The organism is Streptomyces sp. NPDC036822 (assembly GCF_055609145.1).
Window position 1 is genome coordinate 896,103 of sequence record NZ_JBVJPY010000001.1, and the last position, 57,671, is coordinate 953,773.

Sequence of the window (57,671 nt, forward strand, 5' to 3'; positions counted from 1 at the left end):
CGCCCGCCGCGACGGTGGTGGGGAGCGCGCCCTCGCCGACGAGGAGCAGTACGCCGGCGCAGGCGATCAGCATGCCGGTGACGCGCCGGGCGCCGAGGCGGGCGCCGCCGATCCGTTCGTACAGCGCCATCAGGACCGGCGAGGCGGCCATGATCATGCCCATGTTGCCGGCGGAGGTGGTCAGTCCGGCCTGGTTGACCAGGGTGTTGTAGACGCTCACGCCCAGCAGTGCGGCGAGGGTGACGAAGCCGAGGTGGTGGCGGATCAGCCGACGCTGCCGCCAGGCCTCGCGGGCCGCGAAGGGGGCGACGGCGAGGAGGGCGACGATCCAGCGCCAGAACGCGGCCTGGACGGGCGGGACGGAGTCGTGCAGGGCGCGGGAGGCGACGAAGCTGCCGGACCAGACGACCGTGGCGACGAGCGCCAGGAGAACGCCGAGGCCGGCTCCCCGCGTGAGGTTCCTCGCGGTGGCCGGTTCGTCGGTCGTCGTTCTCGGGGCGGTACGGACGCGGTCCAGGAGTGCCACGGGTGGCCTTTCTGTCGGGGAAGGCCCTACCGTCGCACCCTCGAACCCTCCAGGTCCATCGAAAGTTTTTGACACTTCCTTTCAGTTGTACTGAAAGGTGTGGCCGCTCGGGCGGGGGCCCGGAGGGTGAGCTGGCCGGCCAGGGTGGCGCCGAAGGCGATCGCCATGCCGAGGAGCTGCACCGGACCGAGCGCCTGGCCGAGCGCCGCCCAGCCGATGACGGCGGCAGTGATCGGCGAGAGCACGCCGAGGAGGGTGACCGAGGAGGCGGTCAGCCGCTCGACGCCGCGGAACCACAGGAAGTAGGAGACGGCGGTGTTGCCGAACCCGAGGTAGGCGTAGCCGAGCAGGTTCGTGGAGTCCAGGGCAGGCGGCGCGCCCTCGGCCAGGAACGCGAGGGGCAGGATGACCAGGCCGCCCGCGGTGAGCTGCCAGCCGGTCAGGGCGAGCGCGCCCACCCCTTCGGGCCGGCCCCAGCGCTTGGTGAGGACCGTCCCCGCGGACATCGAGAGGGCGGAGAGGAGGCCGGCCAGCACGCCGACCGGATCGAGGGCGGCCCCGGCGCGGAGGACGACGAGGCTGACCCCGAAGGCCGCCGCGACCGCGGTCAGCAGGGACCGTACGGTGGGTCGGTCCCCGAGGAGGACGGCGGCCAGGCCGACGACGAAGAGCGGCCCGACCGAGGCGACGACGGCGGCGACGCCGCCGGGCAGCCGGTACGCGGCGAGGAAGAGCAGCGGGAAGAAGGCGCCGATGTTGAGGCCGCCGAGGACCGCGGACTTCCACCACCACGCCCCTTGGGGCAGCTTCCGGGTGAGTGCGAGGAGCAGCAGCCCGGCCGGCAGGGCCCGCATGAGGCCCGTGAAGAGCGGCCGGTCGGCCGGCAGGAACTCGGTGGTGACGGCATAGGTGGAGCCCCAGGAGATCGGGGCGAGTGCGGTCAGGGCGATGACGGCGGCCTTGCGGGACATGACGGGGTCCCCCCAGTTCGGAATGCGTGGCCGGAGTGGCTTGGCAGTAAGTAGCTTATCGCTAAGCTACTTACAGGCAAGCGACTTCGTGAGGAACGCGTTGCCTTGCGGGTAGCTTTCTTGTCGGTCACTTGCTCGCGAGTGACTCTCCTGCGCTCGGACAGCCTGCCGAGCCGTCACGGAAGGACACTGCGGACATGGAGACCCCCGTCCCCGGCACACCCGACGCCGTCGACGCCATCACCGACCAGTGGGCCGCCGTCCGCCCAGACCTCGACACCCAGCCGATGGCCGTCTTCGGGCGGATCTACCGCCTCTCCCACGCCATGCGGAGCCGGGTCGACAAGGCGTACGCGCCCTATGGCATGGCGCTCGGGGAGTTCGACGTCCTGGCGACGCTCCGCCGTTCGGGAGCGCCGTACACGCTCTCGCCGCGGGAGCTCACGGCGACGCTGATGATCACCACGGGAGGGATGACGGGGCGCCTGGACAAGCTCGAGAAGGCCGGGCTGCTCAGCCGCAGCCCCGACCCGAACGACCGGCGCGGACTGCGGGTGACTCTCAGCGACCGCGGGCGCGAGCTGGTGGACCAGGCGGTGGGCGCCGGACTCGACCAGCAGCGGACGGCTCTGGAGGCCGCGCTCACGCCCGAGGAGGCGGAGCAGCTGGCGGGCCTGCTGCGCAGGCTGCTGGCGACGACGGCCGTGTGAGGCCGCGCGACGCGCCTGACCGGGGAACGCACACGAGGGCGCCGCGGCGGTACGTCCGTACCGCCGCGGCGCCCTCGGAAGCTGGGGCCTAGGCCTTCTTGGGCCTGTCGGACTTGTCGAGCACCATCACGAGGCCGGCGATCACCAGGAACAGCACGATCGGCGCGGCCACGAACAGGCCGAGGGTCTCCACGACACTCAGCTTGGGGGCCGGGTCGTCACCGTCGTCGCGGGTGAGCGCGAGCGCGGGGGACGACATGAGCAGCATCATCAGCGTCGTACCGGCCGCTACAGCACCGGCGCGCAGGGCGTTCTTCTTGTCCACGGTGCAAACGTAGCGAACCCCTAAACGGGGCGCGCGTCCGGGGGTGCCGTACGAGCGCCGAACACGCCGAGCAGACGGTGCAGCCGGGGGGAGGCGGCCAGGTCCTCCAGGGTCAGCGGCTGCCCGTCCGGGCCCGCTACGGGCAGCCGCCAGTTGGGGTACTGGTCCCAGGTCCCCGGCAGGTTCTGCGGGCGCCGGTCCCCCACCGCGTCCGGAAGCCACACCCCCACCATCCGGGCCGGGGTGCGCAGCAGGAACCGGTGCACCGCCCTGACCTCGGCCTCCTCGTCGCCCGGACCCTCCGGGAGCAGCCCGAGCCGCTGGAGCAGGGTGAGCCACTCGCGGGTCTCGGCCGCGTCCTGGTTCCGCTCCCGCGCCAGGTCGCCGGTGAGCAGCCCGAGGCGGTGCCGCAGGGCCACGTGGTCGCCGCTGAGGCGAGCCGCCGTGGAGGGCAGGTCGTGCGTGGTGGCGGTGGCCACGCAGTCGGCGCGCCACCGCTCGGGCGCCAGCGGGCGGCCCGTGCCGGCCCAGTCCCGCTCGAACCAGAGCACGGAGGTGCCGAGCACCCCTCTCCGGGACATCCGCTCGCGCACGCCCGGCTCGACGGTGCCGAGGTCCTCGCCGATGACGAGGGCGCCGGCCCGGTGGGCCTCCAGGGCGAGGACGGCAAGCATGGCCTCGGCGTCGTACCGGACGTACGTCCCCTCGGTGGGCTGCCCGCCCTCGGGGACCCACCAGAGCCGGAACAGGCCCATCACGTGGTCGATGCGCAGGGCGCCCGCGTGGCGCAGCAGCTCCGTCAGGAGCCCGCGGTAGGGGGCGTATCCGGAGGCGGCGAGCGCGTCGGGGCGCCAGGGCGGCAGTCCCCAGTCCTGGCCGAGGGCGTTGAAGGCGTCGGGCGGGGCGCCGACCGACATGCCGGCGGCGAAGGCGTCCTGCTGGGCCCAGGCGTCGGAGCCCTCCGGATGGACGCCGACCGCGAGGTCGTGGACGACGCCGACGGCCATCCCGGCCTCCCGCGCGGCCGCGCCCGCGTCGGCGAGCTGCCGGTCCGTCAGCCAGGCGAGCCAGCAGTGGAAGTCGATCCGGTCGAGCAGCCCGGCGCCGGGTCCGGTGTCCGCGCGGACCGCCGCCTCGGCGGAGCGCGGGTCGCGCAGCTCCTCCGGCCAGGTGCGCCAGTGGTGGCCGTGGCGCTCGGCGATCGCGCTGTAGGTGGCGTGGTCCTCCAGGGCCCGGCCCCGCTCGGCCAGGAAGTCGCGGTAGTCCGCGCGTCTGCCGGGGCCCGGCTCCACGGTCCGCACCAGCTCGAGGGCGCGCCGCTTGACGTCCCACACCGCGTCCCGGTCGATCAGCGCGCCCTTGCGCAGCACCTTCTCCCGCTGTTCGGCGGCGTCGGTGAGGACGGAGTCCAGTTCGGCGCGGTACTCGGGGGCCACGTGGGCGTATTCGGGGATGTCCTCGATCCGCAGATGGACGGGGTCGGGGAAGCGGCGCGACGAGGGGCGGTACGGAGAGGGGTCGGTCGGCGCGCCGGGGACGGCCGCGTGCAGCGGGTTGACCTGGACGAACCCGGCGCCGTGCGTCCTGCCCGCCCAGGTGACGAGCTCCCGCAGGTCACCGAGGTCCCCCATGCCCCAGGAGCGGGTGGACAGGACGGAGTAGAGCTGGACGAGCAGGCCGAAGGACCGCCGCTCGGGCCGGGGCACGCGCGCCGGCGCCACGATCAGCGTGCTCCGGCCGCCGCGGCCGTCGGGGGCGAGGACGTCGACCGTGTGGACGCCGAGGGGCAGCCGGTCCCAGTCCTGGCCCTCCGACTCCTCGCCCGACTCGGTGGTGACGCGGAGCCGGGTCCCTTCCGGCAGGCCCGCGAGCGGGTCCTGCGCGCTCACCCCGCCGTCCACGCCGGGGCCGGCTCCGGCCTCCTCCCGCCACCACACCACGGTGGCCGGAAGCAGGCGCTCCCGGTCGGCTCGCAGCGCCGCTTCGAGCGAGCGCGCGACCGCCTCCGGGGTGGCGGCGTCGACGTCCAGGGCGCGGAGCACCGCCACGACCGTGGCGTCGGGCACGCGCACGGTGACGCCCTCGGAGGGCGCGTACTCGGTGGCGACGCCATGGAGGGCGGCGAGGCGGGCCAGGGTCACTTCACACTCCGAGGGCTCCGGGGCCGGGACGGTGCGGCCCGAGGGGGAGTCAGACTCCCGGGGACTCCGTGCCGCCCGCGGTGCCGTGGGCGGTGGGTTCGCTGGTCAGGGGGGCCGCGTCGGTCAGGGGCGGCTCGCTGGTGAGAGGTGCGGCGTCGGCGAGGGGAGGTTCGCTGGTCAGCGGGCCGGACATCTCGTCGGTCAGCGGACCCGGGATCAGGATCGGTATCCGTTTGGAGCGGGGGGTCGTCACGTCGGGGTGGGGGGTGGTCACGGACATGGGGGGCTCCCGTTGGTGTCTCGTCAGGTGGGACAACGACAGAGCCCTACCCAGCCCACCCCGTTTTACCGGCCGAACTTGGCGAAGGGGTGCCACCCCGCCGGGCAAAGGCGACACATCGACCACGCGCATTGACACCTCAGCCGGACGGGTGGTGGGGTCGTAACCCACTCGTGACCAAAGGAGTCCCTCGTGCACCTCGGGCGCAGGAAGCGGACCGCGTCGGCCGTGGCCGCCGCGGTGATCGGCGGTCTCCTCGGCGGCGGCATGCCGGGCCTGGCCCAGGCGATGCCCGTGTCGCCCGTCACCGTCCCAGACGCCCAGCGCACGGCCCCGTCGGTGTGGCCGCGCCCCCAGTCCCTCAAGGACACGGGCGCGGCGGTCCCGCTCGGCGCGGAGGTGACGCTTCTCACGGACGCGGACGCGGACCCGTACGCCCTCGCGGCGCTGCGCGAGGTGCTGCGGACGGCGGGGGTACGCACCGTCCACACCTCCCTGCCGGGCGGCGGGACGGTGATCCGGGCGGGCTCCACGGCCTCCGACGAGGCCCTGCGCGCCCTGCGCGTGCCCGAGCGGGCGGATCTGCCGGCCGGCGGCTACCGGCTCGCGACCGGCCGGGTGGGGGGCCGCGACACGGTCGCCCTGGACGGCGTGGGCCCGGACGGCCTCTTCCACGCCGTGCAGACGCTGCGCCAGCTCGTCGGCCGGGCCGAGGTCCCCGGCGTGGTCGTGCGCGACTGGCCCGGCACCGCGGTGCGCGGCCTCACCGAGGGGTTCTACGGCCGCCCCTGGAGCCAGGAACAGCGTCTCGCGCACCTCGACTTCATGGGCCGGACCAAGCAGAATCGCTACCTCTACGCGCCCGGCGACGACCCCTACCGCCAGACGCAGTGGCGGGACCCCTATCCGGCCGACCAGCGCGCCGCGTTCCGCGCGCTCGCCGAGCGGGCGCGCGCCAACCACGTCACCCTCGCCTGGGCCGTGGCACCGGCCCAGTCCATGTGCCTGGCGTCGGACGACGACGTCAGGGCGCTGCTGCGCAAGATCGACGCGATGTGGGCGCTGGGGGTGCGCTCCTTCCAGCTGCAGTTCCAGGACGTCAGCTACAGCGAGTGGCACTGCGACAAGGACGCGGACGCCTTCGGGCGCGGGCCGCAGGCGGCCGCCGCCGCCCACGCGCGCGTGGCGAGCGCGGTGGACCGGCACCTGGCGGGGCGGTACCCGGACGCCGAACCGCTGACCCTGATGCCGACGGAGTACTACCAGGAGGGCGCGACGGAGTACCGCACGGCGCTCGCGTCGGCGCTCGGCGACCGGGTGCGGGTGGCGTGGACGGGCGTCGGGGTCGTCCCGCGCACGATCACCGGGCGCGAACTGGCCGGGGCCCGGGACGTCTTCCGGCACCCGCTGGTGACGATGGACAACTACCCGGTCAACGACTACGCCCAGGACCGGCTCTTCCTCGGCCCCTACCAGGGGCGCGAGCCCGCCGTGGCGGCCGGTTCCGCCGCCGTCCTCGCCAACGCCATGGAACAGGCGGCGGTCTCCCGCATCCCGCTCTTCACCGCCGCGGACTACGCCTGGAACCCCAAGGGTTACCGGCCGCAGGAGTCCTGGGGGGCCGCCGTCGACGAGCTGGCCGGGCCGGACCCGGCGGCCCGTGCCGCGCTGTGGGCGCTGGCCGGCAACGACGCCTCCTCGATCCTCGACCCGGCGGGCGAGTCGGCGTACCTCAAGCCGCTGATGGCGGCGTTCTGGAACAGCCGGACGGCCGCCGACCCGGGGGCGCGTGAGCGGGCGGCGCGCGAGCTGAGGGCGGCGTTCACCGTGATGCGGGAGGCGCCCGCCCGCCTGGCGGCGACGGCCGGCGGCACGCTGGACGACGAGGCACGGCCGTGGCTGGAGCAGCTGTCCCGGTACGGCCTGGCGGGAGAGACGGCGGTCGACATGCTGCTCGCCCAGGCGCGTGGCGACGGCGCGACGGCCTGGCGCTCCCAGCTGCGTCTGGAGCCACTGGCCGAGACCCTGCGGGCGGGCGGGGTGACGGTCGGCGACGGCGTCCTCGATCCCTTCCTCACGCGCGCGGTGGCGGAGTCGGCGGCCTGGACGGGCGCCGACCGGGAGCGGCGTGCGGGGCGCAGGGCGGACCGCGCACCGGACTCGTACACCGTCCGGCTGGACCGTTCGCGGCCCGTCGAGACGGTGACCGTGATGACCGGGCCGGGTGCGGCCGCGGGGCGGGACGCGCGCGTGGAGGCGTACGTCCCCGGCGAGGGCTGGCGGACGCTCGGTCCGCTGTCGGCGTCGGGCTGGACGCAGGCGGATCTGAAGGGGCTGCGCGCGGACGCGGTGCGGATCGTGTGGAGCGGTCCGGCCCCGGCGATCCGGTCCCTGGTCCCGTGGTTCGCCGACGAGCCGCGCGCCGAGCTGGAGCTGGCCCGGGCCGAGACGGACGCCGAGATCGGCGGTCCCGCGCAGCGGGTGGACGTGCGGCTGTCGGGCCGGCGGGCGGGCGAGGTGCGCGGGGCGCTGTCGGCGAAGGCGCCGAAGGGGATCGCGGTCCGGTTGCCGAAGGAGGTGCGGGTGCCGCGCGGCACGAGCGCCGCGGTGCCGCTTCTGGTCTCGGTCGCGGCGGACGTGCCGGCCGGGTCGTACCGGGTGCCGGTCTCCTTCGCCGGTGAGGAGCGGGTCCTGACGGTCCGCGCCTTCCCCCGCACCGGCGGCCCCGATCTGGCGCGGGCGGCGACGGCGTCCTCCTCGGGCGACGAGACCCCGGACTTCCCCGCGGCCTCGGCCCTGGACGGCGACCCGGCCACCCGCTGGTCCTCCGGGCCGGAGGACGGCGCCTGGTGGCAGCTGGAGCTGCCCCGGCCCGCCCGGATAGGGCAGGTGGTCCTCCACTGGCAGGACGCGTACGCCTCCCGCTACCGCATCCAGGTCTCCGCCGACGGCCGCACCTGGCGCACGGCGGCCACGGTGGCCGACGGGCGCGGCGGGCGCGAGTCGGTCCGCATGGACGCGGCGGACACCCGTTTCCTGCGCGTCCAGGGCGACGCCCGTGCGACGGAGTACGGCTACTCCCTCTGGACGGTGGAGACCTACGCGGTGACCCCGCCAGAGGCCCCCGAGCGGCCGGAGGGGGCCGGGCAGCCGGAAGGACCGGGGCGGCAGGAGGAGCCGCCACGGTCCGGGGAGTGAGCGCGGCCGACGACGAAGGCCCGGCTCAAGCCGTCTTCACGGCCCCCGGTGCGGGGGCGTGGGAGACGGCGTCGATCCGGGCCATCACGTCGTCCGCGCCGTACGGCTGGAGGTAGGGCAGCCAGCGCGGGTCCCGGTGTCCGGTCCCGATGATCCGCCACGCCAGGCCGGTGGGCGGCGCGGGTGGGTGGCGCAAGCGCCACCCCAGCTCCCGCAGGTGCCGGTCGGCCTTCGTGTGGTTGCAGCGGCGGCAGGCCGCCACGACGTTCTCCCAGGCGTGCGTACCCCCGCGGCTGCGCGGAACGACGTGGTCGACGCTGGTTGCGACGCCACCGCAGTACATGCAGCGTCCGCCGTCGCGGGCGAAGAGCGCTCTGCGGGTCAGAGGAACGGGCCCCCGGTAGGGGACCCGCACGAACCGCTTCAGCCGGACCACACTGGGGGCCGGGACGACGCGGGTCTCGCTGTGCAGGAAGGCGCCGGACTCCTCGAGGCAGAGTGCCTTGTTCTCGAGGACGAGGACGAGCGCGCGGCGGAGCGGTACGACGCCGAGGGGCTCGTACGACGCGTTGAGGACCAGGACATGCGGCACGGATGCCTCCTATAACGCCGGCGGCGCGTGGCTCGCGCCGGGACGATCTGCTCTCAGTCTCTCCTCATGCCTGGTCGGAACGCCACCATGTACCCGTAACGGCCTTGAGGTGTTCTCGACCACATCGGCATCCTCTCCGGGTACTTCCCGGGTGAGGTCCGTCTCTCCCTCGAACAGGACAACAGGAGCACGGCGAATGCCCCGTTAGTGTGGATGTTCTGCGTACGCGATGCCTGGAGGTTTCTGCCGTGTCCTGGTCAGCCCTGGCGGCCGCCGCCTCTCCTCAGCCTGTTCCGGTGACCCTGGACGAGGCGGCCGAGAAGGCGACGAACGCCGCAGGCTGGGTGGAGGAGAACTGGTCCACCTGGCTGAACACCGGTCTGCGCATCCTCCTCATCCTGGTCGTCGCCCTGTTGCTGCGGATGGCGATCCGCCGCGCCCTGACGAAGTTGATCGAGCGGATGAACCGCTCCGCCCAGGCGGTGGAGGGCACCGCGCTCGGCGGTCTGCTGGTCAACGCCGAGCGGCGCCGGCAGCGCTCCGAGGCGATCGGCTCGGTGCTGCGCTCGGTCGCGTCCTTCGTGATCCTCGGCACGGCCGGTCTGATGATCCTCGGCGCCTTCCAGATCGATCTGGCGCCGCTGCTCGCCTCGGCGGGTGTCGCGGGCGTGGCGATCGGCTTCGGCGCCAGGAACCTGGTGACGGACTTCCTCTCCGGTGTCTTCATGATCCTGGAGGACCAGTACGGCGTCGGTGACTCGATCGACGCGGGCGTGGCCTCCGGCGAGGTCATCGAGGTCGGCCTGCGCGTGACGAAGCTGCGCGGCGACAACGGCGAGATCTGGTACGTGCGCAACGGCGAGATCAAGCGGATCGGCAACCTCAGCCAGGGCTGGGCGACGGCGGCGGTCGACGTCACGGTCCGCCCGACCGAGGACCTGGACCGGGTCCGCGCGGTGATCACCGAGGCCACCGAGGCGATGGCCAAGGAAGAGCCGTGGAACGAGCGCTTGTGGGGTCCGGTCGAGGTGCTGGGCCTCAACGAGGTGCTGCTGGAGTCCATGTCGGTCCGGGTCGCGGCGAAGACGATGCCGGGCAAGGCGCTGGGTGTCGAGCGGGAGCTGCGCTGGCGGATCAAGCGGGCCCTGGACGCGGCCGGCATCCGCATCGTCGGCGGCGTCCCGGCGCAGGCCGAGGAGGCGGCCGCCGATCCGACGGCGTCCATGGCCGCCCCGTCGGCGTTCGCCTCGGCGACGTCCCCGCAGTCGGCCGCTGCAACTCCGCTGCCGCCCGCCACGCCCAACCTCTCGAAGTGATCCGGGGGCGTCGCCCGCCCCCTCCCGACCCCTTTCACGGCGCCCCCGCAGGTAACGCTTTGGTTGCCTTCGGGGGCGTCGTGCGTCTCCGGGTATTGACGGCCCGGTGACGGCCGTCCTACGGTCCTCCCACCGAATAGGAAACTTTCCTAACAGTGCAGTTGGGAGAGCGGGCCCCGGGGCAGCAGAATGGCCCCGACCAGAGCCGAAGGGCAGGTGCATCCGTCATGGCCGGTACGACCCCGGGTACCCCCGGCACCCCGCGCGTCCTGCGTGCCATGAACGATCGCGCCGCCCTGGATCTGCTCCTGGAACACGGGACCCTGTCCCGGACCCGGATCGGCACGCTGACCGGCCTCTCCAAGCCGACCGCCTCCCAGCTGCTCGCCCGGCTGGAGGCCGCCGGGCTCGTCGTCGCCACGGGCACCACCGCCGGCCGGCCGGGCCCCAGCGCCCAGCTGTACGCCGTCAACGCCCGGGCCGCCTTCGCCGCCGGACTCGATGTGACCCCGCACCGGATCCGCGCCGCCGTCGCCGACATCACCGGCGAGGTCGTCGGCGAGTTCGAGCTCGAGACCGGCCGGCCCGCCCAGGGCGTCGTCCGGCAGGTCACCACCGCCCTCGACGGCGCCGTCAAGGACGCCGGCATCACCAAGGCCGAGGTGCACCGGCTCGTTATCGGCACGCCCGGCGCCTTCGACCCGGCCACCGGGCGGCTGCGGTACGCCTCCCACCTGCCCGGCTGGCACTCCCCCACGCTCCTGGCGGAGCTGGCGGCCGTGCTCCCGATGCCGTTCGAGTACGAGAACGACGTCAACCTCGCCGCCGTCGCCGAGCAGCGTCTGGGCGCCGCCCGCGGCCACGAGGACTTCGTCCTGCTGTGGAACGAGGAGGGCCTCGGCGCCGCCCTCGTCCTCGGCGGCCGCCTCCACCGCGGCTTCACCGGCGGTGCCGGCGAGGTCGGCTTCCTGCCCGTGCCCGGCACCCCGCTCGTGCGGCAGGTCACCAAGGCCAACTCCGGCGGCTTCCAGGAGCTGGCCGGCGTCCAGGCGGTCCCCCGGATCGCCCGGGCCCTCGGCATCGAGACCGCCGAGCAGCCGTACGTACCCACCGCGTCCCGGCTGCTCGCGCACGCCGCCGCCCACCACGCCGACGACCCGCGCTACGCCGCCCTCCTCGACCAGTACGCCGAGCGCCTGGCCACCGGCCTCGCCTCGCTCGTCGCCGTACTCGACCCCGAACTCCTCGTCCTCTCCGGCGACGTGAACATCGCCGGCGGGGAGCCCCTGCGCGAGCGCGTCCGGTCCGAGCTGGCCGAACTCGCCGCCTCCCGGCCCCGACTCGTCCTCGGAACCGTCCAGCAGCACCCCGTGCTGCGCGGCGCGCTCGAACGCGCCCTCGCCGCCACCCGCGACGAGGTCTTCGACACCGCGCGCTAGCCGGCCCCGCTCCACCCCCTCCGCCCACCCCCTCGCCACAGGGAGACTTCGCCATGCCCGTGCGCCTCCGCAGAACCGCGCTCACGCTCGCCGTCACCGCCTCCACGGCCGTCCTCGCCACGGCTTGTACGGGCTCCGCAGGCAACACGGCGACCGACGACGCGAACGCCCGGACCACGATCACCTTCTGGCACGGCTGGTCGGCCCCCGCCGAGGTCAAGGCGATCCAGGACAACGTCGACCGCTTCGAGAAGGCCCACCCGAACATCACGGTGAAGGTCGTCGGCAACATCAACGACGACAAGCTCAACCAGGCCCTGCGCGCCGGCGGTTCGAACGGCCCGGACGTCGTCTCCTCCTTCACCACGGCGAACGTCGGCAAGTTCTGCGCCTCGGGCGCACTCGCCGACCTCGCGCCGTTCATCGCCAAGGACAAGCTGGACCTCGACAAGACGTTCCCGAAGGTCCTCCAGGAGTACACCCAGTTCGAGGGCAGGCGCTGCACCCTGCCGCTGCTCTCCGACGCCTACGGCCTCTACTACAACAAGGACGCCTTCGAGGCGGCCGGCATCACGGCCCCGCCGAAGACCTGGTCGGAGTTCACGACGGTCGCCAAGAAGCTGACCAAGCACAAGGGCGACTCGTACGAACAGCTCGGCTTCATGCCGAACTACCTCGGCTACGAGACGGTCGTCAGCCACTACATGTCGCAGTGGAACCACCGGTACTTCGACGAGAACGGCAAGTCGAACGTCGCCAAGGACCCGGCGTTCGCCGAGATGATGACCTACCAGAAGTCCCTGGTCGACGGCCTCGGCGGGTTCGCGAAGCTGGACAGGTACCGCACGACCTTCGGCGACGAATGGGGCGCCAAGCACCCCTTCCACACCGGTCAGGTCGCCATGCAGCTGGACGGCGAGTGGCGGCTGAACTTCCTGAAGGAGGCGAAGGTCGGCTTCGAGGTGGGGGTCGCGCCGCTGCCGGTCGCCGACGACGAGGTGGCCGAGTACGGCAAGGGTTACCTCTCCGGCACGATCATGGGGATCGCGCCGCAGAGCAGGAAGCAGAACGCGGCCTGGCAGCTGGTCAAGTACATGACCACGAACACCGAGGCCGTGGTGAACTTCGCCAACGGCATCGGCAACGTCCCCTCCACCCTGGAGGCGCTGAAGTCCCCGGCCCTGAAGTTCGACCCGCGGTTCAAGACCTTCCTGGACATCGCCCAGCACCCCCGGTCCACCACCTCGGACGGCGCGGTGAACGGCTCCGCCTACCAGGACACCCTCGCCAGCTTCGCCCAGAAGTACGAGAAGGGCCAGGTCAAGGACTTGAGGAAGGGCCTCGAGGAGACCGCGGCCCAGATCGACCGCGACATCGCGCAGGCGAAGTAGCGGCCGGCACCTCCCATGAGCAGCGACACCCTGCCCACGAAGCGGCCGGCCGCCCCCGCGGCCCCCGCCTCCCCGGACGGGCGCCCTCCCACACTGCGGTCGAAGCGCGTACGCGACGCGCTGCGCACCGCCGCGTTCATGGCGCCCTGGCTGATCGGATTCGGCGTCTTCTTCGCCTATCCGCTCCTGTCGACCGTCTACTTCTCGTTCATGAGGTACGACGGCCTCAACCCGCCGACCTGGCGGGGCCTGGACAACTGGGCGTACGTCTTCGCGGACCTGCCGAAGTTCTGGCCCGCGCTGCAGAACACCCTCTGGCTGGCCGTCGTCATGGTCGCCTGCCGGGTGCTCTTCGGCCTCGGCGTCGGCCTGCTGATCACCAGGATCAAGACGGGTGCCGGGGTCTTCCGCACCCTCTTCTACCTGCCCTACCTGGCCCCGCCGGTGGCCGCCACGCTCGCCTTCGTCTTCCTGCTCAACCCCGGCACCGGACCAGTCAACTCGGTCCTGGAGGCGGTCGGCATCCCCGCCCCCTCCTGGTTCAACGACGCCGACTGGGCCAAACCCGCGCTGACCGTCCTCGCCGTGTGGGGCGTCGGCGACCTCATGGTCATCTTCATGGCCGCGCTGCTCGACGTCCCGAAGGAGCAGTACGAGGCCGCCGAGCTGGACGGCGCCTCCGCCTGGCAGCGGTTCCGGTTCGTGACGCTTCCGAACATCTCGCCGATCATCCTCTTCGCGGTGGTCACCGGGATCATCGGCGCGATGCAGTACTACACCCAGCCGATCGTGGCCGCCAAGGTCGCCTCGGGGGTGATGGGCGGCTCCGGCAACACCTTCGAGCCGGGCTACCCGGACGACTCCACGCTCACCCTCCCGCAGCTGGTCTACACCCTCGGCTTCGGCCGCTTCGACTACGGCGCCGCCTCCGTGGTGGCGCTCGTGCTCTTCGTCTTCTCCATGGCCTTCACCGCGCTGCTGATGCGCCGGCGCGGCGGCCTGATCGGCTCGGGTGACTGAACCATGACCACCGCATCCCCCGTCCTCGGCCGCCCCGCGGCGAGCCCTGCGGAGAAGCGCGCCCGCCGCAGGTCGCTGCTGCACTGGATCGCCGTGCACTCCCTCGGGATCGCCACGGCCCTGTTCTTCGTGCTGCCGTTCGTGTTCGTCCTCCTCACGTCCCTGATGAGCGACCAGCAGGCCCTCACCCGGGACCTGACCCCCAACACCTGGCACTGGGACAACTACGTCCGGGTCCTCGAAACCCCCGGCTTCCTCACCTGGTGGAAGAACTCGCTGCTCTACGCGGGTCTCGGCACCGCGCTCGTCGTGGTGTCCTCGGTCCCCGTGGCGTACGCCCTGGCCAAGTTCCGCTTCCGCGGCCGGCACCTGTCGCTGCTGCTCGTCATCTCGATGATGATGCTGCCGCCCCAGGTCGTGATCATCCCGATGTACCTGTTCTGGGCCAAGCAGATGGACCTCTCGGGCACGCTGTGGCCGCTGATCATCCCGATGGCCTTCGGCGACGCCTTCGCCATCTTCCTGCTGCGCCAGTTCCTGCTGACGATCCCGAACGAGTACATCGAGGCCGCGCGGATCGACGGCTGCGGCGAACTGCGCACGCTCGTCAAGGTCGTGCTCCCGATGGCGAAGCCCGGCATCGCCGCCGTGGCGCTGTTCCAGTTCTTCTACTGCTGGAACGACTACTTCGGCCCGCAGATCTACGCCTCGGAGAACCCGGGCGCCTGGACGCTCAGCTACGGCCTGGAGTCCTTCAAGGGAGCGCACCACACCGACTGGAACCTGACCATGGCCGCGACCGTGCTGGTCATGGCCCCCGTGATCCTCGTGTTCTTCTTCGCCCAGAAGGCGTTCGTCGAGGGAGTCACCCTGACCGGAGTGAAGGGCTAGAGACACATGAAGCTCGCTGTCGTGGGGGGCGGCTCCACCTACACCCCCGAACTGATCGACGGGTTCGCGCGGCTGCGCGACACCCTGCCCATCACCGAACTCGTCCTCGTCGACCCGGCCGCCGACCGGCTCGAGCTGGTCGGCGGGCTCGCCCGGCGGATCTTCGCCAAACAGGAGCACGACGGGAAGATCGTCACCACCTCGGACCTCGACGCCGGCGTCGAGGGCGCCGACGCCGTCCTGCTCCAGCTGCGGGTCGGCGGGCAGGCCGCGCGCGAACAGGACGAGACATGGCCGCTGGAGTGCGGCTGCGTCGGGCAGGAGACCACCGGCGCCGGTGGCCTCGCCAAGGCCCTGCGGACCGTCCCCGTCGTCCTGGCCATCGCCGAGCGGGTCCGCCGCGCCAACCCGGACGCCTGGATCATCGACTTCACCAACCCCGTCGGCATCGTCACGCGGGCGCTGCTCCAGGCCGGCCACAAGGCCGTCGGCCTGTGCAACGTGGCCATCGGCTTCCAGCGGAAGTTCGCCGCGCTGCTCGGCGTCGCGCCGGCCGAGGTCCACCTCGACCACATCGGGCTCAACCACCTGACCTGGGAGACGGCCGTACGGCTCGGCGGACCCGAGGGCGAGAACGTCCTGCCCCGGCTGCTCGCCGAACACGGCGACGCCATCGCCGACGACCTGCGCATGGACCGCGGACTCGTGGACCGGCTCGGCGTCGTCCCGTCCTACTACCTGCGGTACTTCTACGCGCACGACGAAGTGGTGCGCGAGCTGGGGACCAAGCCGTCCCGGGCCGCCGAGGTCGCCGCGATGGAGCGGGAACTCCTCGCGATGTACGGCGACCCGGCGCTCGACGAGAAGCCCGCGCTGCTCGCCAAGCGCGGCGGGGCCTTCTACTCGGAGGCCGCCGTGGACCTGGCCGCCGCCCTCCTCGGCGGAGGGGGATCCCCGTACCAGGTGGTGAACACGTACAACAACGGCACGCTGCCCTTCCTCGCGGACGACGCCGTCATCGAGGTGCAGGCGGCGGTCGGCGCGCAGGGCGCCTCGCCGCTGCCGGTCCCCGCGCCCGACCCGCTGTACGCCGGGCTGATCGGACACGTCACGGCCTACGAGGACCTGGCCCTGGAGGCGGCGCTGCGCGGCGGCCGGGACCGGGTGTTCAAGGCGCTCCTCGCCCACCCCCTGGTCGGGCAGTACGCGTACGCCGACGGCCTCACCGACCGGCTGATCGCCCACAACCGGGAGCACCTCGCGTGGGCCTGAACCGCAACGGTCGACCCCTGCTCGGGATCGACGCCGGGAACAGCAAGACGGACGTGGTCGTCGTGGCGGCGGACGGCACCGTCCTCGGCGCGGCACGCGGAGGGGGGTTCCAGCCGCCGGTGGTCGGGGTCGGGGCGGCGCTGGACGCCCTCGCGGAGACGGTGGGGCGCGCCGCCTCGCAGGCGGGGCTTCCGCCGGTGTTCGCGCACGTCTCCGCCTGTCTCGCCAACGCCGACCTCCCGGTGGAGGAGGCGGAGCTGAAGGCCGCGCTGGAGGAACGGGGCTGGAGCCGCTCGGTCCGGGTGCACAACGACACCTTCGCCATCCTGCGTGCCGGCGTCGACGAGCCCCGGGGCGTCGCGGTGGTGTGCGGCGCCGGGATCAACTGCGTGGGCATGCTGCCGGACGGCCGGACCGCGCGCTTCCCCGCGATCGGGAAGATCTCCGGGGACTGGGGCGGCGGCAGCGGCCTCGCCGAGGAGGCACTCTGGTTCGCGGCCCGCGCGGAGGACGGGCGGGGTGAACCGACCGCGCTGGCCCGCGCGTTGCCCGCGCACTTCGGTCTGGACTCGATGTACGCGCTGATCGAGGCGCTCCATCTGGGCCGGATCCCCTTCGAGCGGCGGCACGAGCTGACCCCGGTGTTGTTCCGGACGAGCACCGAGGGCGACCGGGTCGCCCGTTCGCTGGTGCACCGGCTCGCCGAGGAGGTCGTCGCCCTCGCGACGGTCGCGCTCGGGCGGCTCGGCCTCCTGGACGAGGAGGCCCCCGTCATGCTGGGCGGCAGCGTGCTGGCCGCCCGCCACCCCGAGCTGGACGGGCGCATCGCGGAACTCCTCGCCGCGAAGGCGCCGAAGGCCGGCATCGGGGTCGTCACCGCTCCCCCGGTGCTGGGCGCGGCGCTGTTCGCGCTCGACGCGGCCGCGGCGGGCCCCGAGGCCGCGGACCGGCTGCGCGCGCACTACGCCTGAGGGGACGGGGCCCCTCGTGTGCGGGCGTCTCGCGGCGGAACGATCCGCCGCGAGGATCGCCCCGTTCACCCGTTCGTGGTGGAACCAATCGGGGGCGGGCGGCGTATTCAAGGAAGGGGTTCGCCTGCGGGGGTGGCGAGGGCATGGGGCACGATAGGAACAAGATCGAGTCATTCCTGGTGTGCGGGTGGGGCCCCTGAGGCCATACTGCTGGCCGGGCAGCCGTCGTCGACCATGGGGGAGGTCACGTGACATACCCGCCGAACGCGCCCGCCGCCCCGGCGCCGGGCCTCGCGCCCGCGCGGCCGGACACCGGCGTGCCCGCGCAGCCGTCGGCGCCGCCCGCCGCCCCGCCTCCCCCCGGCCCGGGGCCCTGGGACGAGGTGAAGGAGCGGCTGCGCGCGGCCGCGACCACCGAGCCCGGCCGCCTGCGGATCCTCGGCGCCGTCCTCGCCCTGCTGGTCGTCGCCTTCGGGACGGTCACCGCCTTCGAGGTCGCCGACCGGGCCTCCTCCGCCGACGACGTGGTCAGCCGCAGCCAGCCCCTGAGCTCCGACGCCGCCGACATCTACCGCTCGCTCGCCGACGCCGACACCGCCGCCGCGAGCGCCTTCCTGGCCGGAGCCGAAGAGCCTCCCGAGCTGCTGAAGCGGTACGCCGACGACATCACGACCGCGTCCCGCCTCCTCGTCAAGGCCGCCGCGAGCACCGGCGGTTCGACGGAGTCGGCCCGCGAGATCGCCACGCTCAACGAGCGCCTGCCCCGCTACACCGGCCTCATCGAGCGGGCCCGGGCCGCCAACCGCCAGGGCCTCCCGCTGGGCGGCGCCTATCTGCGGTACGCCAACCAGCAGATGACCACCGAACTCCTCCCGGCGGCCGAGCGGCTGTACGAGCTGGAGACGGCCCGGCTGCACCGCGACGAGACGGACGCGCGGGCCTGGCCGCTGCTCTCCCTCGCGCTCGGCGCCGTCGCGCTCGCCGTCCTCCTCTGGGCGCAGCGCCGCAACTACGCCCGTACGAACCGGGTGTTCAACCACGGTCTGCTCGCCGCCACGGCGGCCTCCGTGATCGTGCTGCTCTGGCTCGCGGCCGGGCACACGCTCGCCCGGTCGGGGCTCGACGAGGCGCGGGAGCACGGACAGGAGTCGCTCCAGGTCCTCAACACCGCGCGGATCAGCTCCCTGAAGGCGCGGGCCAACGAGATCCTGACCCTGGTCGCCCGGGGTGCCGTCCTCACCGACGACGGCCGGAACGACAAGTACGAGACGGACTACGCCACCAGCATGGCGGGGCTGACCAAGGCGCTCGCCGAGGCGCGGGAGCTGGCCGACGACGACGCCGGACGGGACCCGCTGGCCGCGGCCGCGCAGCGGACGGCCGACTGGCAGAAGCACCACAAGGACGCCCGCGCGAAGGACGACGCGGGCGACTTCGAGGGCGCACGGCTGCGCGTGGTGAGCGCGAAGGAGTCCACCGGACACTCCTTCGACCAGGTCGACGCGGCCCTGCGGCAGGCCCTCGCCCACGAACAGGCCGAGTTCACCCGCGCCGCCGAGGACGCCCGGGGCGCGCTCGGCGCGCTGCCCCTGGGCGCGGCCGGGCTCGGCGTGCTCGGTGCGGCGGGTGCCGTGGTAGGGATCAACCGCAGGCTGTCGGAGTACCGGTGAGAGGGGGCGGGATGCGAAACGGCGTCGACGGCACGGGGGCGCGCGGCCCGGCCGGCCTCGGCCGGCGTCCGCTGGCGCGACCGCGCGGCTGGGGCGGGGTCGCGGCGATGGCCGTGGCCTGCGGCCTGACCGCCTCGCTGACCCTGCTGCCGCTGGCGCGCGGCGGTGACGAGGCCGGCGCGTCCACGGCCACCGGGCCCGGGGTCGGCGTCGGCGTGCCCGTCAGGGCCGACAGCTGTGAGAACCCGGAGGCCTCGCTCACCCCGTCCGCGGCCGACGGCCCGTCGATCGCCGCGATCAAGGCGCGCGGGAAGCTGGTCGTGGGCGTCGACCAGAACAGCTTCAAGTGGGGCTACCGCAACCCCGACAAGCGGACCCTCGAGGGCTTCGACATCGACCTGGCCAAGGCGATCGCCAAGGACCTCCTCGGTGACGAGAACCGCGTCATCTTCCGGGCGATACCGACCAACCAGCGGATCGCCGCCCTGGAGAGCGGCAAGGTCGACCTCGTGGTGCGCACGATGACGATCAACTGCAAGCGGATCCAGCAGGTCGCCTTCTCCACCGCCTACTTCCAGGTCGGCCAGCAGGTCCTCGCCCCCAAGGGCCCCGGCATCACCGGCTACGACTCCTCGCTGAAGGGCCGCCGGGTCTGCACCGCCGAGGGATCCACGGCCTACGAATCCCTGGAGCGGAATTCGTTCGGCGCCGTTTTCAAGGACGAGGGCGACGGCACCGAGGCCGACAAGGACCTGCTGACCGTCCCCAACCAGCTGGACTGTCTGGCACGGCTCCAGCTGGGCGAGGTCGACGCCGTCGTCACGGACAACGCCCTGGCGGCCGGCCAGGCCGCCCAGGACCCGGCGGTCGAGCTCAAGGGCCGGCCGTTCACCACCGAGTACTACGGAGTCGCCGCCAAGCTCGGGAACGACGACCTGGTCCGCCGGGTCAACCAGGTCCTCGTCCGGTACCGCCAGAGCGGCGCCTGGACGGCGGCGTACGACAAGTGGCTGAAGGCGGACCTGCCCGGGATAACCGGGCCGCCCGCGCCGAAGTACAAGTAGAGCGAGAGGTGATCGATGGGCGTCACGGGACCCCCCGGGCCGGTGATGGACCGGGACGAGGTGGACCGTGCGCTGGCGCGGCTCGGCGCGGAGCACAAGGCGATCGAGGACTCGCTCCTCGCGCTCCAGGACCACGCGGGCCGCAGGCTGCTCGAAGGGGCCGAGCTGACCGGCACGACCCGGGAGCGCTGGCAGACCACCGAGGAGACGATCACCCGGCTCTGGACGTATTTCGACGCGTACACCGCCGCCGTGCACGACGTCCGTGAGCTGCGCTCCCGCCGCCGCTGGCCCGGCCGGGAGGAGCTGGCGGAGCTGACGGAGCGGCTGCGCGGCGAGACCGTGCACCTCTCCGACGGGCCGCAGCGGCTCCCGGAGTCGCTCACCGGCCCGGCCCGGCTCTCCGAGAGCTTCACCCTGGAGCGCCTGGTCAAGCGGATGAACGAGCTGTACGCGGCCTCGCTCGACGTGATCGTGACGGCCGACGCCGTCTGGTCCGCGCTGCCCGCCCGCATAGACCTGCTCGCCGCCGAACTGGGCCGCACCCGCTCCCTCGCGCACTCCGTCGGCGTCCGGCCGGGGGAGCACCCGGCCGGTGACGAGCTGGAGGCGATCACGGCCGAGCTGGCCGCGCTGCGCGCCCAGGTCGTCAGCGACCCGCTGGCCTTCTGGCGTCCGGCGGCGGGAAGTTCGGCGCCCGGCGGCGGCCGGCCCGACACCGTGCGGTACGACCGGGCGGCGCTCGCCCTGGAGGACGTCCGGCGGGAGATCGAGGCGGTCCTGGCCGTCCGGCAGGACTCCGAGGAGCGGTTGCTCCGGCTGCGGGACGTGCTCTCGCGCGCCGACCGGACCCTGACCGAGGCACGGTCGGCGCGCGGCGAGGTCCTCGCCAAGATCGCCGCCTCGGAGGTGCCGGCCGTCAGCGGGCCGCCGACGGCGCTCCAGGAACGGCTCGCGACGGCCGCCGAGTACCGCAGGCACGCGCAGTGGCACCGGCTGTCCCCGCTCCTGGAGTCCCTGGAGCGGGAGGCCGAGGACGAGCTGATGCGGGCCCGCGAGTCCCTGACCGCCGTCACCGCCCCGCTCGCCGTCCGCGCCGAGCTGCGCGGCCGGCTCGACGCGTACAAGGCGAAGGTGGCCCGGCTCGGCGCGGCGGAGGACCCGCTGCTGATCGAGCGGTACGACGCGGCGCGCCGGATGCTGTGGAGCGCGCCGTGCGACCTGCGGGTCGCCGAGCAGGCGGTTCTGCGCTACCAGCAGGCCGCGGCAGAGGTCCTGTCCGGGCCCGGAGACGCCAGGGGGAGTCAGTGGTGAGCACCTGTCAGCGTCCGTCGTGCGACGGGTCGTACGAGGACATGGGCGGCGGCGAGCTGTACTGCGGCACCTGCGGGCTCGCCCCGGTCGTCGCGCCCGGCGGGCTGCTGCAGCCCACCCCGACCGGGATGGCGGTGGCGGGCAGGGGCGGGGCGGACTCGGCCTCCTCCCGGAGCAGTTCGCGCGCCTCCTCACGCGCCTCCTCACGCTCGTCGCGCTCCTCGACGTCCCGGCGCTCGGTCTCCGGCCGTCTGTCGCGCGCGCTGTCGGGGTCGAGCACCGCCCGTTCGGTCTCGGTGCGCAGCTCCGGCTCGTCGACCGGCCAGTCGGGGCGCAACCGGCTCGGGGCGGGCCTGGTGTCGATCCCGGAGGTGCCGCGCCCCGACCCGCGTGGCGCGGTGATGGAGAACCCCGAGGTCCCCGAGCGGAAGCGATTCTGCTCCCGGTCGGACTGCGGCGCCCCGGTGGGCCGTTCGCGCGGCGACCGGCCCGGCCGCACGGAGGGCTTCTGCACCAAGTGCGGCCATCCGTACTCGTTCGTGCCGAAGCTGCGCGGCGGGGACGTCGTGCACGGGCAGTACGAGGTCGCCGGCTGCCTCGCCCACGGCGGCCTCGGCTGGATCTACCTCGCCGTCGACCGGGCGGTCTCGGACCGCTGGGTGGTCCTCAAGGGCCTCCTCGACACCGGCGACCAGGACGCGATGGCGGCGGCGATCTCCGAGCGCCGCTTCCTCGCCGAGATCGAGCACTCCAACATCGTCCGCATCTACAACTTCGTCGAGCACCTCGACCAGCGCACCGGCTCCCTGGACGGCTACATCGTCATGGAGTACGTCGGCGGCAAGTCGCTCAAGGACATCGCCAACGACCGGCGCACGGCCGACGGCCGCCGCGATCCGCTGCCGGTGGAACAGGCGTGCGCGTACGGGATCGAGGCACTGGAGGCGCTCGGCCATCTGCACAGCCGGAACCTGCTGTACTGCGACTTCAAGGTCGACAACGCGATCCAGTCCGAGGACCAGCTCAAGCTGATCGACATGGGCGCGGTGCGCCGGATGGACGACGACGAGTCCGCGATCTACGGCACGGTCGGCTACCAGGCGCCGGAGGTGGCGGCGGTCGGCCCCTCGGTGGCGAGCGACCTCTACACGGTGGCGCGCACCCTGGCCGTGCTCACCTTCGACTTCCAGGGGTACACCAACGTCTTCGTCGACTCGCTGCCCGAGCCGGACCACATCGAGGTCTTCCGGACGTACGAGTCCTTCTACCGGCTCCTCGTCCGCGCGACGGATCCCGACCCGGCCCGCCGGTTCGCCTCCGCCCAGGAGATGGCCGAGCAGCTGACGGGCGTGCTGCGCGAGGTGGTGGCCCTGCAGTCGGGCCGGCCGCGTCCCGCGTTGTCGACCCTGTTCGGCACGGAGGTCCGGGTCACGGACACGGAGCTGTTCGCCGAACTCACCGAGGACGTCTCGGCGCTGGGGGCCCGCGGCCCTCGCGGCAGACGCGGCCGGACGGCCGTGACGGCCGCGACAGGCGGGGCCGGAGGTGCGGTCGGTGCTCTGCCGGGCGGGGCGGTCGGTGCTCCGCACGGAGGGGTGCCCGGCGGGCGGGTCCTCGCGGGGCACGGCGGGGCGGGCGTGGCCCCCGGCGGGGTGCGGGCCGGGGACGGGCCGTTCCTGCGGCCCCTCGACGGACGCTCCGCGTCGCTCGCGCTGCCCGTCCCGCGGGTCGATCCGGCGGACCCCAACGCCGGCTTCCTCGCCGGCCTCATGGCCTCCGCGCCCGCCGAACTGATCGGCGCCCTGCACACCGCGCCCGCGCCCTCGCTGGAGCTGCGACTGCGCGAGCTGCGGGCCCGCCTCGAGATGGGCGACCCGGGCTCCGCCGGCCGCGCCCTCGCCGCCCTGGAGGAGCAGCACCCCGACGATTGGCGGGTGGTCTGGTACCGGGGGGTCACGTCCCTGGTGACCGGCGACCACCAGAACGCCGCGTTGTCGTTCGACGCGATCTACGACGCCTTTCCCGGCGAGCCCGCGCCGAAGCTCGCGCTCGGCATCTGCGCCGAGGTGCTCGGCCAGCTGGACAACGCCGCGGAGTACTACCGCCTGGTGTGGACGACCGACCCCGGCTTCGTCAGCTCCGCGTTCGGGCTCGCCCGCGTCCAGCTGGCGGCCGGCGACCGCGCCGGGGCCGTCCGCACCCTGGAGTCCGTACCGGAGGCGTCGATCCACTACACCGCGGCCCGGGTGGCTGCGGTGCGGGCGCGGCTGCGGCGGCGCCCGGCGCACGACCCGCTCGGGGAGGACCTGACGGCCGCCGCGGCGGAGGTCTCCGCGCTGCGGAACCTCGGCCTGGACGCGGTGCGCCGGGAGCGGTTGTCGACGGAAGTGCTCGGCACGGCGCTCGACTGGGTACTCTCCGGAAGTCCCGGAGCGGGCCCCGGCGGCACACGACTGCTCGGCAGTGAACTGGACGAGCGCGGACTGCGCCTCGGCCTGGAGCGTTCGTACCGGGTGCTCGCCCGGCTCGCTCAGCAGGGCGAGGAAAGGATCGAACTGGTGGAGCGGGCCAACCGTTTCCGTCCCCGGACGTGGGTGTGAGTATGTCCCAGAAGCCCCAGCGCCAACTCTCCGCCTGCCCGGGCTGCGCGGAGCCCCTGGAGTCGGGCGACCGGTTCTGCGGGGCGTGCGGCTACGACCTGACGGCCGTGCCGGCGCCCCTGCCGGGCGCCGACCGCCCGACGGTGGCGATCGGCACTCCCGTGGACTGGCCCGAGGCGCCGCCCCGGGACCCGTACGCGCTCTCCACCTCGACCCAGCACCCGGGCGATCTGCCGGGCCGGGATTCGGGGGGGCACGACCTGACCGAGGAGACGCCCCCGCACGGCACCCCCGGCCGGGAGACGCCGGCCCGCACGGCGGCGGAACCGGGGCGGGCGCCCGAGGCCGGGTACGCGCCGCCCGGACAGGCACCCGAGGCCGGGCCTGCGCCCACGTACGCGCCCGGGCAGCCGACCGCGCAGCCTCCCGCGCCCGCGCAAGCTCCGCCGCCCCTCCCCGGACAGGCACCCGACGCCCGGCATACGCCCGCCTACGCGCCCGGACAGGCCCCGGAGGCGGGGCACGTGCCCGCCTACGCGCCGGCCGCCCGGGACCTGCCGACGATCCCGGTCCGCACCGACGGTCCGCACGCGGCGGCCACCTCCGGCGACGGCCTGGCGGCGCTCGCCGGAGGGGCCTCCGTCCCGCGCCCCGCGCCCCCGGCCCCGCCGTCCGTGTCGGCCTCCGCCGACGGGGACTTCCCGCTGGCCGCGCCCGACCCCCGGGCCGCCGCCGCGCAGCCCGTCGCGCCGCCCGTACCCCCGATGCCGCCCGTGCCGCCCGCCCCCGCGCAGGCCCCGGCCCCGCAGCCGGACGCCGTGCCGCCCGCCCCCGCACGGGCCGCCGCGGCCGGCGGCAAGGTGTGCGTGGCGTGCCGGGCCGGGCACGTGGACCTCGACGGGTACTGCGAGAACTGCGGGCACGCCCAGCCGCGCAAGCGTGACCACATGGAGCAGGAGCTCTCCACGGTCGCCGCCGTCAGCGACCGCGGGCTGCGCCACCACCGGAACGAGGACGCGTTCTCCGTCTCCGTCACCGCGCTGCCCGACGGCTCGCCCGCCACCGTGGCGGTCGTCTGCGACGGGGTCTCCTCCGCGACCCGCCCCGACGAGGCGTCCGCCGCCGCCGCGGACGCCGCCGGCCGGTCGCTGCTCGACGCCCTGCCCCGGGGCACCCACCCGCAGCAGGCCATGCACGAGGCGATCGTCGCCGCCGCCGAGGCGGTCAACGCCCTGGCCGAGCAGCCGGGTCAGGACGCCATGGAGCACGATCCGCACCGCCACCAGAACGCCCCGGCCTGCACCATCGTCAGCGCGGTCGTCGCCGACGGACTGCTGGTCGTCGGCTGGGTCGGCGACAGCCGGGCCTACTGGGTCCCGGACGACCGCGGCGCCCCGCCCGCCCGCCTCACCCAGGACGACTCCTGGGCGGCGCAGATGGTCGCCGCCGGTCTGATGAACGAGGCGGAGGCGTACGCCGACGAACGCGCTCACGCCATCACCGGCTGGCTGGGCGCCGACGCGTACGAACTGGAGCCGCACACCGCCGCGTTCAAACCGGACCGCCCTGGCGTGGTCGTGGTCTGCACCGACGGGCTGTGGAACTACGCCGAGGCCGCCGAGGAGATGGCCCGGGTCGTGCCGCCGGACTCCGCCGGACGGCTGCTGCACGGGGCCCAGGTGCTGGTCGGGCACGCGCTGGACGGCGGGGGCCACGACAACGTAACAGTGGCGCTGCTGCCGTTCGGCCTCGCGCCCCGAGGGGCAGGATCGGCCTGAGCGGTCCGCCGGCCCCCGACCACGCCCAGCCCCGTCATCGTCCACTCGTCCCGTCCCTCCCGCCCGACCTGACCCCGTCGCGCTTTCACGCTGTTGTTCCCGCTGTTGTCGAGGAGCCGAATCAGATGGCGAACTTCTCCAAGTCGACCGTGCCGCAGTTCTCGGTGGACGTGTACCAGAACGAGTTCCTGCCGGAGGGCGGCCGCGAGGTCAGCGCCATCGTCACCGTCACCTCGACCGGTGGCGGCACCAGCGGCGGCGCCCTCTCGGACGCCCGGCCCACGGCTCCCGAACAGGGCGGCCCCGGCGCCGCCGCCGTGGTGATCATGGTCGACTGTTCGGGCTCGATGGAGTATCCGCCCACCAAGATGCGGGGCGCCCGGGAGGCGACCGCCGCCGCCGTCGACGCGCTGCGCGACGGCACGTCCTTCGCCGTCGTCGCCGGGACGCACGTGGCGAACGAGGTCTACCCGGGCAACGGCCGGCTCGCCGTCGCCGACGGGGCGACCCGCGCCCAGGCCAAGGAGGCGCTGCGCAGGCTGAGCGCCGGCGGCGGTACGGCGATCGGCACCTGGCTGCGGCTCGCTGACCGGCTGCTCGCCTCCGCCGACGTGCCGATCCGGCACGGCATCCTGCTCACCGACGGCCGCAACGAGCACGAGTCCCCGGAGGACCTGCGGGCCGCGCTGGAGGACTGCGCCGGCCGGTTCACCTGCGACGCGCGCGGAGTGGGGACGGACTGGGAGGTCAAGGAGGTCACCGGCATCGCCTCGGCGCTGCTCGGCACGGCCGACATCGTGGCCGACCCCTCGGGCCTGGCCGCCGACTTCACCACGATGATGGAGCGGGCCATGGGCAAGGAGGTGGCGGATGTCGCACTGCGCCTGTGGACCCCGGTCGGGGTGGAGATCATGTTCGTGAAGCAGGTGGCGCCGACGGTCGAGGAGCTGACCGGCCGGCGCACCGAGGCAGGGCCGCGCGCCGGGGACTATCCGACCGGCTCGTGGGGCGACGAGTCCCGCGACTACCACGTCTGCGTCCGGGTCCCGCAGGCCCAGATCGGGCAGGAGATGCTCGCCGCCCGGGTCTCGCTGATCACCCCGGATCCGGCCGGTGGCGCTCCGCGGTCCCTCTCCCAGGGGCTGGTACGAGCCGTCTGGACGGACGACATGGCCATGTCCACGTCCATCAATCCGCAGGTCGCGCACTACACCGGCCAGGCCGAGTTGGCGCGGGTCATCCAGCAGGGCCTGGACGCCCGCAAGTCCGGTGACCACGACGGCGCGACCGCCAAGCTGGGCCGCGCGGTGCAGTTGGCGGCGGCTTCCGGCAACGAGGACACTGCGAAACTCCTTTCGAAGGTGGTGGACGTCGTCGACGCGGCGACAGGTACTGTGCGTTTGAAGGCGAAGGTCGCGGAAGCGGACGAGATGACTCTCGAGACGCGCTCCACCAAGACCGTTCGTGTGAAGAAGTAGCCCGCCGGCCAGGGAGCCGGACGACGAGAGGGGGAAGCACCGACATGCCGACCTGCCCGAACGGACACCAGTCGGTCTCCGACGACTGGTGCGAGGTCTGCGGCCATCGCATGGCCGGGGCGGGTGCGCCGGCGGGTGCCGTACCGCCGCCTCCCCCGCCGCCGCCCGCTTACGGCTACCCCGGTCCTGGTGGACCCGGTGCTCCTGGTGGGCCGCCGCCCGCCTCCGCCGGTTTCGGCCCCGGGGGCGACCCGAACGCGACCGCCCAGGCGGAGCTCTGCCCGCAGTGCCGCACCCCGCGTGAGCACATGGCGCCGTTCTGCGAGGAGTGCCGCTGGAACTTCCTCACGAACACGGCGACGTCGTACACGCCGGTGGCTCCCCCCTCCCAGCAGCAGAGCCCGCCGCCCGGGCTGAGCCTGCCGCAGGGGTTCCAGCAGGGCCCGCCGAGCCGGCAGCCGGATCCGTACGAGTACCAGGGTTCGCGGCCCTCGCAGGTGAACCGGCCCGCGGAGCCTTTGTCGGCCGATCCCACGCACCACCAGGCGCCCCCGCAGCGTCCGCCGATGCCGCAGCAGCCGCAGCACCAGCAGTCCCAGCAGCCCCCACAGCAACAGCACCAGCCCCACCAGCAGCAGCACCAGCCGCCGCAGCACCACCAGCAGGCGCACCAGCAGCAGGCACCTCAGGGGTTCCAGCAGGGGCCGCCGCCTCCGCCGTCCTACCAGCAGGGCCCTCCGCAGGCCCCACCGCCGGCCCAGGCGCCCGGCAGGGCGGACGACGACTGGATGCTGCCGCCGCCGTCGCATGCCCAGGAACAGCAGGCGCCGCAGCACCACGCCCCCCAGCAACACCAGGCCCCGCAGCAGCACCAGCAGCAGGCTCCGCAGCAGCACGCGCATCAGCCGCCGCAACAGCACCAGCAGTACCAGCAGCAACAGCCCTTGGGCTGGTCGGCGTACGTCGGACCCGACCGTGAGTACTTCCTCGCGATGATGCAGCGCAGCGGTCCGGAGGCGTCGGGTCTGAACCTGCCCGCGTACTCCCCCGAGCAGCATCTGCCGCTCCAGGGCAACCAGATCAGCATCGGCCGCCGCCGGCACTCCACCGGCGAGTCGCCCGACATCGATCTGTCGGTGCCGCCCGAGGACCCGGGCGTCTCGCACCAGCACGCGGTGCTGGTGCAGCAGCCGGACGGTTCGTGGGCGGTGGTGGACCAGAACTCCACCAACGGCACCACGATCAACGGCGCCGAGGAGCCGATCCAGCCGTACGTCCCCGTCCCGCTCCAGGACGGCGACCGGGTGCACGTCGGCGCCTGGACGACGATCACGATCCGCCGCGGATAGCCGGACAGGACGACAGGCCCCGGGAGACCGGGGGCGGGGGCCCCGGGACGGGGTCACCCGCCGGGCAGCGGCCAGGCGTACGGCCCTTCGGGGTCGTCCAGCCAGGCCCACTGCCGTCCCTCGCTCACCGTCACCCCGAAGCGCTCCCGCTCAGGCCGCCCCTCGCGCTGCCAGAGCGAGAGCGCTTCTCGCGCGTCCAGGCTCTCCTCGGCCAGCGTGAAGAGGAAACGGAACCGCTCGTCCTCGTACGCCTGCCGGGGCAGTCCCATCGGCCGCGCGCGCGGGAAGCGGGCGTTGCCCCCGCGCAGCGCGACGAAGTAGGCGGAGGTGGCCAGGAACCGCCCCTCGGCATGCGCGCCGTCCCGCACCCGCAGCAGCACCAGGCCCGTGGAGAGCGGCGTCAGGACGAGCGCGCCGGGGCGGCACTGGGACAGCCAGGCGTACGGGATCGAGGGCAGGGTGCAGGTGGCGACGACCCGGTCGTAGGGGGCGCGCTCGGGGCAGCCGCGGGCACCGTCGCCGGTGATCACCGCGGGCGCGTGTCCGGCGGCGGCGAGATGGGTCCGCGCGGACTCGGTGATCTCCTCGTCCAGGTCGACGGTGGTGACGTGCCCGTCCCCGAGGCGGTGGCAGAGCAGCGCGGCGTTGTAACCGGTGCCGGCGCCGATCTCCAGGACGTCGTGCCCGTCCCGTACCTCCAGCGCCTCCAGCATCTGCGCCATGAGCGACGGCTGGCTGGAGGAGGAGACCAGGTCCCCGTCCCGTACGCGGGTGGCCAGCGGCTCGTCCCCGTAGGCGCCGCGCAGCCAGCGGTCGCGGCGGCCGGGGTCGGGGTGTCCGGACCAGAGACGTTCGTAACCGGCGGGCCCGGAGACGTAGTAGAAGGGGACGAACAGGTGCCGCGGCACGGTGGCGAAGGCTTCGTGCCAGGCGGGATCGCGCAGCGCGCCGTACGCCTCGATCTCCCGCACGAGGGCCTGCCGCGCCCTCCGGCCGTCCTCGGCGAAGACATCCACCTGTGCGCCCATGCCTCCACTGTCCTGCGCCACGGGAGCGGAGTCGAACGGCCACGCGGGGCAGGCGAGGACCGGACGGAGGCCGGGTGCGGGCCGCACAGGGACCGGACGAAGGCCGGGCGCGGGCCGGCAGGGACCGGACGGGTGGTCTCGGCCAAGGTCCTGGACCTCCGGTACTCGGTCGGGGCATCTGAGACGATGGAGCGGTGAATGAGATTCCGCGCGGCACGCTTCAGGAGCAGACCTTCTACGAGCAGGTGGGTGGCGAGGAGACCTTCCGGCGCCTCGTCCGCCGCTTCTACCAGGGCGTCTCCGAGGACCCCCTGCTGCGCCCGATGTACCCCGAGGAGGACCTCGGCCCGGCGGAGGAGCGTCTCGTCCTCTTCCTGATGCAGTACTGGGGCGGGCCCCGCACCTACAGCGACCACCGCGGCCACCCCCGGCTGCGGATGCGCCACGCGCCGTTCACGGTGGACAAGGCGGCGCACGACGCCTGGCTGAAGCACATGCGCGCGGCGGTGGACGAGCTGGAACTGGCCCCCGAGCACGAGCAGCAGCTGTGGAACTACCTGACCTACGCGGCCGCGTCGATGGTGAACACCGCGGACTGACATCTTCCGAAGCCCGCGCACTCCGGGCGGCGGAGTGACGCATTCCGGAGCCTGCGCCCCGGATAACGGTCACGATCCAGTCAAGGTCCCGGTGCAAGCGGTTTCCAGCCCCCGTGCGCTCTGAAAGCATCCCCAGGTATCCGACGGACGTTCGACACGGGTACAGGGCTTCCAGGGGGATGGGTGACGGGGTTCGTACTTCTGCGCGTCAGAGCGCACCGGCTGCTGCTCGCCGCCGCCCTCCTCGCCGTTCTTCTGACGACGTCCGTCCTCGCCGCCCTGGCCTCCTTCTCCGGCTCCGTCGGAAACGCCGCGCTCCAGGGCACCCTGCGGGGCCGTTCCGCGCCCGCCGCCGCCCTGGTCGTCACCGCGCAGGTCCCGGCCGCACAGCGGGAGAGCGCCGACGCGGCCGCCCGGGACGCCGCCGCGAGGACCTACGACGGTCTGCCCGTGAGCGTGCGGAAGCTCGAACGCTCCGGCGCCTACGCACTGCCCCGCAGCCTCCAGGCCCCCTCCGCGCGCGCGGGCGAGCCCGATCTCACGTACCTCGCCGCGCTGGACCGCTCGCGGCTCGCCCTCGTCGAGGGCGCCTGGCCCACCGCGGGCCCCGCCCCCGCCGGTACCGCCCCGGTCGAGGTGGCGCTGCCCGAGGAGGCCGCGCGGCGGCTGCGGACCGGCCCCGGGACCGTCCTCGACCTCGCCGACCGGCTCGGCGGAAAGCCGGTGAAGGCCCGCGTCACCGGCGTCTACCGCCCCCGCGACCTCACCGACCTGTACTGGCAGCTCGACCCGGCCGGCGGCCGCGGGGTCAGGACCGTCGTGTTCACCACGTACGGCCCGCTGCTCGCCGACCCCGCCGTCCTCGGCTCCGGCCGGCTCACCCCGGGCGAGACGTCCTGGCTGGCCACCGCCGACTTCACCGGCGTCACCACCGGCCGCATGGACGCGCTGAGCGCCTCGGCCACCACCGTGCCCCCGACGGTCGCCGCCGACACCGTCCGGTACGGCGGCACGGCCGGCGCGCACACCTCCCTGCCGACCGTCCTGGCCCAGACCGAACGCGCGCTGCTCGTCTCCCGCTCCACGCTCCTCATCGTCGCCGTGCAGCTGGTCCTGCTCGCCGCCTACACCCTGCTGCTCGTGTCCCGGCTGCTCGGCTCCGAGCGGTCCGGCGAGACGGAGCTGCTGCGGGCCCGTGGCGGATCGCGGCGCCGCATCGCCTCCCTCGCGGCCGTCGAGGCCCTGCTGCTCGCCCTGCCCGCGGCCGTGATCGCGCCCCTGCTCGCCGGGCCGGTGACCCGGCTGCTCGCCGAACGCTCCGCACTCGGCTCGCTGGGCCTCCGGCTCGACGACGCGCCCGCCGGGCAGGTGTGGCTGGTCTCCGCCCTCGTCGCCGTCTGCTGCGCCGCCGCCGTCGTGGCGCCCGCGCTGGCCACGGGGGACGGTGGCGCCGTCACGCTCCGCAAGGGGCGCGCGGCCGCCCTGCCCGCGCCCGTGCGGGCCGGGGCGGACCTCGGCCTGGTCGTCGTCGCGGCAGTCGCGTACTGGCAGCTCGACCGGCAGACCGGCGCCGGCGCCTCCGTCGGTCCGGCGGGACCGGCCGGTCCCGCCGGAGTACCCGGGTCCCCCGACACCGGCTGGGCGGACCCGATGCTCGTCGCCGCGCCCGCCCTCGCCCTCCTCGCCGGCACCGTCCTGACGTTGCGGCTGCTGCCACCGGCGGCCCGGCTCGCCGAGCGGCGGGCCGCCGGCGGACGCGGGCTGCCGGCGGCGCTGGCCGGCTGGCAGTTCAGCCGCCGCCCGCTGCGCGGCGCGGGCCCGGTGCTGCTCCTCGTCCTCGCGGTCGCCATGGGCATGCTCGCCATCGGACAGAGCGCCTCCTGGGACCGCTCGCAGAAGGACCAGGCGGACTTCCGTACGGGTACGGCGATCCGGGTCCTCATCCACGGCTCGGCCGACCCGGCCGACGCGGAGCGCTACACCTCCCTGCCCGGCGTCACCTCGGCCGCGCCCGCGCACCGCGGCACGACGGACCTCGCGGACAACCGCACCGCGACCGTCCTCGCCCTCGACACCCGACACGCCGCCGCGGGCGCCCTGTTCCGCCCCGACCTCTCCGACCGGCCCGCCGCGGACCTGCTGACGTCCCTGACCCCGCAGTCCGGTCCGCGGCGCGCGCTCTCCCCGTCCTCCGGCACCCCGTCCTCCGGCACCCCGTCCTCCGGCGCCCCGGGCCTGCCCGGGGTGGCGACCGACGCGTTCCTCACCGCCGCCGGGGCGGCGAAGGGCGACCGGGTCGAGATCTCGCTCGGCGGCGCGAAGCTGCGGGTCACCCTCGTCGACACCGTGCGGCAGCTGCCGACCACCGGCGCGGGCGCCCTGGCGGTCGCCGCGACCGCCCCCGCCACCACGCCCGACGACGGCGGCGCCCTGCTGATCGACCTGCACGCGGCCAACCGGTACCTCGCGGCCTCCGGCGCCGGCTCCGCGGCGGCCCTCCCGCCCACCGAGTGGTGGCTGACCACGTCCCCGGGCCGCGCCGGTGACGTCGCCGAGGCGCTGCGCGCGCGGCCCGACGCCGACCCGGCCGACGTCCTCGTACGGGAGGAGGCCGCGGCCGAACTGCTGGGCGACCCGCTCGGCGCGGGCCCCAACTCCGCGCTGATGGCGGTGGCCGGCGCCGCGGCCGCGCTCGCCGCCGTCGGCTTCGCGGTCAGCGCGGCCGGCTCGACGCGCGAACGGTCGGCGGAGTTCGCGGTGCTGCGGGCGCTCGGAGCCCCGCGCCGCCAACTGGCCCGGCTGATCGCCGCCGAACAGGGCCTGCTCGTCGGCATCGGCCTGCTGGTCGGTACGGCGCTCGGCACCGTCCTCACCCGGGCCGTCGTCCCGCTGGTCGTCCTGACCGGCCAGGCCACGCAGCCCCTCCCCCGCGTCCTGGTGCAGCTGCCGCCCGGGCACGTGGCCCTGCTCCTCGCCGGAGTCGCCCTCCTGCCGCTCCTGATCGTCGCCGCGATCGCGCTCCGCCGCACCGACCCGGCGGTCAGCCTGCGCCACCAGGGGGACCACTGATGCCCCGCCGTTCCCCGGCCACCGCCACCCCGCCCCACGGCCGGCCCGCCGACCCGCCCCGCCGGGGAGACCACTGATGCCCCGCACCGCACCGCTCAGGAAGGCGACCGACCCCATGCCCCGCCAGACCGTCGCCGCCGTGGCGCCCTGGGTGCGGACCCGGTTGCGGACCGCGCCGGGCACGGCGTGCGCCTTCGCCCTGCTCGTGCTGGTCACCGCCTTCCTCGCGGCCGCGCTCCCCCGCGCCGTCGAGGTGTACGAGACGGAGGGCCTGCGCCACGGCATCGGCACCGCGGCCCCCCGTCACACCGTCCTCGACATCACCAGCGCCCCGCCGCCGTCCGACCTCTCCCCCGAGGCGCGCGCGGCCGAGACGGGGCCCGCGTCGCTGGCGCGGAAGCGGGCCGCGCTGGAGGAGCTGCTGCCGACGCCGCTGCGGATCGACCGGGACCAGTCGGTGCACGGGGTGCGGACCACCAAGCCGGTCCCCGGGCTCGACGCCTGGCTGCCGCGGCCGTCCGGCCTGCCGCCCGAGTTCGTCCTGGCCACCCCGTCGGGTCTCGACAAGCAGGTGTCCGTCCGGGAGGGGCGGCTGCCCGCGACGGGGGACCCGGCCACGGGCAGCGAGGCCGCCGTGACCGCGCGGACGGCGAAGTCGCTGCGGCTGAAGGTCGGTTCGGTGGTGCACATACCGGCCCTGTTCTCCGAGACCCCGCTGGCCGTGACCGTCACCGGCATCGTCGAGCCGCTGCGCCCGCAGGGCGCCTACTGGTCCGTCGAACCGCTCCTGCGCACCCCCCGCCCACGCGGTCAAGCCCGGCGGCATGGAGGCCAAGTACTACTGGCAGGCGGGGCTGCTGCTGCCGCCCGCCGCCGGGCCCGTCCTCCTGGCGAGCACCGGCGACCCCGAGCCGTACTGGCGGCTCGCCCCCTCCGGCGGGCATCTGCACGCGCGGGACGAGCCCCGGCTGAGCGAGGCGATCGCCTCGCTCACCAGCGGCCCGGACCTGGTGCGGGTCCGTGAGGCGATCGGCCCGACGGGCGCGGTCGCCACCGGCCTGGACGAGATCGTCGGCTCGTACCGCGGGATGCGCGAGGCCGTGGCCCCCGTCGTCGCGGTCGCCGCCTTCGGCATCGGAGCCGTCGCGGTGGTGGTGATCGTGCTGACGGGAGGCCTGTTCGCGGCCCGCCGCACCGCCGAACTGGGGCTGCTGCGGTCGCGCGGCGGCTCGCTGGCGGGCATCGGGGGCCGCCTGCTCGGCGAGACGAGCGTCCTCGCGCTGCCCGCCGCCGGCCTCGGGCTGCTGCTCGCGGCCCTCGCCCTGCCCGGCGCCCGGCTCCTGCCGTCCCTGGCCGCCGCCGGAGCCGTGGCGCTGCTCGCCTGCCTGGCTATGCCGCTGCGCGCGGTCGTCGCGCACCGCAGGCCCCTCACGCACGGCGGCCGCGACGACCTGGTCGACGCCCGGCCCTCCCGGGGCCGTACGGTCGCCGAACTCACCCTGCTCGTGCTGGCCGTCGCCGCGGTCGCGGCGTTGCGCCGGCGCGGCACGGACGACGCCGGGGACCACCTGGTGAGCGCGGCGCCGGTGCTTCTTGCGTTGATCGCCGCGCTGGTTCTCGTACGGCTCCAGCCGCTGCCCCTGCGGTGGGCGGCCCGACCGGCGCGGAGGCTGCGCGGCGCCGTCGGCCATCTGGCGCTGGCGCGCGCCGGGCGCTCCTCGGCGACCGGCGCGCTGCCGCTCCTCGCGCTGCTCGTGGCGCTGACGACGGCCGCGTTCGGCGGCTCGGTGCTCGCCGGGGTCGCGGACGCCCGCGACCGGGCGGCGCTCCTGGAGACGGGCGCCGACGCGCGGGTCACGGGGGCGGTGGAGGCGGCGCCGGTGCCGGCCGGCCTGGCGCGGGCGGTGCGCGACGTGCCGGGGGTACGGGACGTGGCCGCCGTCCAGATCGAGTACGGGGTGGCGCTGCCCGCCGGGACGGGGCGCTCGCCGCAGACGCTCAGCACGCCGTTGGTGGGGGTGGAGCCGGAGTCGTACGCGCGGCTTGCCCGGCGGACCGGCTTCGGCCCCTTCCCCGCCGGCCTGCTGGCATCGACCGGCACGGGCGGGTGGGTCGACCACGAGCGGGTCCTGCCGGCGATCGCCTCCCCCGGGGTCGCGGAGCGGCTGGGGACGCGGCCCCAGGACCTCATGACGGCGGCGGGCGAGTTCAAGGTGCGGATCGTGGCGGTACGGGCCGCCACCCCGGCCCTGACCGGCGCCGACTTCCTGCTCGTGAACGCCGCCGACCTGACCCGCAGGGCGGACACCGTGTTGCTGGTCTCGGGTCCCTCGGTCGACGGCGCGGCGCTGCGCGCGGCGGTCGCCGCCGAGCCGGGCGGCTTCACCGTCGGATCGCGGGCGGAACGGCGCGCCTCCTACGTGGACTCGCCGATGCAGTCGGGCGCGGAGCGGATCTACCTCGCGGCCATCGCCACGGGCGCCGGCTACGCCGTTCTCGCCGTCCTCCTGTCGCTGCTGCAGTCCTCGCCGGAGCGGGTCACGCTGCTCGCCCGGCTGCGCACGATGGGCCTCACCCGGCGGCAGGGGCGGCGGCTCCTCGGGCTCGAAGCTCTGCCCCAGGCGCTGCTCGCCTCGGTCGGCGGCACCGTCGTCGGCTGGGCGACGATCCTGCTGCTCGCCCCGGGCGTGGACCTGGTGCGGCTCGCGCTGTCGGCGACGCCGGGGCTCGCCTCGCTCGACAGCGCCCCGCTGCGGGCCGACCCGTGGTCGCTCGCCCTGCCGGCGGTGGGCGTGGTGCTCCTGTCCGGGGCGGCGGCGGCGATCCAGGCGTGGTGGTCCGCGCGCACGGGCTCGATCAAGGAACTCAGGGCAGGAGACGCACGATGACGACGACCACCGACACCACCCTCGCGGAGCTGGAGCGGCGGGCCACCGCGCGCCGCGACCGGCCGTCCTACGGCCATGACGCGCTGATCGCCTGCGACCGGCTGGTGCGGATCTTCACCACCGACGGGGTGGAGGTGCAGGCGCTCCAGGGTCTCGACCTTCTGGTCGAGGAGGGCGAGTTGATGGCGCTGGTCGGGGCGTCCGGCTCCGGGAAGTCGACGCTGATGAACATCCTCGCGGGCCTGGACGTGCCGACGGCGGGTGCGGCGAGGGTCGCGGGCCGCGACCTCCTCGCGATGGACGCGAAGGCGCGGCTGCGCTACCGCCGCGAGGTGGTGGGTTTCGTATGGCAGCAGACGGCCCGCAACCTCCTTCCGTACCTGACGGCCGCACAGAACGTGGCCCTGCCCATGCAGTTGCGCGGGCGGGGCGGCGGCCGGTCGCGGAGCAAGGCGGCCCGGGCGGAGGAGCTGCTGGCGATGCTGGAGGTCGCGGACTGCCGCGACCGGCGGCCGCACCAGCTGTCCGGCGGCCAGCAGCAGCGGGTCGCGATCGCGGTCGCGCTGGCCAACGCGCCGTCGGTGCTGCTCGCGGACGAGCCGACGGGCGAGCTGGACTCGGCGACCGGCGAACAGGTCTTCGCGGCCTTCCGCCGCGCCAACGAGGAGCTCGGCACGACGATCGTGATCGTCACCCACGACCAGACGGTCGCCTCGGAGGTCCGCCGCACGGTCGCCATCCGCGACGGCCGCACCTCCTCGGAGGTGCTGCGCCGCACGGAGGTCGACGAGGCGGGGCAGGAGTCGGTGGTGGCCCGCGAGTACGCGATGCTCGACCGGGCGGGCCGGCTCCAGCTTCCGGCGGAGTACACGGAGGCGCTGCGGATGGAGCACCGGGTGATGCTGGAGCTGGAGGAGGACCACATCGGGGTCTGGCCGGACGACGCGGAGCGCTGAGGCCCGACCGCGCGCGGGCGCGGGGCCGGGGCGGCGGATCAGTGCCGCGACGCGGGAGCGGTCGGGGTGACCGTCAGCGCGGAGGGGGCCGTGCGCAGGGCGATGGAGCCGTAAGGCGTGCGCAGCCGGAGCCACGGGCCCGCCGCGAGGAGCGCGACCGGCACCTCGTGCGGGGGGAGGAAGCCCAGGGACTGGGCGGCGTGGACGGCCCGCAGGGGAAGGCCCGTGCCGGCGACGGTCCGCGACCAGATCTCGCGGCCGATCCGGTCCCGCTCCGCCCGTGTGCGCCGCTCCTGCGGCAACTCCTCGTCACGTGCGCGGAATTCGGCGACCGCCGCGGCGACCGCGCCGCGCAGCTCCGTGACTCCCGGCACTCCGGGGACCGGTTCCCAGCCGCCTCGCGGCGGGAGGACGCCCGCCCAGGGCGGTCCGGTGACGGTGTCGGGGACGGGGGCCTTGCCGGACTCCTCCTCGATGCCTTCGAGGAGCTCCCCGGCGGAGACGGTGACGTCGAGGTCGACCGCGTCGACGAGCCGGGCCGTGCGGATGGCGAGCACCTCGAACGACGGCGGCCGCCCGAACACGGCGAGCGCCCCGCCGCCGGCCTGGAGGCGTACGGCGGCGGCGCGGTCGTAGTGGATCAGCCGGGCCAGGAAGGCGGCGAGGCCCGCCGCCTCCCTGGCGTCGGCGAAGTGCAGCGGGGCGATCATGCGGCGGACGTCATCCCGTCGTCGACGTACTCCTGGAGGAAGGACCGCTCCTCGGCGGAGATGCGTCGCGGCCGCTGCGCCTGGAGGTCGAACGGCACGACGACCGTCGAGGCCCGTACGTACACGACGCCCGGGTCCTTGATCTCGTACGCGATCGTCAGCGACGCCGCGCCAATCTTCGTGACCCACGACTCGATGGTGACCGGCGCGTGCCGGTGCACCAGCGGCCGTACGTAGTCGATCTCGTGCCGGGCCACAACGGACCCGCCGGAGAACGACGGCGAACCGTCCCCCGGCGCCAGCCGGAACATGAAGTCGATCCGCGCCTCCTCCAGATAGCGGAGGAAGACGACGTTGTTGACGTGCCCGAAGGCGTCCATGTCCGACCAGCGCAGGGGACAGCTGTAGATGTGGCGCACGGTCAGCCTCGGGTCAGCTTCTTGTACGTGGCGCGGTGCGGACGGGCCGCGTCCGGGCCGAGGCGCTCGATCTTGTTCTTCTCGTACGACTCGAAGTTGCCCTCGAACCAGTACCACTTCGAGTCACCCTCGTAGGCGAGGATGTGCGTCGCCACCCGGTCCAGGAACCACCGGTCGTGGGAGATGACCACGGCCGCGCCGGGGAACTCGAGCAGCGCGTTCTCCAGCGAGGAGAGGGTCTCGACGTCGAGGTCGTTGGTGGGCTCGTCGAGGAGCAGCAGGTTGCCGCCCTCCTTGAGCGTGAGCGCGAGGTTCAGGCGGTTGCGCTCACCACCGGAGAGGACACCCGCGGGCTTCTGCTGGTCCGGCCCCTTGAAGCCGAAGGCGCTGACGTACGCGCGGGACGGCATCTCGACCTGGCCGACGTTGATGTAGTCCAGCTCGTCCGACACGACGGCCCAGAGGGTCTTCTTGGGGTCGATGTTGGCGCGGGTCTGGTCGACGTAGCTGATCTTGACCGTGTCGCCGATCTTGACCGAGCCCGAGTCCGGGGCTTCGAGGCCCTGGATCATCTTGAACAGCGTGGTCTTGCCGGCGCCGTTCGGGCCGATGATGCCGACGATGCCGTTACGGGGCAGGGTGAAGGACAGGTCGTCGACGAGGACCTTGTCGCCGAACGCCTTGGAGAGGTTGTTGACCTCGACGACGATGGAGCCCAGACGCGGGCCCGGCGGGATCTGGATCTCCTCGAAGTCCAGCTTCCGCATCTTGTCCGCCTCGGCCGCCATCTCCTCGTACCGGGCGAGGCGCGCCTTGGACTTGGTCTGCCGGCCCTTGGCGTTGGAGCGGACCCACTCCAGCTCTTCCTTGAGGCGCTTGGCGCGCTTCTCGTCCTTGCGGCCCTCGACCTTGAGGCGGGTGGCCTTCTTCTCCAGGTACGTGGAGTAGTTGCCCTCGTAGGGGATCGCGCGGCCGCGGTCGAGCTCGAGGATCCACTCGGCGACGTTGTTCAGGAAGTACCGGTCGTGCGTGACGGCGACGACGGCGCCCGCGTACTTCGAGAGGTGCTGCTCCAGCCAGTTCACCGACTCGGCGTCGAGGTGGTTGGTGGGCTCGTCGAGGAGGAGCAGGTCCGGGGCCTCGATGAGCAGCTTGCAGAGCGCGACGCGGCGCTTCTCACCACCGGAGAGGTTGGTGACCGGCCAGTCGCCGGGCGGGCAGCCCAGCGCGTCCATGGCCTGCTCCAGCTGCGCGTCGAGGTCCCAGGCGTTGGCGTGGTCCAGGTCCTCCTGGAGCTTGCCCATCTCGTCCATCAGGGCGTCCGAGTAGTCGGTCGCCATGAGCTCGGCCACCTCGTTGAAGCGCTTGAGCTTCCCCATGGTCTCGGCGGCGCCGTCCTGGACGTTCTCCAGGACGGTCTTGCTCTCGTCCAGCCTCGGCTCCTGCATGAGGATGCCGACGGTGTAGCCGGGAGACAGGAACGCGTCGCCGTTGGACGGCTGCTCCAGACCGGCCATGATCTTGAGGACGGTGGACTTACCGGCACCGTTCGGGCCGACCACACCGATCTTCGCACCGGGCAGGAAGCTCAGCGTCACGTCATCGAGGATGACCTTGTCGCCGTGCGCCTTGCGCGTCTTGCGCATCGTGTAGATGTACTCAGCCAAGAGAAACCGTCCGGCAAAGAGTGAGTGGGCAGATACACCCCATCTTGCCTGACCGCCACCCCCGGGAGCGAACCAGTAGGCGTCGGCCGCTCTGACCTGCGACTTCCCGGGCCGTCTCGGTAGCCGCCCTGTCACGGCCGGTCGCCACCGACCCCTTGGCGGGGCGGGGCGGGCCGGTGGGCTGGGCCTGCGTCGGGGCCATTGTCGGTGCCCGCTTCTATGCTCTGCCTCGCGCGGTCGGCTTCCAGGGGGTTCCAGCTCTACAGGGAATGGTTGCATCCCCGGCCTGTCAGGGGGCGGCCCGGAGACTCGTCCGGGACCCAACCGACGGCCGGGCTTCGTCGATGGCCAAGAGACGCCCCGCCAGAGCCGACCGCGCACCACCTCACCGGCGGGCGGGCGCCGATTCCCCCGGGCGGGCGGTGGGTGACCTTCGTGCCATCATCCTCGCGTGCTGACGATCCCCGGATACGAAGGCGGCCCTCTGGTCGAGGGCTCCGCCTACCTGGACGACCCGTTGTTCTGGCCGGTGCACCTCGGCACCTGCCTGCGCGGCGAGGACGCGCAGCGAGCCGCGTTCGGTGCCGACTGGGACGCGGCCACGGACCTGTTTCGCGTCCTGTCCGCCGATCGCGAGTGGCCGGTGTTCAGCGTGCCTCTGCGCTCCGGGCACACCCTGTACGTCGTCTACCGCAACGTCGAGGGCGAGGGCGGGGTGGACTACCTGATACACCACCCGGCGTGGCCGGAAGCGGCGATGGTCGCCGTGGACGACGGTCACTTCATGGGACCCGGCATGGCCTGGCCGGAACTGCTGTCCGTGGCGCGGCAGCCGGCGACGGGGGGCGTTGACGACGTCGACGCCCGGCTCTTGCTGCTCTTCCCCGCACTCGGCGACGCGCTGCTTCCCGACGACGCGGCCATGGCCCTCACCGCCGCGCTCGCCGCTCTCACGGTCGTCGAGGAGCCCGCCGAGGTGGCCCGCCTGCTCCTCGAGAACCAGGGCCAGTGGGCTCCGGCCCACTGGCGGCACCTGAACGGCATCCGGATCAACGACGGAGGGCACTCCTACCGGAACCCCGGCAACGCCTTCGCTCTCCCCCCGGATCGTCTCCGGGAGATCAGCAACGCCCTGGAGGGCGAGGACGTGGCCGCCGTCGGTCACCCATGAGCCGGGTGAACGCCGATGCCGGGTCCCCGTACCGGGGCGGTGGACGGTACGGGGACCCGGCATCGGGCGGTGCGCGGGGTCAGAAGAGGAGTTCGCCGGCCGGGTATCCGTAGCCGATCCGGGTGCGCGGGGCGTAGGAGCCCGCGCCGTCGCCCTGGTAGAACCAGAGGTTGCCGGTGGTGTCGCGGCCGGTCAGGTCCGCACTGCCGTTGCCGTCGAGGTCGCCGGGCGAGGTGAGCGCGGCGTAGATCTGCCAGCCGGTGCCGATCTGGACCCGAGCGGCGTACCAGCCGGCGCCGTCACCCGCGTGGAGCCACAGCGCCCCGGCCGGGTCGCGCGTGATCAGGTCCGCCTTCCCGTCCCCGGAGAAGTCACCCGGCGCCACCAGCGCGTCGTAGATCTGCCAGCCGGTGCCGATCTGGACCCGGGCGGCGTAGGAGCCGGCGCCGTCACCCGCGTGGAGCCACAGCACCCCGGCCGGGTCACGCGTGATCAGGTCCGCCTTCCCGTCCCCGGAGAAGTCACCCGGCGCCAGCAACGCGTCGTACCCCTGCCAGCCGCTGCCTGCCTGGACACGGGTGCTGCCGGAGTACGTGCCGTTGACGGGGTTCGCCGGGTAGCGCCACAGGGAGCCGGCGGTGTCGACCGCGACGAGGGCGTCCCCGTCGCGGGCTATGTGCTCCATGCCGTTCCATCCGGTGCCGACCTTGCAGGCACCGGCCACGGTCGCGTCGGCGCGGCCCGCGTACCGCATGAGCGCGCCCTTGGCGTCCCGGCGGAAGACCGCGCCGGCGTCGGCGGCGGACGGCCCGCAGTCCGACCAGTAGGCGGCGCCCCGCAGCGGCTTGTGGTCGGAGACGAGGGTGTCCTGGGGAAGGACGTCGGCCTGGGCGCTCTTGAAGTGGGAGGCCGAGAGGAAGACGTAGTCGATCTTCGTGGTGTTGAAGGTCGGCTCACCGCTGCGGCAGTGCGTACGGCCGTCCGCGCAGGGGACGGCGACGAAGTGGTCGCTGTCCGTCTCGTCCGCTTCGATGAAGCTTCCCCAGCCGCCGTCGTTGATGGCCGGCGCGTAGAAGTACGAGGCCATCTTGGACCGGGGGCCGCCGTTGAAGTCACCGCCGAGCACCACCGGGATGCCGGCGGCCTGCCACTCCTCGGCCTGCGCGGCGAGCTTGGCGGCCTCCTGCTCGCGCAGCGTGGCCTCGTTCCAGTAGAGGTGGACGGAGCAGGCCCAGTTGGCGCGGTTCTGCGTGTACGTCTTCACGCACGGCACCGTGATGGGCTCGCGCTCCCCGCCCACGGTCAGGTCGAGCACCTTGGTCTCGGTGATCGGGCCCTTGACGAGGACCGCGTTGCCGTAGTCGGCACCGCCGCAGATGGCGGGGTTGCCACCCGGAAGGGCCGTGGCGAAGTGGCCCTGGAAGCCGTACGCCGTGAGGCGCTGGCGGATCGCGTCGAACTGCGGGCGGCACACCTCCTGGAGATGGAGCTGGTCGGCGTTCCAGGTGGCGCCGGTCGCCTCGGCGACGACGCTGTCGACACGGCGCTGGTTGCTGTACCCCTTGCCGTCGGCGCAGACGTTGCCGCAGATGTTGTAGCTGAGGAAGCGCAGGGGCGGGGCGTCCGCGCCGGCGACGCTGTCGGCCTGCGCGGTGGGCGCGAACGTCAGGGTGGCGAGGGCACTGCCGAGCAGGGCTGCGGCGGCGCCGAGCGCCTTGCGAAGTCTCACGTGGTGCTCCTGAAAGGGAGAAGGAGAAGGCGAAAAGCGGGAAGCGGGCACAGGCTCGTCGCTTTCCCACGGCCGCACGACGGCGACGGCCCCGGTGCGCTGTCCGCGCCTCCGGGGCCGTCGGTGACGGGGGGTCTGCCCCGTCACTCACCGTTCATCGTCGTACCGCTTACTGGCCGGCCGTGTTCTTCTTGCGGAGGAAGAAGACCGCGCCGCCGCCGAGGACCACGAGGAGCGCGGCGATGCCGGCGATCATCGGGGTGGCGTTGGAGCTGCCGGTCTCGGCCAGGTCGCCCGAGCCGCCGGTGGTGGAGCCGCCGGTGGTGCCCGCCGGGGTGCTCGGGGAGGGCTCGGTGGACGGGGTCTCCGACGGGGCCGGGCCCGGCGTGGCCGTCTTGCAGTCGAAGACGCCCTTGAAGTTCTTCTTGAAGTTCGGGCCGGTGATCGTGAAGTCGTACGCCTGGTCCTCGGCGAGCGGGATGGTCACGGTCTCGGACTTGCCGGCGCCGATCGTGACCTTCTTGCCCGCGAGCTCGAAGGTGAAGTCCTCGTCGCCCTCGTTGGAGGCGGTGACGTCGAGGCCGCCCTTGGCACAGTTCTTCACGGCGGAGACCGCCGGGATCGCACCCTTCTTCGCCCAGGTCGCGGAGGCCTTGGCGCCGACGGTGGACTTGCTCGTGCCGGCCAGGATCAGGGTCTGGCTCTTCACCTTGGTGGAGACGAAGGCGCGGCCGATCGGGACGGTCGTGTCGGCCTGGACGGTCAGCTCGGCCGCGCCTTCGGCGGAGCCGGCCGGGACGTCGAAGAAGACCTGGCCGCCGTTGGCGACCTCGGTGACGGCCTTGCCGTCCTTGTCGACCAGCTTGACGCCCTCGGGCGCGCCGGGGACGAGCGAGACGGCGGCCGAGGCGGCGTTGGTGTTCACCGTGATCGGGCCGAGGCGCTCGCCGGGCTTGCCGGCGACGGACGACGGGGAGAGGGTGAGGGATGCCTTGGGCTCCGCCAGGTTCTGCGCGCTCTTCTCGAGGTAGTCGGTGAGCGCAGCGGCGTTCGCGTCCTTCGGCACCGCGTTGATGTCGTCGGAGAACTGCCAGATCGCGGCCTGGGTGGCGGCGGCGGCGGTCTGCTCGGTGAGGCTCGCGACGCCGGCCTTCTTGGCGAGGTCGGCCAGGTCGTTCTTCTGCGGGTACGAGTTCTGCAGGATCCAGCGGATCTTGCCGGCGTTCTCGTTGTCGTGCAGGGAGGACTGGTCCCAGCCGACCTCCTTGTACTCCTCACCCTTCAGGGCCTTGGTGTGGAAGTCGATGCAGTAGGTCTGCAGCGCCCCACCGGGGGTGACCTGCATCTCGAACAGGCCGGCGTTGTACTCGCCCTTGCCCTCGATGGTCACCTTGTCGAAGACGGCGAGGCTGCCGAGCGTCGCGGTCGCGCCGCCCGTGCTCTGCGGACCCTCGTCGGCCATCGCCGGGCCGGCGACGGCTATCGCACCCACGGCGACCAGGCCGGAGACCACGGTCGCGGCGGCAAGGCGGGCTGCGCCGCGCCTCAGAACTGAAGACATGTTTTCCCCTCCGGGCGAGCTGCTCCGCACCGTGTGTCACGACGCGTGGGGGGAGCGCTTCGCCAGCAGACTCACAGACCCAACTGACTCAAGGCCGGACTCGCGTGCAGACTCAAGTCCCGTATGAGTACCCGCGCATCCTAGGGACGAGGAAGAGCTCGGTGCCCTTCCGTACGGTCTGATAACCATTCCGTCTCGGAATCGTTATCACCGAGGCCCGATTCGGGTGGATGCGCAGGTCACGGTGTCGACATATCCCCCACAACTCCTGGTCACAGGACGGGTTCCAGGACCTGGCCGACCTGCGGGGGGCCGTCGGCCGGCGGGCGGGCGGTCGTGGCCGTCGGGTCCTGCTCCTGCGTCGAAGGGGCCTGCGGAGTCTCCCACGGGTCGCGGGGCGCACCGGAGATGGCGTCCTCCTGGCGTTCCGTCAGGCGCGGTTCCCCCTTCATCACGCGCCGGAACGCCGCCGTGCCCCGTGACAGATCGTGACCGACCGCGACCGCGTCGATGTCCACGAACGTCTTGCGCTGACCGTCGCGTTCCTCCTCACGCACCTTCAGGCGGCCGTGCACCACCAGTGGTTCACCGACCGCGACCGAGGCGGCGAGATTGACGCCCAGGGCCCGCCAGGCGAAGACCGTGTAGAAGCTGGTGTGCCCGTCGGCCCACACGCCGCGCTCCCGGTCCCAGCGGCGGGCCGTCACGGCGAAGCGGAACCTCGCCACCCCGCCCGTCGCGGTGTCCCGGTACTCCACGCTCGTCGCCACGTTCCCGACCAGCGTCACCGTCGTCTCGTTCATGACTCACTCCCCCTGCGGCCCGTCGGCCTGTCGTCGTGTCACCAGACTTCCGTGGCACGGCGGATACCGCTTCCGACTGTGGACAGCCGCGCGGCCGGGGGAAACGCCGTCACCCGAGAGGGTGAACCCGGGGGTTCACCTCACCCGCGCGCCGGGCCGCGTCCCTCCCCAGCGGGCTCCGCCGAGCCGCGAGACGCGCGCGCCCGACCGCGTCCCCGACACCGTCACGTACTGCTCCCGCACCTCCCGGTAGCGCATCAGCTCCGCCGAGATCGGGTCGAGCACCCGGGCCCGCCCACAGGCGGCCGCCGCCTCGCGCAGCTTGCGCTCGGCCTCCTGTCCGTACCGCCGGGCCGGGCCCTTGACGGCGGCCGCGCACGCCCACTCCACCAGCGGACCGCCCACGATGCCGCCGATCATGATCAGGACGGGCGGCAGGAGACCCGGTTCCACCACACCGATGATCTGGCCGACCAGCCACAGCGCCCCGGCGGCCTGCAGGAACGTCATCAGCACCTGCGCCAGCACGGCGGCCGGCCACCAGGCCGGGCGGGGCGGGCGGGCCGCCGGGTCGCCGACGCCCGCCGCGAGCTCGTCAAGAGCCTCCGGCAGCCCTTCCGCGCCCCGTACCGCCGCCTCGCGCACCGCCTGCCCCCACGGCGCGGGCAGCCCCCGGGAGGCGTCGGCCGCGACGATCCGTACGGCCTGCTCCACGCGCTGGCGCGCCGTCAGCTCGTCCTCGGCGGGCGGCTGGAGGCGCGGGTCGGTGGTGCCGTGGTCGCGGATCCGTTCGTACCAGCGGTAGAGCCGCAGCCAGGGAGTGCCGCAGGCGCGGATGGCGCTCCGGCGCCAGACGCGTTCGGCGGCCTCACCGGCCGCGGTGGCGCCGACGGCGACGGCGAGGCGGGCAGAGAAGTCGTCCCGCGCGCGTTCCCCGAGGCCGGTGGGGCCGTCGGCCACGTACACCGGCCGGAGCCGGCCCGCCGCGGCGTCGACGTCGGCGGCGAGTCGCCGCGCCGGCGCGGTCCGGTCCTGGACGAAGCGGCCGAGCAGTTCGCGCAGTTCACCGACGCCCTCCCCGGTGAGCGCCGACAGGGCGAGGACGGTGGCGCCGGGTTCGCCGTGCTCGCCGAGCGCCACGCCGTCCTCGTCGAGCAGGCGGCGCAGGTCGTCCAGGACGAGGTCGGCGGCGTCGGCGCTCAGGCGGTCGATCTGGTTGAGGACGACGAAGGTGACCTCGGCGTGGCCGGCGAGCGGGCGCAGATAGCGCTCGTGGAGGGAGGCGTCGGCGTACTTCTCGGGGTCCACGACCCAGATCACGGCGTCGACCAGGGCGAGGACGCGGTCCACCTGGTCGCGGTGGGTGGTGACGGCCGAGTCGTGGTCGGGCAGGTCGATCAGGACGAGCCCCTGGAGCTCCTCGTCGGCGGCGCCGCCCGCGAGGGGGCGGCGGCGCAGGCGTCCGGGGACCGCGAGCCGGTCGAGGAGCCCGGCCGAGCCCTCGGACCAGCTGAGGGCGATGGGCGCGGCCGTGGTGGGGCGGCGCAGACCGGTCTCGGAGACGGGAACGCCGGCGAGGGCGTTGAAGAGGGTGGACTTGCCGCTTCCGGTGGAGCCCGCGATGGCGACGACGGTGTGCCGGGCGGAGAGCCGCTGACGCGCGGCGGCCTCGTCGAGTACGCGTCCGGCCTCGGCGAGCGTGTCGTTCTCCAGTCGCGTCCGGGAGAGGCCGACCAGTTCGTGCAGCGCGTCGAGGCGGATGCGCAGGGACCCGCCGTACTGCCCGCCCAGGGTCGGCAGGCCGTCCTCCTCCTCGGGGTGTTCCCGCGGCGGGAAGGGGGTGTCCTCGGCCCGTTCGGCCCCCGCCCTGCGGGCGATCAGGCCGTCGTCCCAGCGGTCGTCCACCGTGCTGCTGCTCACCGGTCCTTCTCCTTCTGCAGTACGGAGAGCGCGGCGATCAGCTCCGCCTGCGGCTCGGGGGTCACGTCGAGGGCGTCGAGGGGGGCCAGGAGCCGGTCGCGTTCGGCGTGCAGGGCGCGGTCGAGGTACGTCGTGACCAGTTCGCCGCCCTTGTCGCGCAGGCGGAGGGCGGCCTGGGCGCCGAGGAGTTCGGCGAGCCGTTCACCGGCGGCCCGGGCGCGGCGGCCGCCGAGGAGGGCGGTGGCGAGGAGGGCGGCGACGGTGTCGGAGTCGACGCCGACGGTGCGGGCGGGGACGGAGCGGGAGGCGGCGGCGCGTTCACCGCCGCCCACCTCCTCGTCGGCCAGTTCCTCGAGCTCGCGCCGCCAGCGCCGTACCACCATGCCGATCCGCTCGCCGGCCTCGGGGTCGAGGCCGGCGTGCTCGGTGGCGCCGAGTGCCGCGGCGGCGGGTTCGCGCCGCCAGGCGTCCCGTACCCGCTCGTCGGCGGCAGCGACGGCGCAGTGGACGAGGGCTGCGAAGGATTCGGTGAGGGCGTCGAGGAGCTCTTCGGCGGAGCTGTCCCGCGGGTAGGCCCGCCAGCGGGTGCGGGCGTCTCCGGCGAGGACGGCGCCGCGCTGCAGCTGTCGGCGGACGCGTTCGCCCTGTTCGGCGTAGGCGGCCTCGACGGCGCCGCCGAGGCGGACGGCGGCGGCGTACTGGGCGGCGACGGCCGCCGCGAGTTCGGGGATGCGGCTGTCGAGGGAGCCGACGACGCCGGAGACGGTCCGGGCGACGGCCTGCTGGCGGGCGGCGAGGTCCTGGGCGCGGTGGGCGAGCCAGGCGCGCAGCGGGGCGACGGCGGTGTCGGGCAACAGCCCGCTGCCGCCGCCGGTCGACTCGGGGAGTTCGGGGATGGTGAACCGGGGCACGTCGGCGAGCCCGGCCTTGTCGAGCAGGGCCTCGTACTGCCGGGAGACCTCGCCGATGACCTGGTGGGGGACGCGGTCGAGGACGGTGAGGAGGGTGACGTCGTACTCCTTCGCGGTGCGGAGCAGGTGCCAGGGGACGGCGTCGGCGTACCGGGAGGCGGTCGTGACCATGACCCAGATGTCGGCGGCGCACATCAACTCGGCGGCGAGCAGGCGGTTCTCGACGACGAGGGAGTCGATGTCGGGGGCGTCGAGGAGGGCGATGCCGGGGGTGAGGGCGGAGGAGGTCTCGACGCGCAGCGCGTTGTCCTGCGCGGGTTCCTCGGCGGGGTGGTCGTCGTCCTGCTGGGGCAGCCAGACGCGGGTGAGCTGGGGGAGGACGCGCATGCCGGCGAACCAGTGGTGGTCGTCGGGGTGGCAGACGAGCACGGGCGTACGGGTGGTGGGTCTGAGCACGCCGGCCTCGCTGACCCTCCGCCCCACAAGGGAGTTGACGAGGGTGGACTTCCCGGCTCCGGTGGAGCCGCCGACGACGGCGAGGAGGGGGGCGTCGGGGTCCTTGAGCCGGGGGACGAGGTAGTCGTCGAGCTGCGCGAGCAGCTCGACACGGGTCTGCCGGGCGCGTGGGGCGCCTGGGAGGGGGAGGGGTAGACGCACGGCGGCGACACAGTCGCGCAGGGCGGAGAGTGCGTCGATCAGCTGAGGCCGTTCGTCCAAGGTCACCACATGCGAAGAATGCCCAATTTTGGAGCCTTTTTGAAGCGTATAACGGTCCTACGCGCCGACCGAACAACTGACGACACGAGCCTCAGGCATAACGAGTGCACAACACCCGGGCCAAGTGGCGCGAAAAGCGCTGCGGGAATCGCACCTGCCTGCGATTATCGTTCCGCTTCACCGAACCTCCACATCGTGCCACGCAGGTGAAGCAACCGGGCCAAGGTGATCGGAGCCCTATCCTTGACCCGGCAGGCCACGCCCCACCCACCAGGGGCTCCCGGCCACCGGGCCACCACCCGGCCCCCGTAGCTCAGTGGATAGAGCAGGTGCCTTCTAAGCACTTGGCCGCAGGTTCGAGTCCTGCCGGGGGCGCTCCGCGAAAGACCCTCCTTCGGGAGGGTCTTTCTGCTGGTCAGGCCGGTTTTCGGCGGGCGTCTCAGTGCCCGGCCGCGACCCTCGGCGGGCACGGCGCGCCTCCTGCGGGCTCACAAGGCAGTGGTCACGGGCTTCCGTCGCTGCCAGGATCCGTCCATGGACGAGTACGCGAGGCCCACGGGCCGCAACGCGCCGACACCGCATGTCATTCGGCGGAGCTGGGCGGCCACCGTCGAGGCTCTGCCCGTCGGCTCCCGAGTGACAGGTGAGGTCGAGGGGCGTCAGCGTTTCGGCATCGGGTGGACGACGGCCGGTGCGCTCGGCGCCGGTGGTGCGTGATGTCGGACGAGACGGTTCCCGCCTGCCCTCTGTGCGACAAGCGGCTGAAGGCCGGTGGGTTCGTTCTGTGCCGACGGGACGACGACGACAGGCGCACCTGCCGGGTGGTCTGGGGCTGTTCCGAAAAGCATGTCTGGTGGAAGTGGGCCGACCGCCCAGGCGACCCCCTGGAGCCCTGCCCCCATCCGGACCTGTTCGGCGCATGACCTGCCGGCCGGCTCAGTGCGTGGCCGCAGGTCCGGCTCCTGCCGGGACGCTCCGCGAAGGACCCCCCCTTCGGGAGGGCCCTTCCCCTGCTCAGGCCCCCGGGACGTCGCCGAAGCGGGTGCGGTAGGTGGTCAGGGAGTCGTCGGTGATCTTGGCGAAGAGGACCGGGGGGACCGTGAAGGGCGTGCCGGGCGGGAGGGTGGTCAGGGAGGTGGCCTGGTCGGCGGTCACCCAGGTCGCGGTGTCGTCCGGGAGGGCGAAGACGCCGCGCAGGGCGGCGGCCGTGGCCGGGATGAGCGGTTCCGAGACGATCGCGTACAGGTGGATCAGGTTCATCGCGGTGCGCAGGGTCAGGGCGGCGCCGTCCGGGTCGGTCCTGATCTCCAGCCAGGGGGCCTTCTCCTCCAGGTAGGCGTTGCCCGCGGACCACAGGGCGCGCAGGGCGGCGGCCGCCTTGCGGAACTGGAGCGCCTCCGTCTGCTCCTCGTACTCCGCGAGCAGGCGGGCGATCTCCGCGCCGAGCTTCGCCTCCGCGTCGCCGGCCGCGCGGCCCGCCGGGACCTGGTCGCCGAACCGCTTGAGGGAGAAGGACAGCACCCGGTTGACGAAGTTGCCCAGGGTGTCGGCCAGGTCCTTGTTCACCGTGGCCGTGAAGTGCTCCCAGGTGAAGGAGGAGTCGTCCGACTCGGGAGCGTTGGCGATCAGGAAGTAGCGCCAGTAGTCGGCGGGAAGGATCTCCAGGGCCGCGTCCGTGAAGACGCCGCGCTTCTGCGAGGTGGAGAACTTGCCGCCGTAGAAGGTCAGCCAGTTGAAGCCCTTGACGACGTCGACCTTCTTCCAGGGCTCGCGCACGCCGAGCTCGGTGGCCGGGAACATCACCGTGTGGAACGGGACGTTGTCCTTCGCCATGAACTGGGTGTAACGGACGGTGTCGTCGGCCCCGAACCACCACGACCTCCAGTCGCGGCTCTCACCGTCGGGAGCGGCGTCCGCCCACTCCTTCGTGGCGCCGATGTACTCGATCGGGGCGTCGAACCAGACGTAGAAGACCTTGCCCTCGGCGGCGAGTTCCGGCCAGGTGTCGGCCGGGACCGGCACGCCCCAGTCCAGGTCGCGGGTGATGGCGCGGTCGTTCAGGCCCTCGGTCAGCCACTTGCGGGCGATCGACGTCGACAGCTGCGGCCACTGGTCGCAGACCGTGGCGATCCACTCCTCGACCTCGTGCTGGAGCTTGGACTGGAGCAGGAAGAGGTGCCTGGTCTCGCGGACCTCCAGGTCCGTGGAGCCGCTGATCGCCGAGCGCGGGCCGAGCAGGTCCGTCGGATCGAGGACGCGCGTGCAGTTCTCGCACTGGTCGCCTCGGGCCCTGTCGTAGCCGCAGTGCGGGCAGGTGCCCTCGACGTAGCGGTCCGGCAGGAAGCGGCCGTCGGCCGGTGAGTACACCTGGCGGATCGCCCGCTCCTCGATGAAGCCGTTCTCGTGCAGGCGGCGCGCGAAGTGCTGGGTGATCTCGGCGTTCTGCGGCGAGGAGCTGCGGCCGAAGTGGTCGAAGGCGAGGCCGAAGCCGTCGTACACGGTTTTCTGCGCGTCGTGCGCCTGCGCGCAGAACGCGGCGACGGAGAGCCCGGCCTCCTTCGCGGCCAGTTCGGCCGGTGTGCCGTGCTCGTCGGTGGCGCAGATGAAGAGGACGTCGTGGCCGCGCCGGCGGAGGTACCGGGAGTACACGTCCGCCGGGAGCATCGACCCGACCATGTTGCCCAGGTGCTTGATCCCGTTGATGTAGGGAAGCGCGCTGGTCACCAGGTGTCGAGCCATCCTCGGATGCTCCTTCTCGTACGTACGGCGCCGGTGGCGATGCCACGGCGGGCCCGGGTCGGGAGACGGCGGCCGGCGCGATCACCACGATCGCTCGTCGACGTCACACGGGGTGACGGACGGGGCCGCGAGCCACCGCGATCGTAGCGAACAGGGATCGTGCGGGCTCGTGGGTTTTCCGGCCCCCGGGCCGCTGACGAGGGGCGTCACAGCGGCGTCCGCGATCCCGCCCGGCTCGGCCGCCTCGCGTCCCAGACCCCGCTCACCCCGCGGTGAGCCCCTCGGGACGGGTTCACCGCGCGGACTCGGTCAGGTCCTCCCGGGTCAGCGTCGCCGGACCGGCGTGGCCCGAGAGGGCCAGGGTCAGGTCGAGTTCGGCGAGGAGGCAGCGCAGGACGTGGTCGACGCCCGCCTGGCCGTCCAGGGCGAGGCCGTAGGCGTAGGGGCGGCCGACGAGGACTCCGGAGGCGCCGAGCGCCAGGGCCTTGGCGATATCGGCGCCCGTGCGGATGCCGCTGTCGAAGAGGACGGCGAGGCGGTCGCCGACCGCGTCCGCGACCGCGGGGAGGGCGTCGGCGGCCGCGATCGCGCCCGCGACCTGGCGCCCTCCGTGGTTGGAGACGACGATCCCGTCCATGCCGGCGTCGGCCGCGGCCCGGGCGTCGTCGGGGTGGAGGACGCCCTTGAGGACGATGGGGCCGTCCCAGTGCTCGCGCAGGAACGCCAGGTCGGGCCAGGTCTTGCCCGGGTCGGCGAACATGCCGACGAAATGGGCCACGGCCGCGTTCGGGTCCTCCTCCACCGGCTTGGACAGGCCCGCCAGGAAGGCCGGGTCGGTGAAGTAGTTCGCGGTGCCGACGCCGTGCAGGAACGGCAGGTACGCCTGGTCGAGGTCGCGCGGGCGCCAGGAGAGGAGCGGCGTGTCGAGGGTGACGATGAGCGCGGTGTAGCCGGCGTCCTTCGCCCGGCGCAGGAAGGAGCGGGCGACCTCGACGTCCTTGGGCCAGTACAGCTGGAACCACCGCTCCCCCTCCCCCATCGCCCGCGCCACCTCCTCCATCGGCGTGCTGGAGGCGGAGGACAGGATGTACGGGATGCCGCGCGCCGCGGCCGCCCGGGCAGCGGCCGGTTCGGCGTCGGGGTGCAGGATCGACAGGACGCCGACCGGCGCGAGGGCGACCGGGGCGGGCAGCCGGCGCCCCAGCAGCTCCGTGGACAGGTCCCGTTCGCGTACGTCGCGCAGCATGCGCGGGACGAGGCGGCGGCGTTCCAGGGCGGCGCGGTTGGCGCGGGCGGTGGAGCCGTCGCCGGCGCTGCCCGCGACGTAGCCGACGGGTCCGGGGCCGAGCCGGGCGGTGGCCAGTTCCTCCAGGCGGGTCAGGTCGGTGGGGAGCCGGGGGACGGCTCCGGACAGACCGTTCAGATAGATCTCGTACTGGAAGTCCGACCAGCTCATGCCTGATCCGCCGCCTCTCCGCGACCCGTGCGAATGACCGTGTGACGTCCGTGCGTCGCCCGTCGCGTCCGCCGGGCGTCGTCCGTGGGACCCGCGCCCGAGGGACGCCCCCGGTCCCACCCTGCCATCGGAGCCCGCCATTGCCACCGGCCGGGAGTGCACCTGTCTCGAGCGGACACCGACGGACGGGGATGCTCGTCAGTCCCGGCAGGTACCTCGGCCGGGCCCTGCGCCGGACACTCCCTAGAGGAGGGTGGCCGCCCCGGTTCCCAGCCAGACGGCTGCGAGTCCGGCGGCCACGCTCCCGGCGACGTTGGCCGCGGCGTACCCGCGCGCCCCGCTCTCGTACAGCCTCAGCGTCTCGTACGAGAAGGTGGAGTACGTCGTCAGCGCCCCGCACAGGCCCGTGCCGAGCAGCAGGTGGGCCCGGGCCGAGGTGACGCCGGTGAGCAGGCCGAGGACGAAGGAGCCGACGACGTTCACCGTGAAGGTGCCCCAGGGGAAGAGCGAGTCGTGGCGTGACTGGACGGCCCGGTCGGTCAGATAGCGCAGGGGCGCGCCGACGGCTCCGCCGGCGAGGACGAGGAGCCAGTTCACCTCCGCCGCTCCCGGCCGCCGTAGCGGATGACCTCGCAGTCGTCGAGCATGACGAGTGCGTCGCCCACCAGCGGGTCGAGATGCGGCAGGAACGCCCGGATCCGCTCCTCGGTGTCCACGAGCACGATCGCGACCGGCAGGTCCTCGCTCAGCGAGAGCAGCCGCGTGGTGTGCACGAGGGAGGAGGCGCCGTACCCCTCCACGCCGCGGAACACGGAGGCTCCGGCGAGACCGCTCTCGTGTGCCCGGTGCACGATCTCGGAGTACAGCGGCCGGTGGTGCCAGACGTCGCTCTCCCCGACCAGGATCGTCACGCGCAGGGCCCTGCCCGCCGGTCTCGTCATCGCGGTCTCCTCACCAGCACGCCACGGGCCGCCGTGGTCGCGGCCCAGACGGCGGTCAGTGCCACGATCGCCGTCGATCCCAGATAGAGGATGCCCCGCGCCGCGTCCCCGGCGCTCAACAGGCGCTGCGTGTCGAGCGCGTACGTGGAGAAGGTGGTGAAGCCGCCGAGGACTCCCGTGCCGAGGAAGGGGCGCAGGAGGCGGTGCGGCGGCGCCCCGGTCTCGGTGACGAGGACCATGAGCACGCCGATCGCCGCGCAGCCGGACGCGTTCACGGCGAGGACCGTCCACGGGAAGGCGCCGGGCGGGGTGGGCCAGGTCAGCACCGCGGCGTAGCGGGCGGCCGCGCCGAGTGCGCCGCCGGCCGCGACGGCGGCGACGACCGGCAGCTGCCCGCGCGTTCCCATGGCGGCAGGTTAGGGCCTGTCGGGCCGTGTCCGGAAAGGCACCGCCTCGGGGGTGTCCCGTCGTCCCCGCTCGCAGCCGTCAGGCGGTCAGGGAGTCGAGCAGGGTGGTCGCCCAGCCGGCGTCGTAGTGGTCGAGGCGGGGGAAGCCGCCGTCGTAGAGGTCGCCGGTGAAGACGTAGGTGGCGCCCGGGTTGTGTTCGGCGTAGCCGCCGGGGGCGAAGAAGTGGGGGCTGCCCTGGATGTGCGGGCCCCGCGCCTCGTGCCATTGGTCGTAGACCTCGCGCCGGCCCGCTCCCTGGGACAGGGCCTTCTCCAGGGCGCCGGCGTCGACGTCGGGGCACTCGGCGGCGATGTCGAGGATGACGGAGTGGACGGATATGCAGCGGTGTTCGGTGTAGAAGGCGCGGCGCAGGCCGGCGTCGAGCTGGTCGGAGCCGCGCAGACCGCCCGCCTCGGGCGCCTTGGCGGCCTGGACGGCCTCGAGGGCGGGAAGGATGCTCGACGGGTACTCCCACAGGGGCGCGTTCCAGAGCCGCCAGCCCAGTTCGGGGCGGTGGGCGCCGAGCATGACGACCTCCGCGTCGACGATGTGCTTGGGCGTGGGCTGGCGGTTGAACAGCTCCAGCGGGAAGGCGCGGTGGTCGATGAGGAGGTCCTGGCCGCGTTCGGCGGCGGTGGCCCGCAGGGTGTTCAGGGCGAGCGAGGCCCAGGGGCAGCCGATGTCCGACCAGGCGGTGATGACGGGCGGCGTGGCTTCTCGTACGGGTGTCATGGCCGTGAGCGTGGGCATCGGGGGGCGGGTCGTCCAGCCCGCGCGGAAGACTTCGTCACCATGGCCGACGGGCGGCGGGGCACGACCGGAAGGCTTTCCGGATAAGTTTCCGTTTCTGCCGGAGGTCGTGCAGTATGGGGAGGACGGACCTTGCTGGGGCGGCTTGGAGTGTTGTGTCATGCAGTTCGGAATCTTCACCGTCGGGGACAGGACCACCGATCCCACCGACGGCACCACACCGGGTGAGTACGAGCGCATCAAGGCGATGGTCACCATCGCGCGCAAGGCGGAGGAGGTGGGGCTCGACGTCTTCGCGACGGGCGAGCACCACAACCCGCCGTTCGTGCCGTCCTCCCCGACGACGCTCCTCGGCCACATCGCGGCCCGCACGGAGCGGCTGATCCTGTCCACGTCCACGACGCTGATCACCACCAACGACCCGGTGAAGATCGCCGAGGACTTCGCGATGCTCCAGCACCTGGCGGACGGCCGGGTGGACCTGATGATGGGGCGCGGCAACACCGGCCCGGTCTATCCGTGGTTCGGCCAGGACATCCGCCAGGGCATCCCGCTCGCCGTCGAGAACTACGCCCTGCTGCACCGGCTGTGGCGGGAGGACGTGGTGAACTGGGAGGGCCGATTCCGTACGGCGCTCCAGGGCTTCACCTCGACGCCCCGCCCACTGGACGGCGTCCCGCCGTTCGTCTGGCACGGCTCGATCCGCTCCCCCGAGATCGCCGAGCAGGCGGCCTATTACGGCGACGGGTTCTTCGCCAACCACATCTTCTGGCCGAAGGAGCACACGGCGAAGATGGTCGGGCTCTACCGGCGGCGGTACGCGCATTACGGCCACGGAACGCCGGAGCAGGCGATCGTGGGCCTGGGCGGCCATGTCTTCGTGCGCAGGAACTCGCAGGACGCGGTACGGGAGTTCCGGCCGTACTTCGACAACGCGCCGGTCTACGGCCACGGCCCGTCCCTTGAGGAGTACACGCGCGAGACGCCGCTCACGGTCGGCTCCCCCCAGGAGGTGATCGAACGGACGCTGTCCTTCCGGGAGTACGTGGGTGACTACCAGCGGCAGTTGTTCCTGGTGGACAGCGGCGGCCTGCCGCTGAAGACGGTGCTGGAGCAGCTCGACCTGCTCGGCGAGGAAGTGATCCCGGTGCTGCGCAAGGAGATGGAGAGCCTGCGGCCCGCCGACGTGCCCGAGGGGCCGACGCACGCGGCCCGGGTGGCCCGGCGCGACGCCGAAGCGGCGCGCGCGTAGGAGCGGTGGCGCGGGCGTGGGAGCGGTGGGCGGTGGCGCGCGGTAGGCGCGAGGCGGCCGCCGGACCGGGACCGGGGGTCGGCGCGAGGCTGCCCGCGGTGTGGGTGGGCGGGTGTGCGCTGCCCACCACGTAAGCGAGACGGACAGGCGCGGCTCCTGGCCTGGGGCATTAACCAGGAGCCGGCCCGTTCCGCCTCGTCCTGCGATGGTCGGGCCGCGTTCCACCCTGGTCAAAGCGGGGTCCGAGAGTCTGTCAGATCACCCGCGCGCCGGTTTGAAACCGGGTGACGCGATTGTGGCCGGACCGCACCCCCTGGTGGTCCGGCCACACCTCTCTCCCCTGCCGGACGGTGTCCGGACCCCTGTACGTCACCCGGGAAGCCACCCCCGGTGGTCCGACCACCATCCGGCGGCCCAGACGGGTGCCGGGTACACCTCGCCCCTGGTGGGCCCCGGACGAGACGGTGTGAGGGCAGCTGGAGGGAGCTGCGAAACCGTCGGGCAGGAGTGTCGTGAGTTCATCCGTCGCAACCAAGCGCAGGACCGTTCTCGATTCACTGGGGATCCAGCACCGCACCGGAGTCGGGCCGCACTCGGCGCCGTACCGGAACGCGGTGGCCGACGATGTCTACGACGAGCTCTGTGCCACGCTCTTCTCGGGGTTTCCCCGGCGCGATCAGCGTCTGAAGGCAGAGCAGTACCTTCGGGGGCTGCTGACCGCACAGGGCCGCAAGTCGATACGTAACATCGCCGCACAGATCGGTGGCGCGGCCGCCGAGCAGAGTCTGCACCATTTCATTTCGAGCTCCACCTGGGACTGGCGGCCGATGCGGGCCGCACTCGCCGGGTTCCTGGAGCAGAACAGCTGCCCGCAGGCGTGGGTGGTCCGTTCGATGCCGATACCGAAGGCCGGCGAGCACTCGGTCGGCGTCGACCGCCGCTTCGACCCGGAGCGGGGGCAGGTGTTCCGCGGGCAGCAGGCGTTCGGGGTGTGGTTCGCCGCCGAGGAACTGAGCGTGCCGGTCAACTGGCGGCTCTTCCTGCCCGACCCCTGGGTCAAGGACCGGACACGGCGTGACCGCGCCGAGGTCCCCGAGGGGGCGGGCGAGGAGACCCTGGAGGAGTGCGCGGTCGCCGCCGCGCTCGACACCGCGCGCTGGCAGGACGTGACCCGCAAGCCGCTGCTGCTCGACATCCGCGGCGGGGCGGGGCGGGCGGCGCTGAACCGGCTGGCCGGGGCGGGGGTGCCCGTGGTCGCCAGGATCAGCGCGACGTGCCGGCTCTCGGTCGCGGACCGGGCGTTGCCCGGTTTCGGCGCCGGGCCGCTGCCGGCCCAGCAGATCCTCGAGTCGCTCAAGGGGCTGCGCCGTCCGGTCGGCTGGCTGGACACCGCGTCCGGCACCCGGACCTCGCGGACCTCGCTGGCGACGGTGGTACGGGTCGCGCTGCCGGCGCCCGCGGGGGAGCGGATGCGGCCCCTGCTGCTGCTGGGCGAGTGGGACGACCCGAGGCGGCCTCCGAGCCGGCTCTGGATCACCGATCTGACCGGTTCGACGGTCGGGACGCTGCTGCGTCTGACGAAGCTGTCCCGGCGGGTGGAGCGGGACTTCGCCCAGGTCGGGGAGGGCGCGGGCCTACGGGA

General features: G+C 73.6%; 44 protein-coding genes, 1 tRNA gene and 1 pseudogene (2 of these 46 cut by a window edge). 25 read left to right on the forward strand and 21 right to left on the reverse strand.

Going from position 1 to position 57,671, the window contains the following annotated elements:
• Both ACZ68P_RS04115 and ACZ68P_RS04120 read right to left on the reverse strand, forming a co-directional pair.
• On the reverse strand, positions 1–526 hold the 5' portion of the coding sequence (locus ACZ68P_RS04115) for a DMT family transporter (RefSeq protein WP_471002191.1). It extends 431 nt beyond the left edge of the window; only the first 526 of its 957 coding nucleotides appear in the window; its start codon is at positions 524–526; its stop codon lies off the left edge, out of view.
• A gap of 26 nt (positions 527–552) precedes the next feature.
• Positions 553–1,497, reverse strand: coding sequence for an EamA family transporter (locus tag ACZ68P_RS04120; protein ID WP_471002194.1), 945 nt, complete (start codon positions 1,495–1,497; stop codon positions 553–555).
• A 197-nt stretch (positions 1,498–1,694) separates the two neighbouring features.
• Between ACZ68P_RS04120 and ACZ68P_RS04125 the strand changes: the two genes are divergently transcribed.
• On the forward strand, positions 1,695–2,207 hold the full coding sequence (locus ACZ68P_RS04125) for a MarR family winged helix-turn-helix transcriptional regulator (protein WP_471002197.1): 513 nt from the start codon (positions 1,695–1,697) through the stop codon (positions 2,205–2,207).
• 88 nt (positions 2,208–2,295) lie between these two features.
• Here ACZ68P_RS04125 and ACZ68P_RS04130 read toward each other — a convergent pair whose 3' ends face one another.
• The 3 genes from ACZ68P_RS04130 to ACZ68P_RS04140 are packed head-to-tail and all read right to left on the reverse strand — an operon-like array spanning position 2,296 to position 4,953.
• Positions 2,296–2,532 (reverse strand): hypothetical protein, encoded by a 237-nt coding sequence (locus tag ACZ68P_RS04130; protein ID WP_260226244.1) that lies wholly within the window; start codon positions 2,530–2,532, stop codon positions 2,296–2,298.
• A 20-nt stretch (positions 2,533–2,552) separates the two neighbouring features.
• Positions 2,553–4,673: a 4-alpha-glucanotransferase gene (gene malQ, locus ACZ68P_RS04135; RefSeq protein ID WP_471002200.1), complete on the reverse strand. Its 2,121-nt coding sequence runs from the start codon at positions 4,671–4,673 to the stop codon at positions 2,553–2,555.
• 49 nt (positions 4,674–4,722) lie between these two features.
• Complete coding sequence (locus ACZ68P_RS04140; protein WP_471002203.1) at positions 4,723–4,953, reverse strand: hypothetical protein; 231 nt, start codon at positions 4,951–4,953, stop codon at positions 4,723–4,725.
• A 192-nt stretch (positions 4,954–5,145) separates the two neighbouring features.
• On the opposite strand from ACZ68P_RS04140, the gene ACZ68P_RS04145 reads away from it, so the two are divergent.
• Positions 5,146–8,151 carry a beta-N-acetylglucosaminidase domain-containing protein gene (locus ACZ68P_RS04145; RefSeq protein ID WP_471002206.1) on the forward strand — a complete coding sequence of 1,002 codons (3,006 nt, stop codon included), beginning with the start codon at positions 5,146–5,148 and terminating at the stop codon, positions 8,149–8,151.
• 25 nt (positions 8,152–8,176) lie between these two features.
• On the opposite strand, the gene ACZ68P_RS04150 is transcribed toward ACZ68P_RS04145, so the two are convergent.
• Complete coding sequence (locus ACZ68P_RS04150; protein ID WP_471002209.1) at positions 8,177–8,743, reverse strand: HNH endonuclease; 567 nt, start codon at positions 8,741–8,743, stop codon at positions 8,177–8,179.
• A gap of 248 nt (positions 8,744–8,991) precedes the next feature.
• Between ACZ68P_RS04150 and ACZ68P_RS04155 the strand changes: the two genes are divergently transcribed.
• The 14 genes from ACZ68P_RS04155 to ACZ68P_RS04220 all read left to right on the forward strand — a co-directional run bounded on the left by ACZ68P_RS04155 (position 8,992) and on the right by ACZ68P_RS04220 (position 28,296).
• Positions 8,992–10,059 (forward strand): mechanosensitive ion channel family protein, encoded by a 1,068-nt coding sequence (locus ACZ68P_RS04155; RefSeq protein WP_471002211.1) that lies wholly within the window; start codon positions 8,992–8,994, stop codon positions 10,057–10,059.
• Positions 10,060–10,286: 227 nt separating this feature from the next.
• Complete coding sequence (locus tag ACZ68P_RS04160) at positions 10,287–11,498, forward strand: ROK family transcriptional regulator (RefSeq protein WP_471002214.1); 1,212 nt, start codon at positions 10,287–10,289, stop codon at positions 11,496–11,498.
• Positions 11,499–11,551: 53 nt separating this feature from the next.
• On the forward strand, positions 11,552–12,889 hold the full coding sequence (locus tag ACZ68P_RS04165) for an ABC transporter substrate-binding protein (protein WP_471002217.1): 1,338 nt from the start codon (positions 11,552–11,554) through the stop codon (positions 12,887–12,889).
• Between the two features lie 138 nt (positions 12,890–13,027).
• Positions 13,028–13,909: a carbohydrate ABC transporter permease gene (locus ACZ68P_RS04170; protein ID WP_471002447.1), complete on the forward strand. Its 882-nt coding sequence runs from the start codon at positions 13,028–13,030 to the stop codon at positions 13,907–13,909.
• Between the two features lie 3 nt (positions 13,910–13,912).
• Positions 13,913–14,800, forward strand: coding sequence for a carbohydrate ABC transporter permease (locus ACZ68P_RS04175; protein WP_471002220.1), 888 nt, complete (start codon positions 13,913–13,915; stop codon positions 14,798–14,800).
• Positions 14,801–14,806: 6 nt separating this feature from the next.
• The gene (locus ACZ68P_RS04180; RefSeq protein ID WP_471002222.1) at positions 14,807–16,072 is read left to right on the forward strand and encodes a 6-phospho-beta-glucosidase; all 1,266 of its coding nucleotides are present in this window, start codon (positions 14,807–14,809) and stop codon (positions 16,070–16,072) included.
• Complete coding sequence (locus ACZ68P_RS04185; protein WP_471002225.1) at positions 16,063–17,043, forward strand: N-acetylglucosamine kinase; 981 nt, start codon at positions 16,063–16,065, stop codon at positions 17,041–17,043. The genes ACZ68P_RS04180 and ACZ68P_RS04185 overlap by 10 nt, the downstream gene beginning before the upstream one ends.
• 248 nt (positions 17,044–17,291) lie before the next feature.
• Positions 17,292–18,713: a hypothetical protein gene (locus ACZ68P_RS04190; RefSeq protein WP_471002228.1), complete on the forward strand. Its 1,422-nt coding sequence runs from the start codon at positions 17,292–17,294 to the stop codon at positions 18,711–18,713.
• Between the two features lie 11 nt (positions 18,714–18,724).
• Complete coding sequence (locus ACZ68P_RS04195) at positions 18,725–19,777, forward strand: glutamate ABC transporter substrate-binding protein (RefSeq protein WP_471002230.1); 1,053 nt, start codon at positions 18,725–18,727, stop codon at positions 19,775–19,777.
• A gap of 15 nt (positions 19,778–19,792) precedes the next feature.
• On the forward strand, positions 19,793–21,091 hold the full coding sequence (locus ACZ68P_RS04200; RefSeq protein WP_471002232.1) for a coiled-coil domain-containing protein: 1,299 nt from the start codon (positions 19,793–19,795) through the stop codon (positions 21,089–21,091).
• A gap of 41 nt (positions 21,092–21,132) precedes the next feature.
• Positions 21,133–23,691 carry a serine/threonine-protein kinase gene (locus ACZ68P_RS04205; RefSeq protein WP_471002450.1) on the forward strand — a complete coding sequence of 853 codons (2,559 nt, stop codon included), beginning with the start codon at positions 21,133–21,135 and terminating at the stop codon, positions 23,689–23,691.
• Between the two features lie 2 nt (positions 23,692–23,693).
• On the forward strand, positions 23,694–25,469 hold the full coding sequence (locus ACZ68P_RS04210; RefSeq protein ID WP_471002235.1) for a PP2C family serine/threonine-protein phosphatase: 1,776 nt from the start codon (positions 23,694–23,696) through the stop codon (positions 25,467–25,469).
• 125 nt (positions 25,470–25,594) lie between these two features.
• Positions 25,595–26,947: a vWA domain-containing protein gene (locus ACZ68P_RS04215; RefSeq protein ID WP_471002238.1), complete on the forward strand. Its 1,353-nt coding sequence runs from the start codon at positions 25,595–25,597 to the stop codon at positions 26,945–26,947.
• A gap of 44 nt (positions 26,948–26,991) precedes the next feature.
• A complete protein-coding gene (locus ACZ68P_RS04220) occupies positions 26,992–28,296 on the forward strand; it encodes an FHA domain-containing protein (protein ID WP_471002241.1) in 1,305 nt (434 codons plus the stop codon).
• A 53-nt stretch (positions 28,297–28,349) separates the two neighbouring features.
• Here the strand turns inward: ACZ68P_RS04220 and ACZ68P_RS04225 are convergent, their stop codons facing one another.
• Complete coding sequence (locus ACZ68P_RS04225) at positions 28,350–29,324, reverse strand: methyltransferase domain-containing protein (RefSeq protein ID WP_471002244.1); 975 nt, start codon at positions 29,322–29,324, stop codon at positions 28,350–28,352.
• 194 nt (positions 29,325–29,518) lie between these two features.
• Between ACZ68P_RS04225 and ACZ68P_RS04230 the strand changes: the two genes are divergently transcribed.
• From ACZ68P_RS04230 to ACZ68P_RS04245, 4 genes and pseudogenes are all read left to right on the forward strand, one after another.
• The gene (locus tag ACZ68P_RS04230; RefSeq protein WP_471002247.1) at positions 29,519–29,923 is read left to right on the forward strand and encodes a globin; all 405 of its coding nucleotides are present in this window, start codon (positions 29,519–29,521) and stop codon (positions 29,921–29,923) included.
• A gap of 183 nt (positions 29,924–30,106) precedes the next feature.
• The gene (locus tag ACZ68P_RS04235; protein WP_471002250.1) at positions 30,107–32,992 is read left to right on the forward strand and encodes an FtsX-like permease family protein; all 2,886 of its coding nucleotides are present in this window, start codon (positions 30,107–30,109) and stop codon (positions 32,990–32,992) included.
• Positions 32,993–33,107: 115 nt separating this feature from the next.
• Positions 33,108–35,880, forward strand: a pseudogene (locus tag ACZ68P_RS04240) (FtsX-like permease family protein).
• Positions 35,877–36,836, forward strand: a complete 960-nt coding sequence (locus tag ACZ68P_RS04245; RefSeq protein ID WP_471002253.1) for an ABC transporter ATP-binding protein — start codon at positions 35,877–35,879, stop codon at positions 36,834–36,836. Before ACZ68P_RS04240 ends, ACZ68P_RS04245 begins: the two are co-directional and overlap by 4 nt.
• Positions 36,837–36,874: 38 nt before the next feature.
• Here ACZ68P_RS04245 and ACZ68P_RS04250 read toward each other — a convergent pair whose 3' ends face one another.
• From ACZ68P_RS04250 to ettA, 3 genes are read right to left on the reverse strand one after another with little or no spacing between them, the layout of a single operon-like run.
• Positions 36,875–37,546: a DUF8010 domain-containing protein gene (locus tag ACZ68P_RS04250; RefSeq protein ID WP_471002256.1), complete on the reverse strand. Its 672-nt coding sequence runs from the start codon at positions 37,544–37,546 to the stop codon at positions 36,875–36,877.
• Positions 37,543–37,965 (reverse strand): acyl-CoA thioesterase, encoded by a 423-nt coding sequence (locus ACZ68P_RS04255; RefSeq protein ID WP_471002258.1) that lies wholly within the window; start codon positions 37,963–37,965, stop codon positions 37,543–37,545. Before ACZ68P_RS04255 ends, ACZ68P_RS04250 begins: the two co-directional genes overlap by 4 nt.
• 2 nt (positions 37,966–37,967) lie before the next feature.
• Entirely contained in the window at positions 37,968–39,632 is a 1,665-nt protein-coding gene (ettA, locus tag ACZ68P_RS04260) for an energy-dependent translational throttle protein EttA (protein WP_471002261.1), read from the reverse strand.
• A 451-nt stretch (positions 39,633–40,083) separates the two neighbouring features.
• On the opposite strand from ettA, the gene ACZ68P_RS04265 reads away from it, so the two are divergent.
• On the forward strand, positions 40,084–40,803 hold the full coding sequence (locus tag ACZ68P_RS04265) for a hypothetical protein (protein WP_471002264.1): 720 nt from the start codon (positions 40,084–40,086) through the stop codon (positions 40,801–40,803).
• A 79-nt stretch (positions 40,804–40,882) separates the two neighbouring features.
• Here the strand turns inward: ACZ68P_RS04265 and ACZ68P_RS04270 are convergent, their stop codons facing one another.
• The 5 genes from ACZ68P_RS04270 to ACZ68P_RS04290 form a co-directional block, all read right to left on the reverse strand.
• On the reverse strand, positions 40,883–42,532 hold the full coding sequence (locus ACZ68P_RS04270; RefSeq protein ID WP_471002267.1) for an FG-GAP-like repeat-containing protein: 1,650 nt from the start codon (positions 42,530–42,532) through the stop codon (positions 40,883–40,885).
• Positions 42,533–42,701: 169 nt separating this feature from the next.
• Positions 42,702–44,093 (reverse strand): Cys-Gln thioester bond-forming surface protein, encoded by a 1,392-nt coding sequence (locus ACZ68P_RS04275; protein WP_471002270.1) that lies wholly within the window; start codon positions 44,091–44,093, stop codon positions 42,702–42,704.
• A 272-nt stretch (positions 44,094–44,365) separates the two neighbouring features.
• A complete protein-coding gene (locus tag ACZ68P_RS04280; protein ID WP_471002273.1) occupies positions 44,366–44,896 on the reverse strand; it encodes a single-stranded DNA-binding protein in 531 nt (176 codons plus the stop codon).
• Positions 44,897–45,031: 135 nt separating this feature from the next.
• On the reverse strand, positions 45,032–46,816 hold the full coding sequence (locus ACZ68P_RS04285; protein WP_471002276.1) for a GTPase: 1,785 nt from the start codon (positions 46,814–46,816) through the stop codon (positions 45,032–45,034).
• The gene (locus ACZ68P_RS04290; RefSeq protein ID WP_471002279.1) at positions 46,813–48,453 is read right to left on the reverse strand and encodes a dynamin family protein; all 1,641 of its coding nucleotides are present in this window, start codon (positions 48,451–48,453) and stop codon (positions 46,813–46,815) included. The genes ACZ68P_RS04285 and ACZ68P_RS04290 overlap by 4 nt, the downstream gene beginning before the upstream one ends.
• Before the next feature lie 293 nt (positions 48,454–48,746).
• Here ACZ68P_RS04290 and ACZ68P_RS04295 point away from each other — a divergent pair.
• Positions 48,747–48,819, forward strand: a tRNA-Arg gene (locus ACZ68P_RS04295).
• Positions 48,820–48,978: 159 nt separating this feature from the next.
• The gene (locus ACZ68P_RS04300; RefSeq protein ID WP_471002281.1) at positions 48,979–49,161 is read left to right on the forward strand and encodes a hypothetical protein; all 183 of its coding nucleotides are present in this window, start codon (positions 48,979–48,981) and stop codon (positions 49,159–49,161) included.
• A 297-nt stretch (positions 49,162–49,458) separates the two neighbouring features.
• Here the strand turns inward: ACZ68P_RS04300 and metG are convergent, their stop codons facing one another.
• The 6 genes from metG to ACZ68P_RS04330 all read right to left on the reverse strand — a co-directional run bounded on the left by metG (position 49,459) and on the right by ACZ68P_RS04330 (position 54,759).
• Positions 49,459–51,183, reverse strand: coding sequence for a methionine--tRNA ligase (gene metG, locus ACZ68P_RS04305; protein WP_471002284.1), 1,725 nt, complete (start codon positions 51,181–51,183; stop codon positions 49,459–49,461).
• A 292-nt stretch (positions 51,184–51,475) separates the two neighbouring features.
• A complete protein-coding gene (locus tag ACZ68P_RS04310; protein WP_471002287.1) occupies positions 51,476–52,639 on the reverse strand; it encodes a lactate 2-monooxygenase in 1,164 nt (387 codons plus the stop codon).
• Between the two features lie 243 nt (positions 52,640–52,882).
• Complete coding sequence (gene crcB, locus ACZ68P_RS04315; RefSeq protein WP_471002290.1) at positions 52,883–53,236, reverse strand: fluoride efflux transporter CrcB; 354 nt, start codon at positions 53,234–53,236, stop codon at positions 52,883–52,885.
• Positions 53,233–53,580, reverse strand: coding sequence for a DUF190 domain-containing protein (locus ACZ68P_RS04320; RefSeq protein ID WP_471002293.1), 348 nt, complete (start codon positions 53,578–53,580; stop codon positions 53,233–53,235). Before ACZ68P_RS04320 ends, crcB begins: the two co-directional genes overlap by 4 nt.
• Positions 53,577–53,987, reverse strand: coding sequence for a FluC/FEX family fluoride channel (locus ACZ68P_RS04325; protein ID WP_471002296.1), 411 nt, complete (start codon positions 53,985–53,987; stop codon positions 53,577–53,579). Before ACZ68P_RS04325 ends, ACZ68P_RS04320 begins: the two co-directional genes overlap by 4 nt.
• Before the next feature lie 79 nt (positions 53,988–54,066).
• Positions 54,067–54,759, reverse strand: coding sequence for a DsbA family oxidoreductase (locus tag ACZ68P_RS04330; RefSeq protein WP_471002299.1), 693 nt, complete (start codon positions 54,757–54,759; stop codon positions 54,067–54,069).
• A gap of 178 nt (positions 54,760–54,937) precedes the next feature.
• Here ACZ68P_RS04330 and ACZ68P_RS04335 point away from each other — a divergent pair, with 178 nt between their 5' ends.
• Both ACZ68P_RS04335 and ACZ68P_RS04340 read left to right on the forward strand, forming a co-directional pair.
• Entirely contained in the window at positions 54,938–56,029 is a 1,092-nt protein-coding gene (locus tag ACZ68P_RS04335; RefSeq protein ID WP_471002302.1) for an LLM class flavin-dependent oxidoreductase, read from the forward strand.
• Between the two features lie 563 nt (positions 56,030–56,592).
• Positions 56,593–57,671, forward strand: partial view of an IS701 family transposase gene (locus ACZ68P_RS04340; protein ID WP_471002453.1) — the 5' portion only. The gene runs 124 nt beyond the window's last position; 1,079 of the gene's 1,203 nt are visible here — the first part of the coding sequence; its start codon is at positions 56,593–56,595; its stop codon lies off the right edge, out of view.

What these genes read in the sequence shown, in the direction of transcription:
- ACZ68P_RS04225 (WP_471002244.1), bottom strand. Translation starts at nt 29,324, where the DNA reads ATGGGCGCACAGGTGGATGTCTTCGCCGAGGACGGCCGGAGGGCGCGG.
- ACZ68P_RS04125 (WP_471002197.1), top strand. Translation starts at nt 1,695, where the DNA reads ATGGAGACCCCCGTCCCCGGCACACCCGACGCCGTCGACGCCATCACC.
- ACZ68P_RS04180 (WP_471002222.1), top strand. Translation starts at nt 14,807, where the DNA reads ATGAAGCTCGCTGTCGTGGGGGGCGGCTCCACCTACACCCCCGAACTG.
- ACZ68P_RS04300 (WP_471002281.1), top strand. Translation starts at nt 48,979, where the DNA reads ATGGACGAGTACGCGAGGCCCACGGGCCGCAACGCGCCGACACCGCAT.
- ACZ68P_RS04275 (WP_471002270.1), bottom strand. Translation starts at nt 44,093, where the DNA reads ATGTCTTCAGTTCTGAGGCGCGGCGCAGCCCGCCTTGCCGCCGCGACC.
- ACZ68P_RS04210 (WP_471002235.1), top strand. Translation starts at nt 23,694, where the DNA reads ATGTCCCAGAAGCCCCAGCGCCAACTCTCCGCCTGCCCGGGCTGCGCG.
- ACZ68P_RS04335 (WP_471002302.1), top strand. Translation starts at nt 54,938, where the DNA reads ATGCAGTTCGGAATCTTCACCGTCGGGGACAGGACCACCGATCCCACC.
- ACZ68P_RS04320 (WP_471002293.1), bottom strand. Translation starts at nt 53,580, where the DNA reads ATGACGAGACCGGCGGGCAGGGCCCTGCGCGTGACGATCCTGGTCGGG.
- ACZ68P_RS04325 (WP_471002296.1), bottom strand. Translation starts at nt 53,987, where the DNA reads ATGGGAACGCGCGGGCAGCTGCCGGTCGTCGCCGCCGTCGCGGCCGGC.
- ACZ68P_RS04245 (WP_471002253.1), top strand. Translation starts at nt 35,877, where the DNA reads ATGACGACGACCACCGACACCACCCTCGCGGAGCTGGAGCGGCGGGCC.
- ACZ68P_RS04280 (WP_471002273.1), bottom strand. Translation starts at nt 44,896, where the DNA reads ATGAACGAGACGACGGTGACGCTGGTCGGGAACGTGGCGACGAGCGTG.
- ACZ68P_RS04175 (WP_471002220.1), top strand. Translation starts at nt 13,913, where the DNA reads ATGACCACCGCATCCCCCGTCCTCGGCCGCCCCGCGGCGAGCCCTGCG.
- ACZ68P_RS04160 (WP_471002214.1), top strand. Translation starts at nt 10,287, where the DNA reads ATGGCCGGTACGACCCCGGGTACCCCCGGCACCCCGCGCGTCCTGCGT.
- ACZ68P_RS04310 (WP_471002287.1), bottom strand. Translation starts at nt 52,639, where the DNA reads ATGAGCTGGTCGGACTTCCAGTACGAGATCTATCTGAACGGTCTGTCC.
- ACZ68P_RS04250 (WP_471002256.1), bottom strand. Translation starts at nt 37,546, where the DNA reads ATGATCGCCCCGCTGCACTTCGCCGACGCCAGGGAGGCGGCGGGCCTC.
- ACZ68P_RS04195 (WP_471002230.1), top strand. Translation starts at nt 18,725, where the DNA reads ATGCGAAACGGCGTCGACGGCACGGGGGCGCGCGGCCCGGCCGGCCTC.
- ACZ68P_RS04200 (WP_471002232.1), top strand. Translation starts at nt 19,793, where the DNA reads ATGGGCGTCACGGGACCCCCCGGGCCGGTGATGGACCGGGACGAGGTG.
- ACZ68P_RS04215 (WP_471002238.1), top strand. Translation starts at nt 25,595, where the DNA reads ATGGCGAACTTCTCCAAGTCGACCGTGCCGCAGTTCTCGGTGGACGTG.
- ACZ68P_RS04120 (WP_471002194.1), bottom strand. Translation starts at nt 1,497, where the DNA reads ATGTCCCGCAAGGCCGCCGTCATCGCCCTGACCGCACTCGCCCCGATC.
- ACZ68P_RS04140 (WP_471002203.1), bottom strand. Translation starts at nt 4,953, where the DNA reads ATGTCCGTGACCACCCCCCACCCCGACGTGACGACCCCCCGCTCCAAA.
- ACZ68P_RS04220 (WP_471002241.1), top strand. Translation starts at nt 26,992, where the DNA reads ATGCCGACCTGCCCGAACGGACACCAGTCGGTCTCCGACGACTGGTGC.
- ACZ68P_RS04330 (WP_471002299.1), bottom strand. Translation starts at nt 54,759, where the DNA reads ATGACACCCGTACGAGAAGCCACGCCGCCCGTCATCACCGCCTGGTCG.
- ACZ68P_RS04170 (WP_471002447.1), top strand. Translation starts at nt 13,028, where the DNA reads ATGGCGCCCTGGCTGATCGGATTCGGCGTCTTCTTCGCCTATCCGCTC.
- ACZ68P_RS04205 (WP_471002450.1), top strand. Translation starts at nt 21,133, where the DNA reads ATGGGCGGCGGCGAGCTGTACTGCGGCACCTGCGGGCTCGCCCCGGTC.
- ACZ68P_RS04165 (WP_471002217.1), top strand. Translation starts at nt 11,552, where the DNA reads ATGCCCGTGCGCCTCCGCAGAACCGCGCTCACGCTCGCCGTCACCGCC.
- metG (WP_471002284.1), bottom strand. Translation starts at nt 51,183, where the DNA reads ATGGCTCGACACCTGGTGACCAGCGCGCTTCCCTACATCAACGGGATC.